Here is a 57,671-nt window from a genome sequence, read left to right as displayed (position 1 = left end):
GATAGTCCTCCGGCAATAACTGAAAAAACGTTTGACCGATCACCTCCGGTCCAGACAACGTTCCTACTAAAAAATCGGCATACGCTGGCGGAAGCTGTTCAAAGACCTGCCAAAGTTCCGTGAAAAGGTCTTGCTTTAGCTGTGGGTGCTGACGAATCAGCTGGCGCACCGGTTCGGTGAACATCGGCGTATTCTCGACTGGAACATAGCGATTGCTGATATCTTGAAAGGCAGCTGCCTGAACAAGCAGCTGAACCAAGCGCCACATCTGTTCTCCTCGGCGGCCGAATTGAAAATAATTCAGATGGCTGCAAATGGCTGCTTCTTTGCTAGGAACTGAAACGGTGGTTTGAAGGTACCCGTCTTCATCTGATTCCAGCTGTTTAGCGGCAATCAGTGCATTGACTCTTTCAGTAAATTCCTTTTCTTCAAGATTCGGCATTGCTTGAAAGACCCCTAAACGATCGTAAAAAAAAGCATAACTTAATACGGAACTAGTTCGTTTGCCAGACAGTATTTGATAAACTGTTGACGGACGTAACTTGTCAGAATGATGAAACAAGGCTAAAATAAAAGCATCCATATGTATTCCCCTCCAGAAAGGAACGTATTCCATGTCACAACGCTGCAAAATCATTCCTGAACGCTGTATCGCTTGTGGTCTATGTGCGGTCTATGCGCCAGAAATTTTTGATTACGATGAAGATGGTATCGTCTTATTTGCGCAAGAACCAGCCGCTCGGCAACAGTTTATCATAGAAAAACAGCAAGAAAAAGTCCTCGCTGCTTATAAAAAATGTCCTACACGAGCGATAGAAATAGAAAAATAAAAAGATCGCGATTGCAGCCAAAGCCAATCACGATCTTTTTTATTATTTTCCGACTGGTGAATGTTGCGGTTGTTTACGAGCCAGCCAAGGCAGCAGCTTCGCATGAAGGACCAAGAAGACCCCGCTGACGATCACACCTTTGATCAAGTTAAAAGGAACAATGCCAATGCTGACATACCGAGCCAATGACATGCCCAGGAATTGATCTGCTGTAACACTGAAGAAACGCAAATACAATGGTGTAATGACATAGAGGTTGGCAATACTCATAAATGCAGTTAGTGCGAGAATGCCAGTGATCACGCCCACGAATTTATTTTTGGCATGGATCCCTTTTCGGAAAAAGTAATACATTGGCAAAGTAAAGACACAAGATGCCAAGAAACTAGCGGTATCTCCCACCATATCAGCTGGTGAAAAACCGGATAAAAATAAGTGGAGCAGTGAGCGTAGAAACGCAGTTGCGACACCGGCAAAAGGCCCGAATAAAAACATGACGATCATGACTGGGATATCGCTAAAATCGATTTTCAAAAAACTAAAAGCAGGGATGATGGGAAACGCAACAAACTGTAAGACAGTGCCCATCGCTGCACACATTGCTATTGTGACCATTTTTCTTGTTTTGTTGTTCATTAATACAAATCCTCCTAAGTTCAGGATTCCTCTTCAAACGAACCTATTAAATTTCCTTGATTCCCTACTTGTCGGCGCCAGACAAAGTAAAAAATGCTCTCTTTTTCCACAGGGAAAAAGAGAGCATTTGAAAAAACCAATGGCAAATCAAATACGCTCTATCTTCTTTATCCAGACTTTACTGTCGGTATCGGAATTTCACCGATTCAGCTACTTCAAAAAAGTAGGTCGTGGACTATCACCACCGGTCGGGAATTGCACCCTGCCCCTGAAGACGAACCTTATATTTATAATACAAGTATTATTATACACAAAAAATCACAATTGACAAATTTTTTATGTGATCATTCACGCAAACTATTTATTTCACTTGTTTTTTTAATTCGTTGACTTCTTTTTTCGTCAACTCGCGATATTCACCCGGACGCAACCCAGCTAATGTCAACGACCCGTAAACTTCCCGTTTCAATTTTTGTACTGGAAGTCCCACGGCTTTAAGCATATTTTTCACCTGATGATTACGTCCCTCATGAATCGTCAATTGGACGATACTTGTTTGCGTCGCAGCATCTGTCGACAAGATCTCAAAGCGAGCAGGCGCGGTTTTCTTCCCTTCGATCCGAATCCCTCTGGTCAAAGGCAACAATTGTTTTTTATCCGCAATCCCTTTGACCTTCGCCACATACACTTTGTCCACTTCATGCTTTGGATGCATCAATTTCTGAGAAAGATCGCCGTCATTGGTCAACAACAATAGACCGGAAGTATCATAGTCCAACCGGCCGATTGGATACAATCGTTCTGGCACTTCTGTAAAAAAGTCCAAAACCACTTTTCTTTTTTTGTCGTCAGTCACTGCTGAAATTACACCACGTGGTTTATAGAGCATATAGTAGACCGGTGTTTCTTGCTCGATTGGCACACCGTCAACTTCTACGCGATCTTTTGCATTCACTTGTACTCCAAGTTCTTTAACGATTTGACCATTGACACTGACACGACCTGCCACGATCAACTCTTCTGCTTTTCTGCGAGAAGTGATTCCAGCATGAGCAATTACTTTTTGCAAACGTTCCATTATGATTCTCCTTCTTGTTTGTAACGATCATAAAAAAGATCTACCGGTCCATCTTCTTCCAGTTCGTCTTCCATTTCTTGAATATCAGGTAGTTCGGCTAAAGATTTCAATCCAAAGTAATCCATGAAATACTCTGTGGTGCCATATAAAATTGCCCGACCTGGTCCATCAACACGACCTTTTTCTTCAATCAACCGTTTTGCCACCAATTTTTGTACGGAGCCGCTGGATTGGACCCCACGAATTTCTTCGACTTCCATCCGGGTGATTGGTTGCTTGTAGGCAATGATCGATAGTGTTTCTAACGCAGCTTGCGAAAGAGAGCTGCCCAGTGGCGATTCTGCGTATTTCTTTAATAACGGTGCGACTTCTTTCTTTGTGGACAAAACAAAATGATTACCCACTTCTAAAATATGCAGTGCTGAATCTTCATTTTCTTCATAACGCTGATTCAACTCTTGCAAGTGCTGGTAAACAGTTGCTGTTTTATTATTGACTAAGTAACTTAATTCTTCTAAACCGATTCCTTCATCGCCAACGACAAAGAGAATCGCTTCTATTTCACTATATTTACTCATTTGTTTTACCTGCTGGGTAAAGCAAGATCGATTCATAATTGCCTTCTTGCTCTACGCGAATATATCCTTTTTTCATTAATTCTAATAATGCCATGAACGTTGTCACGACTTCTGTTTTGCTGTAATTGCTAAAAAACGAATCAAAGCGACGGCCTTTTTTCCCACTCAGTTGCTGCATCTCCAATTGGATGGTTGCCATTTTTTCATCAATGGTACTTTCATCTGGTGTGATTTTAGTCTCTAGGACTTTCCGACTCTTTTTCTTTTCCAGCATTTTATGAAACGCCATAAATAAATCGATGGTGTTGAATCGATTGGCTGCCAATTCATCACTTTTTTCTTTATAAGCATCGACATCCATGGGCTCTTTTGTAAAATACAAACTACGCTCTTCCGCTTTTTCAGACAATTGCTCGGCTGCATATTTGTATTTACGGTATTCCAATAACTGGGCCACTAGGACATCCCGAGGGTCTTCTTCATAAGGGTCGATCTCTTCAATCAAGATCTCCTGTTTTGGCAGCAACATTTGGCTTTTGATTGCCATCAGTGTAGCAGCCATTACCAAGTATTCTCCCGCCACTTCTAATTCTAAGCTTTTCATGGCGTGAATATATTGCATGTATTGTTCCGTGATCGCTGCAATGGGAATATCATAGACATCGATCTCTAATTTTTGGATCAGATGCAGCAGCAAGTCTAAAGGTCCCTCAAAGACATCTAATTTGATATTGATTTCTTCCATGTCTTCCTCTATTTCTAGGCACGAGGAAAGTGCTGCTTATACACTTTCGTCATCCGCTTTTTCGTAATATGAGTATAGATCTGTGTCGTGGATATATCTGCATGCCCTAATAGTTCTTGAACGGTACGCAAATCGGCACCATTTTCCAACAAATGGGTGGCAAAACTATGTCTTAGCGTATGAGGGGTGACATTTTTGGTAATGCCTGCCTTACGCACGAGGGCTTTTAAATTTTTCCAGATTCCTTGACGAGAAAGCTGTCTCCCATGATTATTGACAAAAAGATGACTCTCTTCCGGATGTTTCCGGGTCAAAAAAGGACGCGCTTCTTCCAAGTATGTCTCGATCCACTGAATTGCCAGATCACCTAAAGGAACGATTCGTTCTTTGTCCCCTTTTCCTGTCGTCTGCAACAGACCCATACTTAAATGAAGGTCTTTTAGCTGTAAGCCAATCAATTCACTGACCCGTAGTCCGGTAGCATACATCACTTCTAAGATGGCTCGGTCACGGATCCCCAATACTTCTTTGGTATCCGGTGTCTCAATCAAGCGCTCCACTTCGGAAAGGCTCAATGTATCAGGCAGTTTCTGTTGTTTTTTCGGGGAATCGATGTGCTGCATAGGATCATGATCCGTAAAGCGTTCTTGCCGGAGAAATTGGTGAAACCTTCTCAAACTAGACACCATCCGAATAATGGTCGCTGAAGATTTCCCAGATTGCTGCAGTTGCTGCAAAAAAGAGAGAATCAGCACACGATCCACAGCTTGCCAATCACTGACTTGCTGTTTTGTCAAAAATGTAAGGTATTGCTCTAGGTCGCGCTCATAGCTTTTGCGAGTATTTTGTGATAATCCTCGTTCAATCGTCAGATAATGCAAATAATCGATGATCTGTTCTTTCATACACGTCCCCCCTACTTTCAACTTCTTTATCATAACAAATTAAAGCTTGATATGATAGTAGTTGCCCCACAAAAAAAGTTGAGGAGCAGTTACGCTTCACTCAACTTTGTTGCATGTTTCGCCTGACACTTTTGACAAACACCGTGAAAGGTCAATCGATGATCTTTGACGAGAAAATGGTATTTTTTCTCTACGATATCTTCCACACCAGTCAGCAGATCTTCTTCTACTTCTTCTATACTCCCGCACTCTAGGCAAAGCAGATGGTGATGGAAATGCTTTGCTCCTTCTTTACGCAGATCGTAACGAGAAACGCCGTCATTAAAACTTACTTTATCTACGATTTTTAGATCCGTCAAAATTTCCAGCGTACGATAAACGGTCGCCAATCCGATTTCTGGACTTTTCTTACGTACAAAAAAGAAAATTTCTTCTGCGGATAAATGATCTTTCTCATTTTCTAAGAGAACCAATAAGGTTGCTTCTCGTTGCGGAGTCAATTTAAAGCCCGATTCATGAAGCTGTTTTTTCGTCTTTTTTAAAGCAGCAGTTGTATTCATGCGTTCCTCCATACATCGCTAATTTATAACAATTCTAATTTAGCGAGAAATAATTCTCGATTAATATTGTAATCATTATAAATTAGAATGAGAAAAGATACAAGTATTCTCAATTGGATTTTTCGACTTTGATGGTGAAACCATCTTTTTGTTCCACTAAACGTTGCTTCATCAAGGTACCAATTGCTCGTTTAAACTGTCCTTTGCTGATACCGAATGTTTGCAGAATCTCTTCTGGTGTAGACTTATCGGTAAATGGGATGCGATGGTCAGCTGCTCGATCCAAGAAGGTCATAATCATCGCCGCATCATTTGAGATGGCTTCATACGCACGAGGCTTCAATGATAAATTCAGAACGCCATCCGGACGAACACCAATCACTCGGCCTGAGACAACTTCCCCTAAACGAGGTTCTTGGTATCTCTCAGAAGGATGGATAAAACCGATATAGAAATCCTCTGTCAGTACGTAAGTTCCCGCAAGTTTCAAGCGGTAGACGGTCCCTGTGATGTCGGCATTTTTCAGTGTTTCCGAGCCGCGTTTACTCAATGCTTTGAAAATCTTTTCATCCGCTAATGAGGCCCAGATCCGGTCTTTTTCGTCCACTGTCAAGCTAACCATCAATCGATCGCCTTTCTTTGGCCAAAGTTCCCGCATCGTAGGCAATTCATCTAACGAGACCACCATATCTTTGTCTTTAAGACCAATATCAACAAAGACACCTAGATCCCGGCGACTGTCCGTAACCGTTCCAAAAGCGTAATGCCCTTGGCGGCTTTTAGGAATCTCTGTTGTCATGACAAGCTCTTGCTTTTGGTTCTGGTAACCAAATCCTTCAACGGCTTCTCCTAAATGGTGCTCCCCTTCCGCTTTTGATAAGCGGAACGTCAGTCCATTTTTTTGTACAAAGTAATTTTGATCATTTTCATCAATGATCAATCCGCTAAACACGGATGCTAATAAGTCTTTCATTTTTTCTCTCCTTAGAAATGATTTACTAGAAAAAGAATCGAATCACAGCCATTGTAAGAACACCAGTGACAACAATCTTCATCAAATCTTTTGTGTAATAGCCCACTGCCAGTGCTGGCAAACAAGCGATAGTCTCTTTGACTTTAAGCAACGGAAACTGCCCTTCACGAAAAACCAATAGATTTTGGATAAGCAATGCACCAAGAATGCAAAGGGGCAAATAGCTTAGGAAGATCGTAAATTTTTCGGGAAAAACTAATTTTTTCGAAAATAAAAACGGTAAAACCCGTGGTACCCAAGTAACGACACCACAAGCTAACATCAGTATAACAAAATCAATCATGATGTGTCACCGTCCCTACCAAACAACCGATCAACGTGGCAGCGATCACAGCAACTTCAGCTGTTGAGATTCGCATAAACAGGACCAAAGAAAGGACCACGGCGGCCAGCACAAGCAACGTCTGCTTGGTCTTCTTTTTTAAAGGCATCTCTACTTGAAAAAGGAATAAGCCGACAAACATAGCAACTAACGCAAAGTCCAATCCCAACGCTTCCGGATCCGGAATATATGACCCTAATAACGCCCCCAAAAATGTGGCAAAGATCCAACTTAAATAGGCCATAACATTCAATCCATGGGTCCATCGGGTAGTGATCGGTTTGTCTTGTTGCAATGCTGTCGTTAAAACCCCGTAGGATTCATCGGTCAATAATGTGCCAATGCCAATCCCTGACAATAATGAAGCAGAACGGAAATAAGGTGCCACCGATAAACTCATCAAAAAATGGCGTAAGTTCACTAAGAAAACTGTGGCAACAATCGATGTCAACGGTGCTTGAATAGCCAAAAGAGCGCAGATGATAAACTGGGCACTTCCAGCATAGACAATAATCGACATTAGCAGGACTTCAACAACAGTCAAACCGATCCCTTTTCCCACGACCCCCATCGCAAAACCAATGCCTAAATAGCCGAGAATCGTTGGAATACAGGCAATGACTCCATCACTAAACTGTTCATATCTCTCAATTTTCTGCAACAAAAAAACCTCCGTTTCCGATTGATTATCATCCATCATATCGAAAAGCCGGAGGAGAAACAAGCTGTTTTTGATTCAATAATGTAATTGTCCTGAAAACTTTCTAAACCTAAATGTTAACGAATCGTATGATCATTCCCATTGCCGCGGAAATACCCTGTTTTGCAGTTGACCGTAAAGAGGTACATTGGCAAAGCAGAATCACTAGTTCCTTTCAACAAGGAACCTTGGTTATTCGTGGCATAAAAGTTATAGTACCCTTCCCCATTCACGATTCGCACGCGTTCAAAGGTATACCCTCCTTCAACGACATAGCCGCGAGCAATTGCCGTAGCAATGATTTTCTCTTGGACACCAGGTGCCCAATTCCATGCCGGATTACTAGAATCCGCCAAATCACTTTCACGAGCCGGAATGATTGGTTGATTATTCGTGTTGGTCGGCGTATTTGGTGCTAAGACATAGTCTTCTTCCGAAGATTGCCCATTGTTTTGAACAGTGGTATTCCCATTGTTTGCTGGAGCTGTTTCTTGAACAGCGGCCTCTTTTTCTGCTTGGATAGCTGCTTCTTGAGCAGCTTTCTCTTCAGCAGCCTTCGCTGCGGCTTCTCGCTTTTTAAGTGCGGAATCGATAGGCGCCATTTCAGCAGTCAACGTTTCTTTTAATGAAGCAATCGACAATGCATCAATTTTCTTCATTAACTCATCATAGTTTTTCCGCGTAACTTTTTCAGAAAGTTCCCCATCTTTATTCAACGCCACCATGCTTTTGACGGCATTTTGGACTTCTTCGATCTGAGCGTATTCTTTTTGCTCTTTCTCGATTGCTTGATTAACGAGGGTATCAAAAGGTGAATTCCCTGTCCTTTTTTCCATTTTCAAAGCAGCAGGCTCTTTTAAAGAAACCTCCTGTAATTGGTCCTCAACGATCACCGGACGAGTAAAATAGCCGTTGATTTCTTCAAGAACAGACAACTTTTCTTTGATGGCTTCTGATTGAGTCAATAAATCAGCGTAGCGATCTGCCGTTTTATACTTAGCGAGTTGATCTGTCAAAGTTGTCAGCTGAGCAGTCGTTTTATCTGATTTGACAAATTCGTGTGTGTCGTCCGTATAAAAATCAGCGAGTTCTGTCTCGATCTTATCCAGTGCACTTGCTGTTGCTGCTTGTTCTTGACGAATTTGATTTTCTTCATAGTAATACCAACCACCAGCAGAAACTAGAACCAGTGCCGCCGCAGCGACATAGATTTTTTTGCGCGACTTTTTATTTTTAGGCTGCGGATTAGGTTTACTTGCCCCTGTCTCAGGTGTCGCTTTTTCGGTCACGCTACTCGTTTCAGCGGCTTCTTGCTGCATTTCTGGTTCCGGATCAGTTACCGTATCGGAGACTGACACAGATTCCATTGGCGAATCTTCTACTTCTACTGGTTCCTCATTCAGTGGCTCAACTACTGGGTCAGGCGCTACCTTTTCAGAAGTAAATGAGGCGGTAGTTTTCTCCTCAGTTTCTGGATTCTTGTGCTGTTGGATATAAGCGGACAAAATAGCCGAGTCATGCTCTTCCGCTGTCTCTGCTGAATCATCTAGCGAGTCTTCCGAACTTTCTTCGCTAGCTTGTGGCTCTTTTTCTGATGCCGCTTTCTCTAATTCAGATTCTTCTGATTCCGCTTGACTGCCATTTTCAGCTGTCACCGCTGCTTCACCTGTGGTCTGTTCAATCAGCTCTGATTCTTGCGATTCAACGTTTTTCAATTCTTGTGAATCTTCTGTTACAGCCGCTTCAATTTCTTTTGACTCAGCTTCTAGGTCAGATGCTGCTTCGTCATTTTCTGACGGATTGTTCTCTGGTAGCTCTGCTTCATTTTTCTCTTCAAAATGCTCAATTAATTCCCCTATCGGAACGTCTTTGAATTCCGACCAGCGAATATCATCGTTTTCCTTCGAGGCATTCTCCGTTTGGTCTTCCTGAGTCAGGGATCCTTCTCCCTCTGTATGAGACAATTCTTCATCCATCTGAGGAATTTCTTTCTCCGTCTGAGCTACTACTTCATCGGTAGCCGTTTCTTCAACAAACTCAAAACCGCAGTTTGGACATTTCTTTTGTGCATCAATTGATTCAAATCCACATTGAGGACATGTTTTCATCATTTGTTCGAATTTGCTCCTTTTATTTTAAACCTGCTATAGCAGGTGTCTTTTCATCGTTGAAAGGCTTCATTTTATTGCAGGAAACACTGACAAGAACTGTTGCTTCTTCCAGCTCCTATTAAAAAATTGCGCATCAAAATGATTCACTTTCATGTAAATGATTCACAAAGTTAAATTTATCATATTCAAGGCAATTAGCCAACACTTGCTTCGTTACGTTTTTATTAAGTTGACGACTTTGGGGATGAAGGTCCATTGTATCACAAGAAAAAGACTTTCCAAGGAAGCACTCCTTGAAAAGTCTTAGCTACTCGATTTTTATTCTAGAAAATCTTTTAATTGTTTTGATCGTGAAGGATGGCGTAATTTACGTAACGCTTTTGCTTCGATCTGACGAATCCGTTCTCTGGTTACCCCAAAAACTTTTCCGACTTCTTCTAACGTCCGGGTCCGGCCGTCATCGATACCAAAACGCAAGCGTAAAACATTTTCTTCTCGGTCGGTCAACGTATCCAGTACGTCTTCTAGTTGTTCTTTCAGCAATTCGTAAGCCGCATGTTCTGCTGGACTGGTTGCATCTTGGTCTTCAATGAAATCACCTAGATGAGAATCGTCTTCTTCACCGATTGGTGTTTCTAACGACACTGGTTCTTGCGCGATTTTCAAGATTTCCCGAACTTTTTCCGTTGGGAGATCCATTTCTGCCCCGATTTCTTCCGGCGTCGGTTCCCGACCTAGATCTTGCAGTAATTGCCGTTGGATCCGAATCAATTTATTGATGGTTTCCACCATATGGACAGGAATCCGAATGGTCCGAGCTTGGTCAGCGATCGCACGGGTGATTGCTTGACGAATCCACCAAGTAGCATAAGTCGAGAATTTGAATCCTTTGCGGTAGTCAAATTTTTCAACAGCTTTCATCAGTCCCATGTTTCCTTCTTGGATCAAATCCAAGAATTGCATCCCACGACCAACATAACGTTTTGCGATACTTACAACAAGTCGCAGGTTGGCTTCGGCTAACCGTTGTTTTGCTTCTTGGTCGCCTTCTTCGATTTTTAAAGCAAGGGCTACTTCTTCTTCAGCAGTCAATAATGGCACACGGCCGATTTCTTTCAAATACATCCGCACCGGATCATTGATCTTCACTCCCGTAGGCGCAGAAAGATCTTCTTGCGGTTGTGTTGCTTGCTGTTTTTCATTGCTCTTCAGACTATGAACGGAAGGCTCCCCATTCTCATCTACTACACTAATCCCTGAGTCTTCCAGTTTTTGGATCAGTTTGTCCATTGCTTCCGCATCTAAAGAATAAGGGGTCGCTAAATGATTCGTTAATTCGTCATACACGACTTGTCCTTTTGGTTTGTTTTCTTTGATAAATTCGGCAACAGCTTTTTCATATGTTTTTTTTGTTTCTTCTGCCATGAAAGAAAGCCCCTTTCAGTTCGCTATTTAGCTTGTTTCAACCGTTTGGTCAAATCAATGATCGCAATTGCTAATTCCAACTCCAATTGCTGGTTTCCTTTTTGTCGTGCTTCTTGCTGCTGGATTCGTTTTTGATTGATTTCTTCAGCAATGCCCGACTTACGAAATACCTGCAGAAGATCCTGAAATTCTTGTTCCGTACCTTCTTCAGAAGCGTTGATATCAGCGATCTCGATCACTTGTTGTTTCATTTGTTCATCTTTCAAAAAATCCAAGAATTTTGCTAGGATAAATTGCTCTTCGGTCTCCATATACGCATCGTATAAGAAATAGAGTTGCTGGTATTTGTCATGAATAAACGCCACACCGGTACTTTTAAACCGTGGATTTAGCGTGTTGTCATGAAACAGACGATACAATAGTAGCTCCTCTGCCTTTTCCACCTGTGTTTTCCGCTGCTGTCGTGGGGGTGGCGGTGCCACACTCACTGCTTCACGAACCGGCGCAGGCATTGGGGTCGGCTGCGTCTGTTTTAGTTGACGCAATTGCGACTGCAACGTTTCTCGACTGATATGAAATTCAGTTGAGAGTTGTGTCAAGTATCGGTCTTGTTCTAGCAAGGAATCTACGTGCTGCAGTTCTTGCAAGACCTCTTGGACATAATCAATCTGTTCTTTTTCATTTGCCAAGTTGCGATTGGCGCGATGATAGTCCATCTTAAAAGCAAAGACGGTTTCTCTGCCATGCATGGCCAGTTTGAAAAAGGCTTCTGTACCATACTTTCTCACATAGTCATCCGGATCCAAACGTTCAGGAACTCGAACGACGGAGACATTCACGCGACTATGTTCTTGTAAAAGATCAATCCCACGATTGGTGGCATTGATTCCTGCCTCATCGCCATCGTAACAAAGAATCACTTCCGTGGCGACACGTTCAATATTAGCAATCTGCTGGTTCGTCAAACTGGTTCCCATCGAAGCGATGCCATTTTCGATCCCTGACTGCCACGCTGCGATCACATCCATAAACCCTTCAAAAAGAAAGACTTGTCCTTCTTTTCGGATCGATCGTCGTGCTTTATCAAAATTGAAAAGCACCTCACGTTTATTGAAAAGCAGTGTTTCTGGACTGTTCAAATACTTTGGCTGGTCTTTACCGTCATCTTGTTCCGTTTGGAACCAGCGTCCAGAAAACCCGATAGTTTTTCCTTGGGGGTTCCGAATCGGAAACATGATTCTTTGATAAAATCGATCCGCAAGCTGTCCATCATTTCTTTGTACAAAGAGACCTGTATCCGCGAAAAATGCCGCATTTGCTTGTTCATTTAAAAAAACTTTTTCCAGAAAGGCCCGCTCATTCGGCGCAAACCCAATCTGAAATTCGTCGATCAGCGCCATCGTCAATCCGCGTTCCAGCAAATAATCCAATGCGCCTTGCCCAGCAGCCGTATTAACTAGCATGTGATGATAAACTTCAGCAGCTTTTTCATGCAACGCGATTAATTGGTTTTGCTGAGAAGAAGTAGCATCGATTGCTTCGGTTTGTTTGTATTGCTCATCTAAAGGAATGTCACTGATCTCCGCTACTTTTAAGACAGCTTCCGGAAAGTTTAATCCCTCAAGTTCTTGCAAAAACCCAAAGACATTGCCACCGCGGCCACAGCCAAAACAATGATAGATCTGCTTATCTTCTGCCACAGAAAACGAAGGTGACTTTTCGTTGTGGAAGGGACACAAGCCAAAATAGTTTTTTCCAGATTTCTTCAACTGGACGTACTGACCAACGATATCAACAATATTGCTTCGTTCTCGAATATCGTCAATGATCGTTTGAGGTATTCGTGCCATCCACTCACCTCCATTCGGTAAGTATTTCCGTATTCATTAGGTAAAAAATCGCACCAATCAAAATCAGTGCGATGAATAATTAGACAGAATCACTCATATTGATTCTATCATATTTTATTGATTTTTCAAGTGTTTTACTTATTAGATTTCAGAGAGTTTCAAGAAAATAACATACTGCCAATTTTTATCTTCCACTGATTGTATTTCACTACATCTGCATAGAATAAATTGCCCCCGTTATGATACAAATAACCGCCGTTATAAGTAATTGACTGCCAGCCCCAATAACGATAGGTTTGCTCATTCTTATTCCCTAACATGGGAGAAAGCACTTCTTTGGAGTAGGACTCGGCCAACTCAAGGGTATTTTCGCCACCATTCTTGGCTACAAAATCAATATAGTCCGTTCCAAAATTGTAAGCTTGTACAGCGGTCCACAGATCACAGTTCATATCAGCAGATTTTTTGATCAGTTCCGCCAGATAAGCCACCCCTTGATCGATACTGTCTTGCGCATGTTCAAATTGATTCTGTTGCCCATAGGCACTTTCTGAACTTTGCATGGGGTCGTTTCCTTGCCCTTTTGATTCAGTCAGCATAATGCTCATCACTAGTTCCTGATAGTCGCTGATGTCATATTTTTCTGTTTGCTGAGCGATGGTTTCTTCATAAGAATAAACTTTCTGTAAAGCTTTGTAATTTTTATAGCCCAAAAACAGCCCCCCGAAAAGCAACAGAATACCAGCTATTTTTACTATAAAAACAAAAAATCGTCGCAGTTTTCTCATGAAAAACATCCTATCTTTTTAGTATCAGTTCCTATCCTACTATGAAACTTTTTCCCTGACTAGAATTGTTTTCCTTTCGCTGAAATCCTTAATAAAATCACAAATAAGTTTAAAAAAAATGAAACAGCGCTGATTCCAAAAAGGATTCAGTCACTGCTTCATTCTCATGCTGATTTATTTCTCGATTTCCGTTACGATACCTGAACCAACTGTCCGACCGCCTTCACGAATGGAGAATGTCGTACCGTTTTCTACAGCGATTGGATGGATCAATTCGACATCGATCGTCACGTTATCGCCAGGCATCACCATTTCCGTTCCTTCAGGCAATGTAATATTCCCGGTCACATCCGTTGTACGGAAATAAAATTGTGGACGGTAGTTGTTGAAGAATGGCGTGTGACGGCCACCTTCTTCTTTGGTAAGAACATAAACTTCAGCTTGGAATTTTGTATGAGGTGTGATCGAACCTGGTTTAGCCAATACTTGTCCTCGTTCGATTTCATCCCGAGTGATCCCACGTAACAAGACACCGACGTTGTCGCCAGCTTCCCCAAAGTCCATCGTCTTACGGAACATTTCGACACCGGTCACCACAGCCTTTTGGGTTTCAGGTTTGATCCCAATGATCTCCACTTCATCCCCTACACGAACTGTTCCCCGATCGATCCGTCCAGAAGCAACCGTTCCCCGTCCAGTAATTGAAAAGACATCTTCAATTGGCAAAAGCAAAGGTTTGTCTGTGTCACGTTCAGGTGTTGGAATGTAGCTGTCTACCGTATCCATCAATTCCATAATGGCCGCTTCAGCATCAGGATCTCCTTCCAATGCTTTTAATGCAGAACCTTTGATAACAGGAATGTCATCGCCAGGAAAATCATATTCAGATAGCAGTTCTCTTACTTCCATTTCAACTAAGTCGATCAATTCTTCATCATCGACTAAATCAATCTTGTTCAAGAAAACAATCAGATATTTTACACCCACTTGCCGTGAAAGCAAAATGTGTTCACGGGTTTGCGGCATTGGTCCATCTGTTGCAGAGACAACTAAAATCGCCCCATCCATTTGGGCAGCACCGGTAATCATATTTTTAACATAATCCGCGTGTCCTGGAGCATCAATGTGGGCATAGTGGCGTTTTTCTGTTTCATATTCAACGTGAGCGGTATTGATGGTGATACCACGTTCCCGTTCTTCAGGAGCCGCATCAATACTTGCGTAATCTTGCGGATTAGCGAGTCCTTTTTTACCAAGAACTGTCGTAATGGCAGCAGTCAGTGTCGTTTTCCCATGGTCCACGTGTCCAATCGTACCAATGTTTACATGTGGTTTACTACGATCATAATGTTGTTTTGCCATAATAATTTCCCTCCTAAATGAGATGTAGCGCCGTTCTTCGGCCCTACTATCAATTATAGACTTTTCCTTACAAAAGTAAAAAATTCTTCCTTACTTATTTTTTGTAAGCTTAAATCTATTTCTATTATAGGTCAAATTTAGTCAAAGTCAAGAAGAACGCCTTCCCGTTTTTTGCCCCAGTTTTTTTTACAAAGATTCTAAGTTTTGCTTTGATTTTAATAAAAAAATGGACGGGTCTCGCTTTTTATAGAATAATAGATGTGAGGTGAACACGAATGAAAAAAATCATCGCAAGTTTGATCGTCTTCGGTATCTTTCTAGGCGGTTGTTTCTTTTCCTATCGCTATTACTATGGCGGCACGGCTTACTATACCGAAATTACCACGAGCGGTACTCATTCCACATCTATTGCCAGTGATGGTGTGGTTCAAGATATCTATCAGTACAAACAAACCGCTTATAATGAATCCGGTGAAAAGAAAGTCGTTGAAATGAATGAAAACCGCTCCAAGCCCCTACGAGAAGGCGCCTACTTAAAGTTGTTAGTCAATCCTCGTAAAGGGGTTATCAGTTGGGAAGAGGTTTCCCAAGACGATGTCCCCAAACCTGCTTTGGAACAACTTGACCATCAATAAAAAAGCTGCCGATTGCTAAAAACTGTAGTGCCTCCAAAAAGTTAGACCAAAAATCTAACTTCTGGAGGTCACTCCAATAAGCACGGCAGCTATTTTTATATACGATTGATGACCTCTTCTACGTTTTTGATGGTCACTGAGATAGTGCCATCGGGGTTATTGATAAACTCGATCAAATTCGGATCTCGGTAGACATCCAATGGAACGATCAATTCAATCCCATTAGAAAGTTTTAGCTTTTGTTTGCCATATTTCTTTTCTGAGATTTCCCGTACTTCCCGCAACATCGGTGCTTGATCGATATAGCCTTTTTCAGCTACTTCTTCTTGGAATGCCATTTGAGCGGTAATATTGTCTTTGAACACTTTTTGGGCAATGGCATCGACATGCAGCTGGCCATTTTCTTCAATGGTATCGTAGACTGCTTCTTTGACATCGGCAATCACATCATAGGAAGGTGTTTCAAATTTCTGACCAATTTTTTCCGCCACTTTTTTGATGACTTTGACATTCTCTTCAAGAGAAGGCAATGGTTCAGAGTCAATCACTTTCGTGGAAAAATAGAAATACTTTTCGCCAGAGAAAGTGTATTTTTTCTCCACCAGCTCATAAGTCAGCTGTTCAATATCGATCGTTATTCCTTCATCTGCTTTTTGCGTTTTCCCCGCTAAAAGGGCCCGGTGCAAAATCAGATTATTGGCAATACCGGTTTCGGTGCTGTCAATAAAGTGTGTGTACCCATCAGTATAGTTGACTTTCAAAAAGGCCAATTGCAGTTTGGTGTCTAATTCGTATAAGACAATAAAGGCATCCGCGCTCGGTGCATCTTCACTTTGCTGATAGACGTCATACCAGCGACGAAGCATCCCTTCACTGCTTTCAACAAAAGATTCCGGTGCTTGTTTGACAAGTCGCGCCATTTCAGAATCTTCTAGCAGGCGCCCGGTTTTCGTTTGTGGGGTGGCTAATTTTTGAATCTTCTTCGTTAAATAATCCCGGATGTATTCCGTTGTCAAATCCAGTTCGACTTGCGAATAAACAGGGTCCCCCGTTTGACGATCCACGATGTGCATGATTGCACGCTTTAAATAGATATCCATGTCCTCTCTCCTTATCCATTTCTCAAGTGTACAAAAAAATAGGTGAAAAACACAAGTTTTTTTGTATTTTTTTCGCAGGGAAGTATCTTCCATTGGAAAAAGCCCCCTTCTCTGCTAAACTAAAATCAAAGAAATGGAGGAATGAAAATGAACAGTTATACTTTATCGAACAATGTAACGATTCCTGAACTTGGCTTTGGTACGTGGCAAACGCCAAATGGTGATGTTGCTGTTTCTGCTGTCAAAAAAGCATTGGAAGTTGGTTACCGTCATATCGATACGGCACAAGGCTATAAAAACGAAGACAGTGTTGGACAAGCCATCAAAGAAAGCGGCATTCCTAGAGAAGAAATCTTTTTGACAACCAAGCTCTGGAATGAAAACCATTCGTATGATCTAGTCCTCTCTTCTTTTGAAGAATCTTTGAAAAAGCTGCAAACGGATTATATCGATCTTTTCTTGATCCATTGGCCAAATCCAGTGAAGTTCCGTGACAATTGGCAGTCCGCCAACGCTGAAACATGGCGCGCGATGGAAGAGCTTTATCAAGCTGGTAAAATCAAAGCCATCGGCGTCAGCAATTTCTTGCCTCACCATTTCGAAGAACTGAAAAAAACAGCAACTATTTTCCCGATGGTCAATCAAATTTTCTTAGCACCAGGCGAATTACAAAATGAAGTCGTCGCTTACTGCAAAGAAAACAATGTCTTATTAGAGGCTTATAGTCCTTTAGGTACCGGAAAAATCTTTGATGTTCCCGAAATGCAAGAACTCTCAGACAAATACGGCAAAACGATTGCTCAAATCGCGATTCGCTGGTCTTTACAACATGGTTTCTTGCCATTACCAAAATCGGTGACTCCAAGCCGGATTGAAGAAAACTTAGCGGTCTTTGATTTTGAGCTTTCCGATGAAGACATGGAACGGATCGATCAATTGGATGGTGTTGTTGGGAAAGCCACCAATCCAGATACCACAGGATTCTAATGGATAAAAACGCGACACGCTTGGACCAACTGCCGCCTGCAGTCAAACGAGCCTTGGATCCTGATTTTGTATTTCTGGTTTATCCGGACAAAATCCAGCATTTTCCCGCCCGTCAATGGAGCCAGACGGACTATCAGCACATGCTTGCAGAGAAAGCAACGGTTCCTTTACGTTTGTTTCTCTGGGAAAATTGTTTGGTCGCTTATGGTCCAGAGGATTTGTTGATCGTTATGCCTAAGTATCAGCAGATCGATGCACTCGTCAGAGAACCACGCTAGTTGGATTCTCAAAAGCAAACGTTTCTTCTCTAAGAAGCAGTCACCTTCTCAAGGATTGGGTTTCGCTAAATCCTGCGAAGCCCTGACTGTTTCTTGGAGATTTTTTCTTTTCTTTTGCTTTATGCACTCTTTTTTTCTGATAATCAAAAGAATTTCCTCATTTTTTCATGAAAACCCCTGTTCATTTTCGTAATTATTCCTTATAATCGAGATTGATTGAGAGGAGAAGAATATGAAAAAGAAACAATTAGCCAAGTTAAAACAACAATTTCGGCCATCTTATGAAATGGCCCGTCAACAATTATTCTCAGCGATCCAACACAAGACAGCTGCAAATTATGGTCTTGAAACAACCGTTTATATCAATCCTAAAAACCGCGAGGAAATGTTGATTGAATTACAAACAGCGACTACCAAAGAACAAAAAATCGCGGTTCCTTTAGATGAAAACTTCAAGATCGTTGTGAAACGGATCCAAAAATTAGAAAAAGGCTTGCTGGATCGTTTTAGCGACAATCTGGTCGAGGAAATCGCTGCTTACTGGTTGCCAGCAACACCAGCTGTTAACCAAACGCAAACTGCTACTCAAGAAGAACCAGTCGCAGAAACTTCGACGAAGGAAGCTCAAACAAAGGAAACTCCAAAGGAAGCTCCAGCGAAGGAATCGGTGAAAGAAGCTGTAGCGAAGTCTGAGTCTAGTGCTTTCGCGTCATTTGAAGAAAAAATGACTGCATTTCCTAAATTCTCTGTTGAAAAAAATACCGAAGATGTTCGGATTTTTGAAGAAACAGCGAAGGAACAACGCTTGTTAGCAACAATCTCAGAGACCGAAGTCGGTGTCTTCACCATTGAATCAGCATTGGCTCGTAAATACAAACTTAAACTAGAAGTCATTCCGCTGATCGAAGCCTACGCCAATACACCTTTAAATGAACGTTAATGGATTAGCGTTTGAATAAACGTAAAAAATAGCCAAACTTTACGAGAGCATTTTCTCGCAAGGTTTGGCTATTTGCTTTGTTGACTTGTTTGTAGGATTTCTTTTATAGTACTTGCGCTGATTACCGCAAACTATTGTGCTGATTGGCGAATTTCTTCTAAAAATCGCAAGGCTTGTTGCTGATTCATAGGGGTATTTTGCCGCAATTTTTCAGCAACTTGTTCGATTTCTTCTTTTTCAGCGCCAACAGCGATGGCTAAAGAACGAGCTTGCATACTCATATGGCCTTTTTGGATGCCTTCTGAAACTAAAGCGCGCAAAGCCGCTAGATTTTGGACCAATCCCACACTTGCAACTAATGCCGCTAATTCTTCAGCAGTGGCCGCATCGCTGATTTCCAAGGCTGCTTGCGCTTTTGGTAGAACTTTCGTAGCGCCCCCTACTGTAGCGATCGCTAACGGCAATGTGATTTCCCCTACTAAGCGATCCTCTTGAATCGTCCAGTTCGTCAATCCTTGATAGCTGCCGTTGCGAGCAGCATAGCCATGACAAGCCGCCGAAACTGCCCGGGTATCATTTCCTGTAGCCAGCATCACGGCTTCGACACCGTTCATAATTCCCTTATTATGGGTAACAGCTCGGTAAGGATCTGTTTTCGCAAATAAAGACGCTTGGGCAATTTTATGTGCTACTGCGGCGCCATCTTGTTTGCTCAACGCGGAAAAAGGTACTTCACAAACTGCTGTCACCAATGATTCTGTAGCAAGGTTACTTAAAATACTAAATAAGATTTCTTCATCAGGAAACCATTCTCTGAAAAGTGCCGCAACACCTTCTAAGATGGCATTGATGATATTCGCACCCATTGCATCTTTCACATCAACAAAAAGATCCACCGATAAAAATGGTACCTGCTCCGTTGCTGAATCTGATAAATCATCTAGTGGAAAATGCCGCAATGCGATTCGCCGTAAGCCACCTTCTCGCTTCACGATTGACGGGTAGCTTTGTTCTGCCCGCTCAAAAATCAATGCTTGATTTGCCATGATCCGCTGTTCAATTTCCGCTGGATCTTTGGCAGCAAAAACAATCTGGCCCCGCAGCAGTCGTTCCTTGCTGAAGGCACGGACTTCCCCAGCCATTTTGGCTCCATTACTCATGGCAGCAATCACCGAAGGTTCCTCCGTAGCCATTGGCACGATATATTCTTTGCCGTTCACATGGAGGTTCATCCCCACCCCCATTGGCAGCTCGATCTCGCTGATTTGATTCTCAATCAAATGATTGGCTGTATCTGCAGCTAACATCATTTGTGCCAGCTCTTGTTTGGTTTCACTAGAGATCCGCTGCTGCTCCTCAAGCTGTTGCAACCGCTCCGCTGGAGTCAGTTCATAAAATTTTTTGCCTGTCGGCTGTGTTTTTTCACTGGTTGAGCGTTCCAACAACATTGCCAGACCTAGACCGCCGCCAACACACAGAGAAGCAACCCCATAGTGAGCTTGGATGTCCTGCATTTGATAGACCAAAGAAGTCACCAAGCGAGCCCCCGTTGCGCCTATGGCATGCCCCAATGAAATTCCGCCGCCATAGCGATTGACTTTCGCTGGATCCAGTCCCAATTCAGATTCCACCACGATCGAAGAAGCAGCAAAGGCTTCATTGATCTCAAACACATCGATTTCTTCCAGTGAGAGCTCTTGGCTTTGAATCAATGTACGGATCGCCTTGATTGGGGAAATCCCCATGATCTCTGGGTCGATTCCGACTTCCACAATCTCTTTGATCGTTGCTAAATAAGGAATCTCATTGGCTTCACAATAAGCTTTTGAAGCTAACAGCACCATTGCGGCCCCATCATTGATTGTCGAAGCATTTCCAGCAGTGACTGTTCCATCCGCCTTAAAAACCGGTTTCAAGGAAGCCAATTTTTCCAGTGTGGTTTGACTGCGGATTCCTTCATCTGCGGTGATCGTTTCTGTTTCACCAACAAGAGGAACGATCTCTTGCGCAAATTTATTCTCTGCTTGCGCTTTAGCAGCCTTCATTTGTGACTGATAGGCAAACTGGTCCTGAGCCTCTCGTGAGATGCCGTAGCGTTGCGCAACGTTTTCCGCTGTCAACCCCATTGGTTTACTGCTAAAGGCATCGGTCAATCCATCCAATGTCATACTTGAGACGGGAACACTATAAGAATCTTCCGCTTTATTATAGTGACTGAGGGACGGAGCGTTTGTCATACTCTCAATTCCGCCAGCTAAGATCACTTGTGCTTTGCCCAGCTGGATTTGTTCCATTCCCATTAAAATAGCTTTCAATCCAGACCCGCACACTTCATTGATGGTTGATGCCGGAATATCTACAGGCAATCCACTTTGCAGTGCTACTTGTCGAGCAGGATTTTGCCCATTGCCGGCTTGTAAGACATTACCGATGATGACTTGAGCGATCCCTTCTTTGATCTCTTGATTTCGTTCAAAAATATCTTTTGCTACAGCCGTGCCTAAAGCCACCGCTGAAAATTTCTTCAATGACCCATGGTATTTGCCGATGGGGGTTCTTCGTGCATCAATAATAACAACTTCTTCCACCATGCCACCTCCAACAGAAATATATCATTATTTCTCGCAAAAAAGAATACCCCAAGAGTTTCCAGACGGCTTCATGGCGCTATTCTTAAATAAAGTTTAAATTCTAATAGAATTTTTTTCATTTTTAAACAAAAATATGATACCGTATAGACGATAGTTATCACATAAGTTAAATCCAAAGGAGCATCATAATGAACGTTGGTATTGATAAAATAAATTTCTTTGTTCCGCCTTACTATATAGATATGATTGATCTTGCTCACGCTCGGGGAGTAGATCCTAATAAATTCACGATTGGGATTGGACAAGACCAAATGGCTGTCAGCAAAAAAACGCAAGACATCGTTACATTTGCTGTCCACGCAGCAAAAGAAATTTTAGAACCTGAAGATTTGCAGACGATCGATATGGTGATCGTTGGGACAGAATCTGGGATTGATGAGTCAAAAGCATCAGCTGTTATTTTGCACAGATTATTAGGTGTCCAACCTTTTGCCCGCTCTTTTGAAATCAAAGAAGCTTGTTATGGAGCAACCGCAGGAATTCAATTCGCTAAAGCCCACATTCAAGCAAACCCTGAAAGCAAAGTGCTAGTCATTGCTTCTGATATTGCCCGCTATGGCTTGCGTTCTGGCGGTGAGCCGACACAAGGTGCCGGTGCTGTAGCGATGTTGCTCGCTGCTGAGCCCCGCATTCTCGCTTTTGAAAATGATAATTTGATGTTGACCCAAGATATCTATGACTTTTGGCGCCCGCTCGGTCACGCCTATCCAATGGTGGATGGTCACCTATCGAATCAAATCTACATTGATTCTTTCAAAAAAGTGTGGCAAGCCCATTGTGAACGCAATCAATCCTCTATTAGCGACTATGCAGCCATCAGTTTCCATATTCCTTACACAAAAATGGGGAAAAAAGCCTTATTAGCTGTGTTTGCAGAGGAAGCAGAAGCAGAACAAGAACGAGTGATGGCTCGCTATGAAGAATCCATTGTGTATAGTCGCAGAATCGGCAATCTTTATACAGGTTCCCTCTATCTAGGCTTGATTTCTTTATTGGAAAATTCACCTCACCTGCAAGCAGGCGATCGTATTGGTCTGTTCAGCTACGGATCAGGCGCAGTTTCCGAATTTTTCAGTGGTCGCTTGGTCACAGGATATGCGCATCAATTAAATAAAGAAGCCCATCATCAATTATTGGATCAACGCCAAAAATTAAGCATTGAAGAGTATGAAGCCATCTTCACAGATACGTTAGAAATTGATCAGGATGCCACTTTTTCTGATGATCTTCCCTACAGTATTCAAGAAATCAAAAATACGATACGTTATTATAAGGAAATGTAACTCCCCGCAAGCAGTTGTGACAGACGGAGTCAACTTTAGGAAACAAGCAGGAATTTTCGACAAAACTTTGCAATTTCTTGTGAAATTTCGTCTTACTTATTGTAAAAATCCTTCTGAAACACTATTTGCTCGAACGAGCTGTGACAAGTCTTTTGTCACAGCTTTTTTTTTGAGAGTCCCAGTGCCAAGCAGTCTTTCTTGTTATTAAAAAAATTTTCAGAATATTGTGTTTTTCGATTGACAGATGGTTGACCTTTCGTCTATACTGATAACAATTCAAGTTTGGAGGAAAAATCATGAAACCATTATTATCCCCACAACTGAATATTTCTTACTTTAGCTATTTTAGATAGTTTGTATTCATAACATTGTGGATACAAACCTGACAACACTTTGTTTGTATCTATAATGGCTAGAGCAGTTTAACGTGAACAGCAGCCATGTAGAGAATCTTCTAAATGGCCGCACTGAATTTCTGAATTTTGGTAAGTTCAAATCCATTTAGACGATTGTCTGAATGGATTTTTTTGTTCCGCAGTTTCTATATCACGTATTTTTAGGAGGAAAATGAAATGAAAATGAAAAAATGGCTTACGACTGGTTTGTTGGCAACTACCCTATTAGGATTGGCAGCATGCGGAAATACAAAGAACAGCAGCGATGACGGCAAAAAAACCGTTGGCATCTTGCAACTTGTAGAACACGGTTCTCTCGATGCTGCTTATGAAGGCTTCAAAGAAGGCTTGGCGGAAGGCGGCTATAAAGAAGGCGAAAACCTTACTTTAGAATACCAAAATGCCCAAAATAACCAAGACAATCTGAAGAGTATGAGTGAAAAACTCGTAAAAAATTCACCTGACCTGCTTTTAGGGATCGCGACACCCGCTGCTGTCTCATTAGCAAATGAAACAACGGACATTCCGATCGTTGTAACAGCAGTCACCGACTTGGTCGAGGCAAAATTAGCAGACTCAAATGAAGCCCCTGGGCGCAACATCACAGGTACTTCTGATATGGTTCCTATCGATAAACAAATTCAATTGTTGTTGAGTATCGTGCCTGACGCAAAAACGATTGGGATCATGTACAACGCTGGTGAAGCAAATTCAAAAATCCAAGCAGATTTGGCGGAAAAAGCACTGAAAGATGCGGGAGTAGATGTCAAAGTGTTAACTGCAAATACCACGAATGATGTTCAACAAGTAACCACCAGCTTAGCGAAAGATGTGGATGGCATCTATGTGCCAACCGACAATACCTTCGCTTCGGCTGCGGCTGTCGTCGGTGAAGTAGCCAAAGAAACCAAAACCCCGATCGTTGCTGGATCTGTGGAGCAAGTCGATGATGGCGCATTAGCGACTTTCGGAATCGATTATAAATCTTTAGGCAAACAAACCGGTGAATTAGCTGCCAAAATTCTTGATGGTAAAGCCAAACCTGCTACGACTCCTGTAGAAACAGCGAATCACCTAGAATTGGTGGTCAATCAAGAAATGGCCGCTGCACTAGGGATCGACCCAGAAAGTATCGTCGCACCGGAATAATAGTCAACTGTAATAAGCAGCACAAAAACCTAAAACGATTTGAGGAAACCTTATGAATTTAATCAATACCTTTTTCATTCTGATCCAATCTGCTGCCTCTCAAGGTATGTTATGGGCGTTATTAGCGATTGGTGTTTACTTAACTTTCCGAATTTTGGATATTGCGGATTTAACTGCTGAAGGAAGTTTTCCTTTAGGCGCCGGCATTGCCGCAGTCAGTATCACCAACGGCCTTTCCCCGCTTGTTGCCAGTCTCTTGGGCTTTTGCGGTGGCTTAGCGGCCGGATTTGTCTCCGGGATCTTGCATACAAAATTTAAAATCCCCGCATTGTTAGCAGGAATCATTACCATGACCGGTTTGTACTCCATTACAAACCGAATCATGGGGGCACCCAATATTGCCTTACTAGGAGAAGATACTGTTTTCACTTGGTTCCAAACACTCGGCTTAACGAAAAACACCGCGGTCATTTGTACAGGCCTCCTGTTTGCTGCTGTCGTGATCTTACTGCTGTTTCTCTTCTTCCGTACAGAGATTGGGTTGGCCGTTCGTGCAACGGGGGATAATCTCGCGATGAGTGAAGCGAACGGGATCAATACCGACAATATGAAGCTCATTGGTTATATGATTTCCAATGGCTGTATCGCTCTTTCTGGTTCCCTCTTAGCTCAAAACAATGGTTTTGCTGACCTGAATTCCGGTGTAGGAACCATCGTTATTGGATTAGCTTCAATCATTATCGCCGAAGTCCTTTTCAGTAATAAATCTCTCTGGGTCCGCTTGATCACCATTGTTGTCGGTGCGATCTTGTATCGTCTAATCCTTGCGATCGTCTTTGAATTCAATGTGGAAGCCTCCGATTCTAAGCTGGCCTCTGCCATCGTCTTAGTCATCTGTCTTTCATTGCCACAAATCAGAACGAAACTGGGATTGCAAAAATTTCTTCCGAAAACCAAAGGAGGCCAATCATGACGACACCTGTTTTAACGATCAGCGATTTACATCAAACCTTTGAAAAAGGAACCATCAACGAAAACCATGTCCTCCGGGGAATCGACCTCACCATGAACAGCGGTGACTTCATTACGATCATCGGCGGAAATGGCGCCGGAAAATCGACATTACTCAATAGCATTGCCGGAACGATCCCAACGGAACAAGGCAAAATCGTTTTAGGGGACAAAGAGATCACTCGTCATTCTGTCACACGACGCTCAAAAGAAATCAGTCGCGTCTTTCAAGACCCAAGAATGGGAACAGCAGTCCGTTTGACGGTGGAAGAAAACTTAGCTCTTGCCTATAAAAGAGGTCAAGTTCGCGGGTTTTCCTCCGGTGTCAAAGGAAAGCACCGGGCCTTTTTCAAAGAGAAACTCGCTCGCTTGAACCTCGGTCTTGAAAATCGATTGACAACAGAGATCGGGTTGCTTTCCGGAGGACAGCGACAAGCCATCACATTATTGATGGCGACTTTGCAACAGCCAAAGTTGATCCTGCTAGACGAACACACCGCCGCTTTAGATCCGAAAACCTCCATGACGGTGATGGCACTGACCGATCAGTTGATTCAAGAACAGCAGCTGACCGCATTCATGGTCACTCATGACATGGAAGATGCCATTCGTTATGGCAATCGTTTGATCATGCTCCATCAAGGAAAAATCGTCGTCGATATTGCAGGTGAGGAAAAACAATCCTTAACTGTACCGGATTTGATGGCACTCTTCCATCAAAATAGCGGCAGCGAACTAAAAGATGATCAGCTATTGCTACACACCTAAAAGTCTTTTCTGTGACAATCCCACCAATTAGGATTCCATGTCAACAAAGGGACAACGAAAGATGCAACGAACAAATGAAGGAATCAGGTCGAATTCATTTCGGCTTGGTTCTTTTTTTGTGGGCTTCTTTTCACTAGGCTCCATTTCCCCTAGATTCGCCCCTTTGACCACTGACTACGGCTCCCTCTTTAAGAGCCATCGTCACAAATTCGTAAGATTTTCATCATAAAATCACCAGAAATCCAACAGGAAGACCGCAAATTTTTGCTTTCTTTCCTTGATACACTAACTGTAACGTTAAAAGAAAGTGGAAGGAAGAATCGAATGAAAAAAATTGCTGTTTTATTTGGAGGAAATTCCCCAGAATACTCTGTTTCACTAGCTTCAGCGACAAGTGTCATCCAAGCCATTGATCCCCAAACCTATGAACTACTGATGATCGGTATCGCACCTACAATGGACTGGTATTTGTATCAAGGAGATGTTTCAAATGTAACTAATGATACGTGGTTGCAAGATCACAAAAACTGTCATCTGCTAGCTTTTTCCAGTCATGGTTTTATGCTGGGAGAAAAACAGATCGTACCGGATGTCCTCTTCCCCGTCTTGCATGGAAAATATGGTGAGGACGGCTGCATTCAAGGACTGCTAGAGTTAATGAACCTGCCCTATGTCGGGTGCCAAGTTGCGGCTTCCGCATTGTGCATGAATAAATGGCTGCTGCATCAATTGGCAGCGACAATCGGTATCGCCAGTGCACCAAGTTTGCTTTTGTCTTGCCATGAAAGCGAGACAGCGAGAATCGATGGGTTCATACAAGAGCATGGTCTGCCTATTTTTATCAAACCAAATGAAGCCGGCTCTTCGAAAGGAATCACGAAAGTGACAGACAAAGCAGAACTCCCGTCTGCATTAGCGGCTGCGTTTGCTTTTGGTCGGACAGTCTTGGTTCAAAAAGCGATTGCTGGCGTTGAGATTGGTTGTGGCATCTTAGGCAATGAGCACCTGACGGTTGGTGCTTGCGATGCGATTTCTCTCGTTGATGGATTTTTCGATTTTGAAGAGAAATACCAGCTGATCACAGCCAAAATCACTGTTCCGGCACCATTGCCTCCCCTCATCGAATCCCAGATCAAAGCATACGCACAACTGCTTTATCGAAGTATCGGGTTGTCTGGTTTGGCCCGAATCGACTTTTTCGTGACGGACCAAGGGGCGATCTATTTAAATGAAATCAATACCATGCCGGGATTTACCAGTCACTCCCGCTATCCAGCTATGATGGCTGCAGTGGGTTTATCCTATGAAACATTAGTAGAAAAATTAATTGCCTTAGCAGAGGAGGAACCACAATGAATACACTACAGTTGATCAATAAAAACCATCCCTTGAAAAAGAACCAAGAACCCCCTCACTTAGTGCTGGCTTCTTTTAGTGATCATGATGTCTATCTGCAGCCAGAAGCAGCAAAGCAATGGGAACGATTAGTAAAAGCCCTCGGCCTTGAAGCAGAAATTCGTCTGGTAGATGGGTATCGTACCGAAAAAGAGCAGCGATATTTATGGGAATATTCCTTGAAAGAAAACGGATTGGCTTACACCAAACAATATGTTGCGCTACCAGGATGCAGCGAACATCAAATGGGGCTTGCCATCGATGTGGGACTGACCAAACAAGAAGATGATGATCTGATCTGTCCTCATTTTCAAGATAGTGCTGCTGCCGATCTGTTTATGCAGCACATGATGGATTACGGCTTTATTCTACGCTATCCGGCAGATAAGCAAGAGATCACCGGCATCAGTTATGAGCCTTGGCACTTTCGGTATGTCGGTCTGCCCCACAGCCAAGTCATTGCTGCGCAAAATTGGACCTTGGAAGAATACCATGATTATTTGGCTCAGACAGTGAGGCAGTTGGCATGAAAAACAGAGGAATCGAACATTTTCGTGTGATCGCAGCAATGATGGTGGTTGCGATCCATTGTCTCCCCCTACTGGCTTTATGGCCAACAGGGGACATTCTGATTACATTGACGCTTTTTCGAGTCGCCGTTCCTTTCTTTTTTATGATCAGTGGTTATTATGTCTTTGCCGAACTTGCTGCCGGCAACAGCTATCCGGCACGTCAACGAGTCTTCGCTTTTATCAAAAAACAAGCACAGGTCTATCTATGGGCCACCCTCTTGTTTTTACCATTGGCACTCTATACCCAAACACTCCGTATGGATCTACCGATCGGAACCTTTTTACAAACAGTGTTGATCAACGGCATCCTCTATCATCTGTGGTATTTCCCAGCTGTCATTACAGGGAGTCTGCTAGTGACTGGATTACTGATGAAGCTCTCGTTTAATAAAGTTTTTTGGCTCGCTAGTGGATTGTATCTCATCGGGTTGGGCGGTGATAGTTGGTTCGGATTCGTTCAAAACACGCCCCTCGCAGCGTTTTATACGGCTATATTTCATTTGTTGGATGGCACTCGCAATGGTATTTTCTTTACTCCATTCTTTTTATGCTTAGGGATGTTCCTCAGAAAACAGACTGTGACAAGGAGTTTGCCGAAGCAAGTCAGCTTCTTATTACTCAGTCTTATCGGTCTACTTGTTGAAAGTGCCTATTTGCATGGATTTTCGACGCCTAGACATGACAGTATGTATTTCTTTTTACCAGTCGTGCTCTTTTTTTTATTTCCAATACTATTACGCTGGCAGCCTGCACAAACTTGGAAACAGCCAAGTAAATTGTCATTTTGGCTTTATTTGCTTCATCCCTACACGATTGCCGTGACCCACTTCTTGAGTCGAAAAATCAGCTTTCTACAAAACAATTTGATCAACTATTTAGTCGTCTTACTCTTAACGATGGGAGGGATCACTCTGTTTTTGTCTCATAAGCGTCCTTGGTTCAAACGCCGAAAACCGATGCTTGCGAAACGAGCAACAAAAGAATTTTCTGCAGAGGCACTCTTGCATAATTTACAGGAGATTCAACGAGTCATTTCACCAAAAACCAAAGTGATGGCGGTCGTCAAAGCCGATGCCTATGGTTGTGATGCTCAAGAAGTCGCTAGTGTTTTAGAAAAAAACAAGGTCGATTTCTTTGCAGTTGCTACCATCGATGAAGGTATTCAATTAAGGAAATCCGCTATCAAAAGTCCGATCTTGATACTAGGCTATACCTCACCGAAACGAATCAAAGAGCTGCGCCGTTACTCACTGACTCAATCGATCGTCAGTGAAGGCCATGCGGTCGCATTGTCGCAAGCAAAAGTCCCCATCGACTGTCATTTAGCCATCGATACCGGAATGCATCGACTGGGGGTAACACCGACTATGGATTCGATCCTTGCCATTTTCGATTTGCCTTTCTTACGGATCAATGGGATTTACTCCCATCTTGGTTCCGCAGATCGCTTGTCTGCCGACAGCATACTTCGCACCCAAAAGCAGATCGAATGTTTCGATAAGATTCTGCTAGCCCTTGACCAAAGGCAAATTTCTTATGGTGTGACTCACTTGCAAAGCAGTTACGGTATCTTGAATTATCCCGACAAATGTTATGACTATGTTCGACCCGGAATTTTGTTGACCGGTTCTCTCAGCGATACCAAAGAGCCAACGAAACAGCGCGTAAAGTTGCAGCCCATTTTGACTTTGAAAGCTCAATTGATCGCCAAGCGAGTCGTTGCCAAAGGGGAAGCCATTGGTTATGGGCAAACTGCCATTGCGCAACAAGGGATCACCGTTGGTGTGGTGAGCATCGGTTACTGTGATGGCCTACCTCGTTCCTTATCGAATAAAGAATTTTGTCTTTCCTATCGAGGACAGCCACTGCCCCAGATCGGTCTGATCTGTATGGATATGCTCTTGGTTGATTTGACCCACTGTCCGACGCTGCCGATTGAAAGTGACATTGAGGTCCTCTCAGATTGGAGCGAGACCGCCGAACAAACACAAACCATCACCAATGAGTTGATCTGCCGAATTGGGTCACGGGTCAATCTAGTCGTCAAATAGAAAAAAATGCCTAGTTTTCTGAGGTAAGGTATGATAGATTCATAGAAATGAGAAATTTCGAAACGATCCGAGGTGGAGGGAAAGAGAATGTCAGAAAAAATAGTCGTTGTCGATGATGAAAAAGAAATTGCGGATTTGGTCACAACCTTTTTGCAGAACGAAGGATTTCATGTTCAGGCCTTTTATGATGGTACCAGTGCCATTGCCTATATTGAAAAAGAAGCGATTGACTTAGCGGTCCTAGATGTCATGCTGCCGGATATCGATGGCTTTCAACTGTTGCAGCAAATTCGCAAGACCCATTTTTTTCCTGTATTGATGCTAACAGCCAAAGGAGAAGATTTGGACAAAATTACCGGATTGAGTTTAGGGGCAGATGACTATGTTACGAAACCCTTTAACCCTTTGGAAGTCGTCGCTCGAGTAAAAACGCAGTTACGCCGCTACCAACGATACAATCATTCCGCCGCGTCCCAGCCTGTGGAGGAATACGAAAAAGATGGCTTACTGCTTAAAATCAATAGTCATCAATGCCTTCTCTATGGCAAAGAAGTTTTGCTGACCCCAATCGAGTTTAAAATCTTGCTTTATTTGTTTGAGCATCAAGGTTCTGTCGTCTCATCTGAAACACTTTTTGAATCTGTTTGGAAAGAAAAATATTTAGACAACAACAATACTGTGATGGCCCATATCGCCCGTTTAAGGGAAAAACTAAATGAGGAACCTCGCAAGCCCAAGTTGATTAAAACCGTATGGGGGGTTGGCTATATCATTGAAAAATAGAAATCCTTTGATTCGAAAACTTTTGTGGCAATACTTCATCACTACCGGAACGTTGATGGCGATCCTTGCAGCTATCCCCTTTACCATCCGTTTTATTGCCGGAACTCAGACTTGGTACGGAACAGAACCCATCTACATTCTTTTGCGCTTTTTTGCGGATCATTGGTTATTTTGTCTGGGGTTAGGCACTTTACTGATTTGGTTTGGTACTACCGTTTACTTCATGACCAAAGCCATTGGTTACTTGAATGAAACGATCCAAGCTACGACAAAACTCATTGAAGAACCGGCCAAGCGGGTGGTTTTATCTACCCCTCTGATCGAAGTACAAGAGGAGATGAATCAACTGCGGGAGAAAAGTTTGCAAGATCAACGCGCCGCTAAAGAAGCCGAACAACGAAAAAATGATTTGATCGTTTATCTCGCTCACGATTTGCGGACTCCTTTGACAAGTGTGATTGGCTATTTGACCCTCTTAAAAGAAGAACCGCAACTATCCGATGAAATGAGGGATCGTTACACTGAGATTGCGTTACAAAAAGCACAACGTCTCGAACTATTGATCAGTGAATTCTTTGAAATCACACGTTTCAATTTGACCACGATCGTTTTGCAGACAGAAACCACTGATTTAAGCTTAATGCTTGAACAACTTACCTTTGAATTTTTGCCTTTACTGGAAGAGAAAAATCTCAGTTGGCAACTTAACTTGCAAAAAAATGTCTTTGCGACCGTAGATACTGAGAAGATCGCTCGCGTCTTTGATAATCTCATTCGCAATGCCATTAACTACAGCTATCCGGATACCCCTTTGTTTTTGGAATTGATCGAAACAGACAGCATTCTTATCCGCTTGACCAATCGAGGAAAAACGATTCCTACCGAAATGATCCTCCGCCTCTTTGAACCCTTTTACCGGATGGATTCTTCCCGGGCTACTGCTACAGGCGGTACCGGACTCGGACTGCCGATTGCCAAAGAAATTCTGCAAGCATCTGGTGGTGAAATCTGGGCTGAAAGCAAAGAAGAGACCATTGTTTTCACTATCTCCTTGCCAAAAGCAGCAAAAAGCACTCGCTAAAATCAAGAGCCCCATCGCCATGGGTCTGTGAGAGAATTCAACCATTGAAAGAGCCCAACGATACAGCAGCTCCTGCGATTTTCCGATTCGTCAATGACCGCTGGCTGCCCTTCTATCAGTGATCCTTTCATCTAGTTTTCTTCTACAGACCCGAGTTTTTTTCTTACTGTTGCCTCTACTTGTCCTTGCTTTGCAGGGATAATTCAACAATCCGCTCCACTAATTCTGCAAAAGAAATTCCTACTGCCGCTGCTTCTTGCGGCAATAAACTGGTTGGTGTCATCCCCGGTAAACTATTGGCTTCAATACAATAAATCTCTCCTTCTTTCGTAACGAGATAATCCATTCTGGCATAAATGGACAAACCTAACGTCTGGTTCACCAACATAGTCAACTCACTTAAACGCTGTGCTAAATCATCCGGAATGTCAGCGGGTGTTCTTTCTTCAGTGGCTCCTTTTTGATATTTGTTTTCGTAATTATAAAATCCTTTTTTAGGGATTATTTCAATGACTGGCAGAACCTTATCGCCTAAAATTCCCACAGAAAATTCTCTTCCTGCTATCTTTTCCTCAATCATTACTTTGCTGTTGTATTGTTTTACTTTCTTTAAGGCATTGCTAAATTGTTCTTTGCTTTCAACGAGTTCAACACCGATGCTTGAACCATTATCGATTGGTTTTACCACACAAGGTCCAGCATAATCGACTGCTTGACCTTCCTTCAGTATTTGCCACTTTGGCGTGGGAATGCCATTCATTTTCATTAATTGTTTGGAAATATCCTTATCCATAGCTAACAAACTACCTTTGTACCCCGAACCTGAATAACGGATACCATATATATCAAAGAGAGCCTGTAATTTGCCGTTTTCGCCAATACCTCCATGCAATGCGATAAAACAAAAATCAGCCTCTTGGCAGAGCAGAAGAACATTTTCGCCAATTAACTTATTCTGCGTGCGATTCTTTTCGATAAACCTCGGCATATCCGGTTCTTTTTCATCAATATAATACGCAAAAGGGTGCGCTTCTTGCTGTTGCATGGAGTAAGCGGATTCAAATGTGCGCTGATTGTTTCCTTGGCATACATCCAGCAACAACGCACGATGCCCCCTTTCTTCAAGAGCACTCGCAATTTGGCCTCCAGAAGATAGGGAAACCTCTCTTTCATAGCTGAGTCCGCCAGCCAAGACTACGATGTTCATACTAACCATCCTTTCTTTTCCTAATTTCGATCAAACTTGTTAAACTTCATTTTATCATGAAGAAAAATTTCCGGCTATTCCTGCGAATACAGCCCGATTCTATTGGAAGAAAGGCTGACGCTTCATTCCAGAGATCCTTTCAGACCTTCTCTTTTACAGAGAACTCAAATACGGCTGACTTTTCAGGATAAACCTGAAAAAGTCAGCCGTAAGTTGATGCTAGTTGCAGTTAAGATTACCCACTTGTTTCTGGATTTCTTCATTTATAGAGGCTTGTTTATCAAAGGAAACAGGTAAAAAAGAACGAATCCTTCGCACGTTTAACGGTCCTCATTTGCAGCAATGATATCCGTTACTTTCATCAAGCGGGTCAATGTTGCTCGCTCATCTTCTGCTAAGTTGCTCTCAATGTATTGGATGGTTTCTGTCAATTTAGGAATCGTCATGTACTCCAGTGCATTGACGCGCCGGCGAGTCCGTTCGATTTCATTGGCCATCAGCTGACAGGTTTTCTCTATTTCAGCTAATTGCAGCATCACGGGTAAAATCTGATCTAAATGAGACAATGAAAGATCCAATTCACTTGTCGTACTAACAAATCCATATGAAAAGTCATCATCCGAACTTTCTTCTTCATAGACAGGATTGAGTACCGGGACATCCATATTCATTATTGTACGGCTTTGAACATCCAACGTCACTTTGTTCAACGGAATCATGAAAGCTTCTTGTAAGATGACATCTGGAATACTACTAGATGCCAAAACATATTCTTCCATACCTGCTTGCAATGCCGATTCCATTTGTTGGCGTAATTTTTGATTTTTTTTGACTAGCTGAATGAATTGGCGAACCAATTCATCCTGCTTATCTTTCAATAATTTATGTCCCCGCGTTGCTGTTGTCAAACGTTTACGGAGTCGACTCAGTTCCATCCGAGTCGGATTGACATTCATTATTGCCATGAAGGATTCACATCCTCCCCAGTTGGAAGATAGGCTTCAATAAACTCTTCTTTGATCCGGCTCAATTCTTGCTTCGGTAATGTAGCAAGTAATTTCCAGCCAAGATCCAATGTTTCCTCGATGGTTCGGTTGGTGTCAAATCCTTGATTCACATATTCTTTTTCAAAAAGATCCGCAAAACGAGCGAATTTCTTATCAATATCAGAAAGTGCGGATTCCCCTAATACGATCGAAAGTTCTTTGGCTGCCTTCCCGTCAGAATAAGCTGCATAGATTTGGTTCATCGTCGCCGCATGATCCCGGCGGGTCTTGCCTTCTCCGGTTCCTTTGTCTTTCAATCGCGACAAGCTAGGCAAAATATCCACCGGCGGATTGATATTCCGCTTATAAAGTTCACGGGAAAGAATGATTTGTCCTTCGGTGATATAACCAGTCAAATCCGGTATTGGATGTGTTTTATCGCCATCCGGCATCGTCAAGATCGGAATTTGAGTGACCGACCCTTCTTTATCCATCAAACGTCCAGCACGTTCATACAGGGTCGCCAAGTTGGTGTACAAATAACCAGGGTAACCACGGCGACCGGGAACTTCTCGGCGAGCTGCTGATATCTCCCGCAGGGCTTCACAATAATTGGTCATATCGGTCATGATCACCAGCACATGCATTCCTTTTTCAAAGGCTAAGTATTCGGCTGCCGTTAATGCCATTTTTGGGGTAGCGATCCGCTCGATGGCTGGATCATTGGCCAAATTCATGAACAATACAGAGCGATCCAATGCACCGGTTTTGCGAAACTCTTCTACAAAGAATTCAGCTTCTTCAAAAGGAATCCCAATTGCCGCAAAAACGATGGCAAAGTTTCCTTCTTGGCTTGGTACCGTTGCTTGACGGGCAATCTGCGCCGCGATCTCTTTGTGAGGCAGTCCTGACGCAGAGAAGATCGGTAATTTTTGTCCCCGAACCAATGTGTTCAAGTGATCGATGGTTGAGATCCCTGTTTGGATAAATTCATCGGGGAAATCTCTTGCCATCGGATTGATGGCTTCGCCGTTAACGTCGATTCGTTTGTCCGGAATGATCTGTGGTCCGCCATCTTTGGGCTTTCCTAGCCCATCAAAGACGCGCCCCATCATATCTGGAGAAACACCAAGGGTTAATCCTGTTCCTAAGAAACGGGCCTTGCTCTCTTCTGCACTCAGATTACTGGTGCCTTCAAAGACCTGAACGACTGCATAATCGTCACTCACTTCTAATACTTGACCTTGTCGGATTTCTCCACTGTCCATTCGCACTTGGACAAGCTCGTCAAATTTGACACCTTTGACATTTTCGACCACCATCAAAGGACCAGCAATTTCCGAGACTGTTCGATATTCTTTTAGCATCAATGAATTCCTCCAGTCTCTACGATTTGTTGTAATAATGCTTTTGTATCTTGCTTGATTGCATCTAAACGTGTCAGTTCTTCTTCAGGAATATACTTGCTGCGGGCAATCCGCTCCCGCAGATCGATGGTGCCTTTGGTTACTTCATCCAGATAAGCCCCCAATTGCAAGGCACGTTTTGCTTGTTCATCAAAATAGAGAATATTTTCCAACATTTTGAACTGTTTATTTCTTGAAGTATACGTATCCACATCGTCAAAAGCGTTCTGCTGTAGATAATCTTGTCGCAAGGAACGAGCCGTCATCATCGTCAAGCGGTCTTTTTGAGAAAGGGAATCCATCCCTACTAGCTGAACGATTTCTTCTAAACGGCTTTCTTCTTGCAAGATAGCCATCGCTTCATTGACCATCTCAGACCAGCGAGGCCCCATCAGCTGATTTAAATATGAGTTGATTTGATCTTCATATAACGAATAGGAATTGAGCCAGTTAATGGAAGGAAAATGACGTTTTTGCGCCAACATGCTGTCCAATGCCCAGAAGACTTTCACGATTCGCAACGTATTTTGGGTCACTGGCTCGGAAATGTCCCCACCAGCTGGCGAAACCGCGCCAATTGCCGTAATACTGCCTTCTCGCGCTTCCGATCCTAACGAACGGAAACGACCCGCCCGCTCATAATACTCAGCGATCCGACTACCTAAGTAGGCCGGGTAGCCTTCATCTCCAGGGATTTCTTGTAACCGGCCACTCATTTCTCGCAAGGCTTCTGCCCATCGAGAAGTCGAATCTGCCATGATCGCTACACTGTAACCCATGTCTCGATAATATTCAGCAATCGTGATCCCTGTATAGATAGAGGCCTCACGGGCCGCCACCGGCATATTTGACGTATTAGCAATTAAAACTGTCCGTTCCATGATCGATTCACCAGTGTGGGGGTCGATCAATTCAGGAAATTCATTGATAACATCTTTCATTTCATTGCCGCGTTCCCCGCAGCCAACATATACCACGATATCAACATCCGACCATTTCGCAATTTGATGCTGAACAACGGTTTTTCCTGCACCAAAAGGTCCCGGCACAGCTGCCGATCCACCTTTAGCTACCGGAAAGAAAGTATCGATGACCCGTTGGCCAGTAACTAATGGTTCCCCTGGGTTTAATTTCGCTGCAGTTGGTCTCGGCCTACGAACCGGCCATTTTTGCATCATAGGCAACCGTTTTTCGCCTTCAATAGTCTCCAAAATACAAATCGTTTCAGTGATTGCAAAATTCCCTACCATGATTTCTTTCACAGTTCCCTTTACACCTGGCGGAACCATGACTTTGTGTTCAATGGCGGTGGTTTCTTGTACAAGCCCCAGAATATCTCCGGCTTGTACCGCATCGCCTACTTTGACTTGCGGCACGAAGGTCCATTTCTTTTGCCGATTCAACGGGTCAATCGTCACACCCCGTTCCAGAAAGTCACTCTCTGTTTGGTTCATAAATGTCGCCAAAGGGCGCTGGATCCCGTCAAACATTTCTGTCAACAAGCCTGGAGCTAGTTCGACGGATAATGGCGCACCGGTTGATTCAACGGGTTCCCCCGGCCCAATTCCTGCCGTTTCTTCATATACCTGGATCGAAACGAGACCTTTTTTGATCTCGATGATTTCTCCAATCAAGCCTTTTTCACTGACTTTACAGATTTCATGGATTTTAGCTCCTGATAATCCTGAAGCAGTGACCAAGGGACCAGATACTTTTTCTATTGTGCCAAATGCCACATACATTCCTCCTAGTTGCCGTACTTCTCTTTTACGAATCTAATATGTTCATTCCAACAGCTTTCTCGACATTCTGCTGGATCCGTGCCATGCCAATCCCTAGACTACCTGTACTACTAGGAATTGGGATGATCGCTGGTGTGGGTAATTCCTCATAACGACGAACAATCGGTTCCAATTGTTCAATTAGCCGCTCGGTCAAAAAAATCACACCGTAATCCTCCGCCATTTCCTGTAGCTGTTGCCCGGCTTCTTCAAGATCGGCTACCGGATAAATATCGATCCCTAAACCTTTAAAGGGCAAAATTGAGTTTTTGCCACCCATCATTGCTATTTTTTTATTCATACGTATCACGCACCCGACTTCTCAGTGTTTCTTCCGGCACCTTGTTGATTTTACCAATTAAAATAATCCGTAAATTTTTACTTTCGATTTCTTTGGCATACAAGTAACCAATCATCGCAGATGGACCGAATGGAACGATTTTTTGTTCTTTCAATTTTCCCATCAGAAAGTTGTCTTTTCTAAGATCAAATGTATTGAGGGTCTTTTTCTCAACCAATTCGTCATAGCTATGATTGATCAATTCTTTGTAGGGTGTATTTTGTAAATACTGTACAAAAACTTCCAGTGAGGTCGTGATGGCTTCCAACAATTCTTTTGCTGGGAGTGTGCCATTATCTGCTAAAACAGCACTGATAAATCCCCGATGACGGTTCATAGCGAAACAACGCAGCGCAGTTGAAATATTAAAAATATCAACTTGTCGCTGAATGATGCCTTGCAAAAAGACATCATCGTACCGTTTTCCAATCGACCAAAGATGCTCCCAAAAATGATTATCAAAAATGATATCGATGGATTGAATCTCATGATAATTTTCGATATAAGAAAATACTTCATCGATACAAGCAATCATCGGCGGCTCAGCAATTTCACTTTTTCTCGTATAGACTAACTCTTTTAAATTACTTAACGGCATGGTTCCGATGGGTACTAGGAATTCGGAGAAATCCGCTTCCATAAATTTTGCTTTCACCAATACTTTTAAGTTTTGGTAATCGTAACGAAGAGCAAAATAATCGACGATCGAAGGGTCTGGGGTCAATTGATACAAGTTCTCATAGACTCGCTTTAATTCTGCGATCAAGACATGTTCAAAATCATGGACCCGGTCTTCTTCATTGATAAAATCACCATAAACCGTTTCTCGTAAAAGCGCATAAACTTCTTCCGCACTGTTGGCAGAAAGCATACGTTCATAGCGGCTGCGACTGATCAATTCCGCTTCATACGTTCGTATCCGTGTATTCAGCGTACTGTATTTGATATCTTCCATTTTTTACACCCGCTTACTCAAAAATCAATTGCAGTAATGTAAGACTTAATGCTTCTTTACTGGCATCTAACAAGGCATCAAACGTAAAGTTCAACTCAATGTCCCCTTGTCGCAGTAAAAAGCCGCCTTTGCGTGGCAACACTTGCTGTGCCAGTGACAACTGACAGGTTGGAACCGCTTGTTGAATCTCTTTCAAAGCATCCTCTGTCAGTAAATGCGCACTTTTTTCTCCTAATACTAATTCCACTTCACCAGTGAACTGCGCTTCTTGTAAGCCTTTGGTGACAAATGCTTGAAAATCACCCGCCTCCATTTGGTTCAAGCGCGAAAGAGCTTCTTGAAATAATTCATCTAATACTGCTTGTTTTGCAGCAAGTACTTTGTTGCGAGATTGAATATGAATATCTGAGATTTGCAAATACATTTCTGCACGTTTTTCTTTTTCAAATTGAGACAAACGATCCGCTAACTGTTCTTCTAGTTGAGAACGTTTCAGCCGTTCTTGTTTTTCAATTTCTGCTTGGGCATCATTAAGGACCAACTGATACTTCTTTTCAGCATCTGCTGTGATTTTTTCGGTTAATCGCGTAATATCAGACATCTTTCTCCTCCTCTTAATTCAAGACTAGCAAGAAGGAAATAACGAAACCTAAAATACAATATGTTTCCATCATCGCTACATAAATGATTCCTTTTGTCACATGTTCTGGTTTCTTAGCCAAAATTTGCATCGCCGCACTTGCCGCACGTCCTTGCCATCTTCCGGCAACGATTGCTGTCAACGCAATAGGTAAAGAAGCGATGAATAAGTACATTCCTCTATCAAGGGAAATCGTTCCGCTCATTTGTCCAAAAATCATGAAAGAGATAACAAACCCATATAACCCCTGTGTACTCGACAAAAGTTCCAAGATCAAGGCTTGTCCAAATTTTTCTGGTTGTTCTGCCGTCAGTCCTGCTGCGGCCTCACTGGTCATTCCGACACCGATGGTTGAGCCGATTCCTCCACAAATTGTTGCTGTAGCTACACCTAATGCGGCAAAAACTAATCCGCCATTTTCATAAAAGAAACTAATCCAATTTTCCATTCTTTTCCTCCTGCATTTCCTCTTCTGAGATAACTTCTACATATTTTTCGTTGGATTTAAACGGGGCAAATGCGCGACCGCCTCCGGTGAAAAATTTTCCGAAATATTCTAAATACTGTAAACGAATACCATGTACATACGCACTTAAGTAGCTTAAAAAGATATTGAGGGCATGAAGCGCCACAAAAAGTAAAATACCTACAGTAAACCGCGCAGCGATTGGTAAATAACTGATAATTAAATTGAATGCAGAAGCGATACTGCCTCCGGCAACACCTAATGCCATCAGTCGTGTGAAACTAATCATATCTCCCACATAGTTGGTAACATCCATTAAGCCATATAATCCTGAACCGATTTTTCCAGATAACGTTTTGCTTTCTAAGCTGCCCCCGAAAACAATCGCAACCAAACTGGCAATGATCATGATAAAGCCAATGGTTTGCAATGGAGATTCAGGCAGGAGCAACATTCCTGCTGCCAACAAAACGACACTGATCAAAAAGGCCATCCAAGAGCCTGCTTGGAAAACAGCTTGCAATTTCTGGTCTTTGCGTTTCCAAAGAATGTAAAATTTCAACACTAATCCGAACATGATTTGGATATACCCAAAAATAATCGATAGAACTAAAATTTGATTGACATCTTCTTGTGCAGACAACAATTGAAACGAAAACTCAAAACCAAAGAAGTTGCCGTAAATCAAGCCCCAAATAATCGTCGGAATCGAACAAAGCTGAAACAATGTCAAATTTTGTTCTAACCCTTTATTTAAATGGAAGAATTTTTTGGCAAAGAGTGTAGCCAAAAATAGTAATAATCCATAACCAAAATCGGCGACCATCATTCCAAAAGCGACCATATAAAAAGGAGCCATAAACGGAGTTGGATCCAGTTCATCATACTGAGGCAAACTGTACATTCGGACTAGCCCTTCAAAGGGTTGTACCCAACGTGAATTATTTAACAAAATCGGCACATCGGCGATTTCCTGTTCTTTCACTTGTTGGTATTCGAGATAAAAATCCTCTTTACTAATCGCTTGGATCCTTTTTTCTAGTTCGCCTGCTCGCTCCACAGGGATCCAGCCTGAAATTGACACTGCATGAGCAGAACGAAGCAGTTTTTCATTGCTCTGCGCTCGTTTGATCGCACCATCTAAATATTCGGCTACTAACTGCAGCTGTTCTTGCTCGTTAGTCATCGCTTGTAACGATTGTTTGATTGCTTTTTCTTCTTCAATCAATTTTTGGGATTCTTCTTGTACATGTTGCAGGTCATCTTTGGGTTGACCTGAATAAGGATAGGTATACTGCTCGAAAGCAGTCTTTTTCAAAAGGGAACTTACTTTATCTTTAACATCTTTATGGAAAAGAACGAATAAGTATGTAGTCGTTTGTGATTGATAAACTGTTTCAAAATAAACAAGGGGTAGCGTCTCACACCCCTTTGTGAAAGTCGCAAATTCTGAATTTGGGAGCGAACCTAACATCCCGCCTGATTTTTTAAATTCCTGCAAAATCTGAGGGCGAGCTTCAAAGTACTTCCATTTATTCAGTTCGGCCTCATGCGCCAAAAGTTCACGTTTTTCTTGTTCAATCAATCGCAGACGTTTGTCTTGTTTTCGAAGTGTTTGACAAACTTCTTGCCAAGGATAAGTATGAGCAGCTTGCGCCAATTCTTGAAGTGTGTAGCGCTTGATTGGTTGCCGAAGTTTTTCCAGCATTCCTTTTTTAGGAACATATTCCTCTAATAATTGCAGACCCCAATTGACTTGATCAAATTGGTTTTCTACTTCTTCAGTCTGTTTCTGTTCATCACGAACAGGTGTTAAAACTCCTACGGTTTCTTCTGACTCATAGTATTTTTCAGAAGAAAGCAATTCGACACCTTGAAAGTCTTGCAACTGTTGTAAAACAGCATCTTTTTGTTCGTAAAAGGTCAACAGGCTGAATTTTTGCATTTTTGCAATCGCCATCTATGTCACAACCTTATTTATTATTATTGCCAATGCTTGTTCTTTCAACTCTGCTGAAATCATACGCAATGTATCTACTTCCTCTTTGGTCTTTTCTATAAGAGGTTGCTTTGATTGCTCAAATTCCGTTGCAACTTTTTCTTCGATCATTCGTTGGGCTTCACGCTCTTTTTGAACCAATTCTTTCTGAAATGCTGAAATTCTTGATTGACTTTCATCCATCAATTGTTTTTTTTCAGCATCAGCTTTCGTGATTTTTTGTTCCGCAAATTCTTCTGCTTCTTGCAGTAAACGAATGGCATCTACCGACATGCTTTCACCTACTTTCTACCTTTTTTTCGCGAAAAAAAACCATTACGAATCAAGCGATCGCTGTTCGTATGGTGTTAAAATTTAATAAGTGCAAAGAACATACACTTACCCGCGTCACTAATATAACCGTAACATATATTTAATATCATAACAAGGTTTCATCTGTTTTTTTATAATTTTTTCATATAAAGTTTATTTTTTTTGCACGATTTCACGAAAAGTAATCCCTTTCATAATAAATGGGGGTTTTTTAATGAAATAAAAAAAAGATGAAAGAAAACGACTTCTCTCTCATCTTTTTTAACCAACCTATTTTAAACATGTGCTGCTTTTTTTAAATAAAAAAACATAGCAATTCAGCGAGTTATTCAGTTGAACGAACAAAAGGCATGCTCATACAACGTGGGCCGCCACGTCCTCTTACCAGTTCACTACCAGGAATTTGATGTAATTTAATGCCAGCCTCTTTTAAAAGTTGATTCGTGACCGTATTTCGATCATAGACAATCACTTCACCAGGAGCGATGGCTAATGTGTTTGAGCCATCATTCCATTGTTCTCTGGCAGCCGCCGTGATGTCATCCCCGCCACAACGAATCAGCTGGACGGCAGGTAAATCCAAATAACGGCATAAGATACGGTCTAGCGACTCTTTTTCTTCTACTATTTTGACCCCTTGACCTTGCTTTGTAATTGAAAATAGCGTCAGTTCTCCTTCGATTTCAGGGTGAATCGTAAATTTATCTTTATCAATCATGGTAAAGACCGTATCGAGGTGCATAAACTTCCGTTCAGAACCAATATCAAAAGCCAAAACGTAGTCAAATGAGGGTTCCTTCGAGAAAATCGTTTCCGCAATCTTTTCAATGGCGGGCATTTCTGTCCGCTGCGAAATGCCAATCGCTAACACATTCTTTGATAAAACAAGTTGATCGCCGCCTTCAATTCGGGCTGGGTCTTCTCGATCATACAAAAAATTGACCGGTGGCTGGCTGAACTGTGGATGATGCTTAAAAATATACTGTCCATAAAGTGTCTCTCTTCGACGAGTCGCCGAAAACATCCGGTTAAGCGAAACACTATGGCCAACCACAGCAAAAGGATCTCTAGTAAAATAAAGATTCGGCATTGGGTCAATGATAAATGGATAATCTTGCTTCGATCCAGAGGCGTTCTTTGGCAAGGAAAGATCTTGTTTCGTTACCCCAGCCATCGTTTGATCAATAAAGGCTCTTTCATCTTTAATAGAAAGAAAATAGTCTCTGACTTCATTTCGCACTTCTTGATCCATCTTAGTCTCCTGCAAAAAATCATTCAAAAAAGCTTCTTTACATCCTGAAAGCCGCACTGTTTCAGCTGCTAGATCTTCTAAATAAACTACTTCACAGCCATGATCTTTTAAGACTTGGGCAAAATAGTCATGTTCTCGCTGAGCCTGAGCCAAAAACGGAATATCATCAAACAATAAGTCTTCTAAATAGTCCGGCATCAAGTTCTCCAGTTCTCTTCCAGGGCGATGGAGCATCACCCGTTTTAACGGCGCAATCTCTGAGAATATTTCCATAGCTTTCGACATAGTAATTTCCTTTCTCTCATTTCGAGCGATCCTTTGATTTCTACTGCATAAAGACGTATAAATATAAAAGAACGTTCATTAAATTGTATATTAACTAAAAAACCATTGATAGCAATTATAAATAATTGTAGATTGAAAATAAAAAAACAGCAAATATTTGGTTTTCTATCGGTGGATCCATTTGAACATTTTATCGATATTTGCAATATTTCAAGGATCTATTTGTCACCGCTTTCAAGGATTGTTTTTTTTGCTATGATAAAGACAAAATAAGAAAGGAAGATGAATCAATGCTCGCCCAAAAACACCTCTATTATGGAGCTGACTACAACCCAGAACAGTGGTCGAAAGAAACCATCCAAGAAGATATGCGATTAATGAAAGAAGCTGGCGTCAATTATGTCAGTATCAATATCTTTGGTTGGGTGAATATCCAACCAAACGAATCGACCTTTGATTTTGCCTTTTTAGATTGGCTGATGGATCTTCTTTATGAAAACGATATTGCTATCGATTTAGCCAATGGGACGGCTTCGCCCCCAGCATGGTTAGTCAAAAAATACCCAGAGATGATGCCGATGACCATTCATGGCAATCGACTCGTTCACGGTTCCCGGCAGCACTATTGCCCGACTTCACCGATTTATCGGGATTATGCCCGTCGGCTCAGTGAAGCTGTTGCCAAACGATACAGCCAACATCCGGGGGTTGTGATGTGGCATATCAATAATGAATATACTTGTCACATCCATGAATGTTATTGCCCGAACTGTCGTGCCAGTTTCCAAAATTGGCTAGAAAAAAAATACCAAACAATTGAAACATTGAATACAGCTTGGTCCACTAAGTTTTGGAGTCAAAGCTATCAAGAATGGGACGAGATTTTCTTGCCAGAAGAAATGCCGACTTTTAAAAATCCTTGTCAACAGCTGGATTACCGCCGTTTCATTTCTGATATGAATCTGGAAATTTATCAGATCGAGAAAAAGGCAATTCAAACATTCTCGACAAACATCCCATTCATGACAAATTTGATGGGCTTGCATAAGTATGTCGATGGCTTCAAGTGGGCGAAAGAAATGGACGTCGTTAGTTGGAATGCCTATCCCAACCCCTTTGAGTCCCTGCCTTATCCCCAATTTTTAGCCAATGATCTCATGCGCAGTCTAAAAAAGAAACCTTTTTTGATTATGGAGCAAGCCCCTAGTGCAGTCAACTGGCGCCAAGTGAATGGGGCCAAAAAACCGGGTCAAATGCGCTTATGGAGCTATGAAGCACTCGCCCATGGAGCCGATGGCATCATGTTCTTTCAATGGCGCCAATCACAAGGAGGAGCGGAGAAATTCCACAGTGCAATGGTCCCTCATGGTGATCCCCACGCAAGTCGTACCTTTAAAGAATGTACGGCTCTAGGAAATGAATTAAACCAATTGAGCGACATCGTTGGCAGCCAATTTGTTGCCGATGTGGCGATTGTCTTTGATTGGGAAAATTGGTGGGCACTTGAACTAGATGCTAAGCCCAATGCGAATATCCGCTATATCCATCAAATGCGCGCACTCTATGCCGCTCTAAGAAGGTTAAATATCACTGTCGATTTCATTCATCCTTCAGAATCACTCGAGAATTATCCTCTGGTGATTGCTCATAATTTGTATGCCGCTTCAGAGGAATTCGGCAACAAGGTCAAAGAATTTGTTGCCAACGGCGGCACCTTCTTAACCAACTTCTTTAGTGGCATCGTCAACGAAAACGATCAAGTCTATCTTGGCGGCTATCCAGGACTTTTTAAAGAAGTATTGGGAATCACAGTCGAAGAATTTCATCCTTTAAAACCGGAAATCTGCCGACAAGTGCAATTCAAAAAAGAATCTTATGAAAATCGTCAGTGGGAAGAAGTGATCCATTTACAAGGCGCTACCCCACTGGCTACCTTCACAAGTGATTTTCTTAAAGATTCACCAGCTATCACTAAACATCGGTTTGGCAAAGGACTGGCTTATTATTTAGGAACCGAGTTAGACCAACAAGGACTGTTGACTTTATTAAAGGAAATCATTGGGGAAACGAAACTAACAAAAGCCGCTGATGCCTATTTACAAGAAGCCAGCGAGTTGTCTGTCACTGTCCGACAAGGACCAACCCAGACATTCTTGTTTCTACTAAATCACACAAATGAGCCACAGCAAGCAAAATTTCTCATGGAAGGCAACGCGTTACTCTCTAAAAAAGACCTTCATGAGCTGACCCTTGCACCAATGGAGGTCGAAATTCTTCGCTTTCCACCTACCGAAAGCATTCGCACTTTGTAAAGAAAAAAGCAATCCGATACTTGACCTATCCGAAACTTAACCACACACTAAAAAACATCCGAACGAGACGCCTCCCCTGACTCTTGAAGAATCAAAGTCAGCAACTGCCTATTCACTAGGTAATTAGCAGCCTGTCTTGTTCAGATGTTTTTATTTTTGAGGGTGTGAGGGCTAGTCGTAAGAAGTTCTGAAACCATTCTTCTTCGAGAGCTTGTTGTTATTCTGTCAGAGCAAGAGTTCTGCTCAAGAATTTGAGTTTTTGGCTTCCTTTCCCATTAACAGGAAATTACGGGTAGATGAAATTGCTGATTGATTTTTTTGATTTCTGTTAACTCGCATTTAGGGAGACGGTCATAGGTCAATAGTCCATTGATTTCCTGTTCCACATCCGTCAATTGTGTATAACAATATCCCCACAAAATTTGTGACTGACTAACTGCATCCATGATTCGTTTATACTCTTTTAGAAAGGTTGCTTCATCTTTTACTGAAGTATATCCCCATCCTGGCTGACCAGAAACATCATAGCCAATTCCGCCAAACTCAGTCAATAAGATTGGCTCGCCTTGGTGATGAAATCCTTCTGCATAAATACTCCATGGTGCCGATAAATGAGATAAGATCGTTTCTTTGCTATTTAATGTTTCTACAAAATAGTTATACTTTTTCTCTTCTTCTTCTGTTCCATGGGCATAATTATGGATCGCACAAATATCTGTTTCCGTCATAGACCATCCATCATTTGAGATCACTAAACGAGTAGTGTCCACTGAATGGAGATAATGGTACATTGTTTGCGAAAAATGTTGCTGTTGACGATCTCGCTGAATCGCCGGCACTCCCCAGCTCTCATTTACTGGAACCCACGTCACGATACTCGGATGATTGTAATCACGAGCGACAATTTCTCCCCACTCTTTTAGTGATCGATCAACCATTTGTTTACTATACCATGCTGGAGACGCTGCTTCTCCCCATACGAGATAACCCAACCGATCTGCATGATACAAGAATCGCGGATCTTCTGTTTTCTGGTGCTTTCGACAGCCATTGAAGCCCATTTCCTTTGCTAATTGGATATCTTGCACAAAGGCTTCATCTGATGGAGCAGTCAATAAGCTTTCTGCCCAATATCCTTGATCCAACACGAGTTTTTGATAGTAGGGTTTATTATTCAAATAGACCATACCATTCCCTACATGGATTTTTCGCATACCAAAATAGCTACTCACATGATCAATTACCCGTTCATCCTGATATAAAAACAAGTTCAAATCATAAAGATTAGGGGTTTCCGGTGTCCAAGATCGACCTTCCCCGTGAAAGTTTTGATTAAAAATCTTCCCGCCAATGACATCAACAGCAAAATCAATCGCAGCATTCTCCATCTTTACTTCCCCAGTTCCAACAAATTCATTTTTATAAGTTATTTGATAACCTAGTTTGAGATTTGGCCATTGTCTATTGATTGAGGCTTCGATGTGAATTTTATTGGCATCAAAGAGTGGTGTTAGCTTCAGGTCCTGCAAATATATTTCGTGAACTTCCTCGATCCAAACCGTTTGCCAAATCCCAGTGGAATTTGTATACCAGATCGAGCGACTTTCTTCTTCCCAGGTTTGTTTGCCCCGTAAAATAGTTTCATCTTGGTGAGGATCAAAGACCCGCACAGTGATATTCTGCGTCGTATCGTTGTCCATCGCTTCAGTAATATCTACTTCAAAGGACGTGTGTCCCCCTTCATGGGTGAAAACTAGCTGCCCATTGACGTAAACATCCGTTAAATAATCTACCGCACCAAAATGTAGCAAATATCTTTTCGCTGGTTTGGGAGTCAGATCAACTTCACGTTTATACCAAACAATTTCATGTATGGAGCGATCATTGATTCCACTTTCTTCTGTTTGATAAACAAAAGGAACTTGAATCTCATTAGAAAGTGCTTCTCTCAGAAACCATTTCTCTTGCTTGCCCTGATTGTCATCGTCAAATTCAAAACCCCAAGTGCCATTCAAGTTGAGCCAATTCTGACGAACAAATTGCGGACGGGGATACTCTGTTCTTCTCATTTTCTTACCTCTCGTATTCAACAGGTGCTCGTAAGTCTACCCATTCATTTTTTTTATTTGATTCATAAAGACCACAAACTACTTGTAATGAGTCAAAAGCATCCGTTATGGCCAATAATTTTGTTTGGTGATTTTCGATCCCTTGCAGTCGCAGCATTAGCGCTTGGTAGACAGCTAAATGCCCATTTCCCCAATATTCTTTGGCGACTGTTGAACGCTCAAAATGTTCTAGTGGCATCGCACAATTGTTAAACCACAATGCTTCATTCGTAAGAACTACCTGACCAGCCGTATAATCAAAAGTGATCCTTGGAGAGGCATCCTTTGCGTAATTATTTGAAGCATAAAGAACAAATTTTGTTTCTTCATTAATCAGACCGGTTCCAATAGCAGCATCTTCTACTTCAATCAGCCCTTCAAGCAATGAAGTCATGATTTTTCCTTTGATCTTTTGGGGAACACCGGCAAAGCGACAAACGGCATCAATCGTATGGATTGCTTGATTGATCAATACACCGCCACCTTCTTTTTCCCAAGTGCCTTTCCAAGACGAATCTGCGTAGTAAGCGGCCTCTCGATTCCATGAAACTTCCGCTTTTACCCCCTGTAGTTCTCCCAAATCCTGACTGATGAGTTGTTCCATTGCTAAAAAAGAAGGATTAAATCGGTTTTGGTAACAAACATGGTAATATTTATCTGTCTTAGCAGCAGCGGCCATTATTTCTTCGGCATCTGCCACTGTTGTAGCCATTGGTTTCTCACACAAAACATGTTTATGTCCATTTAATGCTGCGAGACTCATCTCTTTATGCAAATAATGAGGTGTCAAAATCACAACTACATCCACTGTCTGATCAGCTATCAACATCTTATAGTTTGTATAATAGGAGCATCCTTCTGAACGAGCAGTTTTTCTGGCTTTCTCCTCATCATTATCACAACAAGCGCTTATGACGCCACCCGCTGATCGTATCGCTTCTAAGTGTGTGTGATGAATAGCACCACAACCAATTATTCCAAACCGAACCATACCCATTGCCTTCTTTCATTAATAAGTATTTCTGGTATCTAATACTTTTTCTTCGCCTAGTTTTATTTCTGATGCATCGATTCGCTTCGTTAATTCTTCTAAGAAAAGTTCTTCGTCAATCGGCAGATCAACCCACCGCTCTTGCCATGAGGATAAATGAATCGCATTAGAAATACTCAAACCGAATATGCCATCTTGAGCAGGAGAAAGGAGTGTTTCATCAAATAAAATGTTATTGATAAAATTTTGTGTGACTTTCCAATGGCCGTTTTCTCCATCAAAAGTCACTGGCACCTTGATTTCCCAAACTTCAGGCTCTCCGAAACCTCCTGAGTAAGTAGCATTCCATTCTGTCTCATCCACAGTGGTACGCCAAAATTTTAATTGATCTTCTTCAATGACAATCTTTCCTTGAGAACCAACGATTTCAAAACGATTTGTTCCAGGTGTCTCTGTTGTTGTAGTAACGAAGACCCCGGTTGCACCATTGGGGTATTCAACATAGGCAGTGACTTCTGTTTCAACTTCTACATTTCTCCGTTTGCCGTTATACGTGAACGCAAATATTCTTTGAGGCATGCCACAGATCCATTGCCACAAATCCAATTGATGGGGATCTTGATTCAGTAAAACACCTCCCCCTTCACCTTTCCAAGTCGCACGCCAATTACTAGAATCATAATAGCTCTGCGAGCGATACCAATTCGTGATAATCCAGTTGGTACGGCGCAACTCGCCAATCTGACCACTGCCTACTAATTCTCTTGCTTTTTGATAGATTGGATTCATGCGCTGATTGTACATCAATGCTAACGTTAATTCTGGATGTTTTTTTGATTCTTCAATCATTTCACGAACTTTTTTCGTATAGACACCGGCTGGCTTTTCTACTAAAACATGTTTGCCTGCTTTTAGACCTGCAATAGCTAGGAGCGGATGATCATAATGAGGGGTAGCAATCACAATAGCATCGACGGCCGGATCATTTAAGATTGCCTCATCCGTAGAGTAATAGCGAAACTGATCACCGTAACGCCCCTGAACAATGGCTAATTTATCTGGATTCACATCGCAGACTGCCACCAGTTCGACATGATCTATTTTGCCGGATAAGATATTAGTTAAATGCAAAGTACCAATGTTGCCCACACCAATAATTCCAATACGTACATTTTTCATACTACTTCCACTCCTGTTCCATTTCAGAAACCAAAATTGTTTTCAACGCTTCGCTTGCTACTGTAAATAGTTTGGCTCCGTTTCCTTCATTCGAAGCAATCGAATCACCTGATTCTAAATCAGCAAAGCCATCAAAAATCGATAAGTGCGGTTCTAGCGAAGCAAAACCTGAGAAACCATCTGCGACTAATGCTTCCAAAACGTTTTGAACTTGCCCATCTCCTTTTCCAGCTGGTGTGACACGATGATCTTCATAGCGTGCATCTTTGATATGCATATACGCAATATGCTTTTTCAACAAGTGATACGCATGGGGGAAGACTTCTACATCACATTGCACAAAATTTGCAGGATCAAAAGCAGCTTTTACTTGAGGACTGTTTAATGCCTGTAGGAGATGCAAGCAACGCTCTGGTGTGTCTCCATATATATCTTTTTCATTTTCATGGAGCAATGTAATCTGTGGATATTCTTTCGCTATTTCTAAAAATTGTTGCCATCGTTCAAGCACTTCATTTTGGTAGTCGTCTGCTTTAGCGAGATCATCGATATAGAAGCTGAACATCCGGACATAAGGACTTTCAAAAATAACCGCCAGTTCCAAAACATGCTTAAAGAGCGCTAAATGTTCAGCGAAGTCGTCTGTCAGTTTGATTTTTCCAATAGGAGACCCAATACTTGATACTACAATTCCGGCTTTTTCAAATTGTTGTTTATATTCTCTGGCCTCTGACAAAGTTAATTCACTGATATTTTTCCCATCAAGACCTCGTACCTCGATATGGCGAATGTCATTCTGTTTTAAAACTCGGATCTGTTTTGATACGTTAGGACTGATTTCATCTGCAAAACCTGTAATTGTAAAATTGTTCATATTTTTCACCTTTTTCAATTGTATTTTTACCCTTTGACCCCACCAGCGGTCGATCCACCAATAAAATGTTTTTGAGCTGAGAAGTAGATCAAAATAGAAGGTATCAACCCGATAATGGACATGGCAATATTTTTGTTCCAACTAAAATCTGCTGAGGTTGTATCTAACGCCATTCGCAAAGCGAGGGAAACCGGATATTTTTCTACGGAAGAAATGTAAATCAGAGGACCTTGAAAATCAGTAAACGTCCAAATAAATTGGAAAAGACCTGCAGTGATCAACGAAGGTTTCAGTATGGGAACTAGCACTCGAATCAATGTCATGAATGAATTGCAGCCATCCATTCGTGCGGCTTCATCAAGTTCTTTAGGTACACTACGGAAAAATTGGACAAGCATATAAACGAAGAAGGTATCACATGCAAAAGCCGAATTTGCAATCAATGGAATATATGAATCCAATAAATTCAAGTTTTTCCAAAAGATATACAACGGAATTCTTGTCACAATGCCTGGTAAAAATAGCGTACCGATCATAATCGGAAAAAATACTTTCTTCAATGGAAAATCAAAACGTGAGAATCCATAAGCAGCTAAAGTACAGGAAATCAATGTCAAAATAACTTTTGGGATAACGATCAGGAAGGAATTCATAAAATAAGTAAAGAACGTATATTGGCTAGATGTCTTCCAACCTTCAATGTAAGGTGTAAAGTCTAACTGATTCGGTACAAACCAAATCGACTGAAAAATTTCAGAATTACTTTTGAAGGAAGCGCCAAAAAGCCATAGAATTGGATAAAGCATGACTAAAGCTCCTAAGACAAGTGCAAGATAGCGTAATGCCGTGATCAACTTCTTTTTAGGATTAGTTGTTTTCTTTTTTGCTGCTTTGTTTTTCATTGAAAATTCCATCTCTATTTTCCTCCATCCGTATAGAAAACCCAATGTTTAGAAGTCTTGAATAAAATTGCTGTAAAAACCATGATCATGATGAATAACACCCATGATAGTGCACTGGAATAGCCCATGTTGAAAGTTTTAAAAGCACTTTCATAAATATACATAGGCAACAAATAAGTTTGTTTCATGGGTCCTCCACCCGTCACTAAAAATGGTCCGTCAAATTCTTGGAAGGCTTGCACCAATTGTAAAATCAAATTGAAGAAAATGATCGGTGACAATTGCGGCAATGTGACTGAAAAAAATTGTCTCGTTTTTGAAGCTCCATCAATTGCTGCGGCTTCATAAAGCTCTTGTGGAATTTCCGCTAGTGCATTCAAAAAGATAACCATTGCAGAACCAAATTGCCAGATCCGTAGAAGAACAATCGTAAACATAGAGCCAGCAGCACTAGAAAACCAGCCAATCGATCCAATTCCGATCATATTCAATACCATATTGACTAAACCGTCTGCTTTAAATAGAAATTGCCATAGTACAGCAATCGCTACATTCGCTCCTAAAATAGAGGGTATATAATAAGCTGTCCTAAAAAAACCAATGAATTTCAGTTTTGAATTCATGATGTAGGCAATTAAAAGTGCAAAAACTAATTTAAAGGGAACCGTAAACATAACAAATTTCACCGTTGCTTTCAAGGAAATCCAGAATGTAGGATCGTCTTTGAACATTTTCAGATAGTTGGTAAATCCAATAAACGTAGGCTCATTGAGTAGCGAATAATCAGTAAAACTATAATACAAAGATGACGCAAAAGGATAGATAACAAAAAAGCAAAGGCCAATCAACCAAGGAGTGATATACACAAGCCCTAGTAATTTATCTTTTTTCATAATAATGAACACCCCTTAATATAATGAACACTGCAATAGAAAAACTTTGGGGCTGAATACTAGGTAGAACATTTGTGCTACTGCGCTCCAACCCCAACGTGATGAAATTAACCTTGTAATTTAGTCCCTTCTTCTTTGAAGGCTTCGTACAACTCTTTAGCTGCTTCTTTGGTAGAGATTTCTCCATAATCCAATTTCGTAATAACATCTAAAGTTACTTCATTCAATTTTGCCGTGTCCCATTTGAACATTGTTGAAAGACTTGTATCCACTTTTTCTTGACCTAAAGTCAATATTTCTTGAGCCATTGGCGCAATCAACTGATCTTTCTCTAGAGCCTCTTTGCCTGCTTTACTATCGGGAATCCCATTTTCTAATTTCTGGATTTTATTTGCTTCTGGATCATTCATCAGATAATTAATCAATTTTGCTGCTGCTTCTTTGTGTTTACTTGTCTTTGGAATGGAATAAACCATTGATGGCTTGGTCCAAACACCCGTTGATTTTTCACCAGCCATTGTAGGGAATCCCGCAACCGCTAATTCAAAGCCTTGCTCTTTCAATTGACTTTCTATTGTATTCGTATTGGCAATAAACTCAAATAGGCTGACCCATTTTCCTTCTAATAAAGCTGGAGCTGGAGCCCCCTCGATGGAACCGGAGTTGTCCACCTCTTTTTTTGAAGGCATGATTTTTTTCTCTACCAATTCATGATAAAAATCAATCATATTTTCAAAGTCTGACAATGTGTAATTTAACTTGTAATTCTCATCAGATATTGGTTTGCCAGTTTGTTGCGCAAAAATTGAAAAGAATACGATTGGTGATGCATATTTGGCACCAAAAAAATTAGCCATTGGATAATAATCTTCTGGTAATTTATCTCTCATTGCGAGAATATCATCCCACGATTCTGGTTTTTCGATCCCATATTTATCAGTAATGGTCTTGTTATAAAGTAATGGACGGTAGTTGGTGGATAAAGGTAATCCTAAGATATTCCCATCGGATTTTACGGGTTCCAATACATCATCAGAAAAGTTATCAAGACCGATTTCTTTTGATAAAGTTCCTAGATCTTCTAGTTGATTTTTATATTGGTCCATCCACATGGAATCCAAGCGAATCACATCAGCCGCCGTTCCACCAGATAATTGGGTCGTCATTTTTTCTTGATACCCTCCATAACCACCAAACTCTGCTTTTACTTTGATGTCTGGATTCTTCTCCTCAAATTTTGAAATTGCTTCTTGAACAGCTTTATTCCGAGAATCGCCTCCCCACCACGAGATTCGGATTTCTTCTTTTCCACCACTTGATTTTTCTTTTGTACCGGAACCGCAAGCACTCAAAAGCATGAGCGCACAGCCTGCTACTAACCCCATTTTTACTGTTTTCAATGCACTTTTGTGGATCATTTTATGTCTCTCCTTTATTTCTCATGTCTTGTTATGGACTCCCATGAGATGATGTTGTTATCGCTTACACGGTTATATTAACGTAGAAGCCTCTCTAACAATTAGAGAAAAAATCGACTTCAACCCGTAAAAAATCGACTTTTAGAAAACGCTCTCTCTTTTTTTTAAAATATTGCTCTTTCAATAATCAACTAGTAAAAAACGATCAGAATATTCATTACTCCGATCGTTTCAAAATTTGATTTGGCGTTTTACCATACGTTTTTTTGAACAATTTACTAAAGTAATCTGGATTCTCTCGGTAGCCAGTCATATCCGCTACTTCATAAACTTTGTACCCACTTTCAAGTAATTCTTTGGCCTTAAGCATTCTTGTCGCTTGCAAGTGATGGGAGAATTTCTCGCCAGTTTCTTTCAAATAGGTCCTTCCTAAATGTTCGGCATTTAAAAAGAGCAAATTTTGGGAAATCCATTTTAACGATAATTCTGATTCAGCGTAATAGTTGTCAATGATTCGATTGAGATTGACAGAAATTTTTTCTGCTGGTGAAACAAATGCATCTGCTTGATTGATAAGTTTTATTTGGGTCATCACTAAACTCTTCAGCTCTAAAAATGTCTGAGTCTGTCGCAGTTTTTTTTCAAAATCAGCGATTTCTAAATAGCTTTTGCCATTTTCTACAAAAACTTTGGAAAACTTCTGTAATAGCCATTGCTTCAAAAGTTTCACCGGTAGTAATCCTTTGATTGCTTCTTGGAAAAAGCTCTCTAGTTGACTCAGCGCTTTGTCATTGTCTTTCTCTTGCAAGATATGTTCCAACCCGTCTAATTGTCGTTTACTATTTCGCTGGTTCTCTGTGGCTAAGAGTGGAAACTCGTCTAACATAACAATCCTTTCATCTGGATAGTAAAAATTCCACTGGATATAAGCAATCCCCTTCTGATAGGTATGCGCCAACTCGGATAATTTAACATTTTTTAGCACAACAATTGTAAAATGTTCATCAGAAACTTTTTTTTGAAACGGCCCAATCAGATTGCAGGCATCTGTTTCGGATGAAAAGTAATAGTGGGTGATCGGATTGATTTCTCCTAACACATAAGGTATCTTTTCTTTTTCAAAAAAATGGCGCAAAGCCTCACCTATTCGCTGGTGATCAGCCGATGAAATCATCCATAGGGAGAGCGACTTGTCGGATGAATAATCTGTTTTTCCTAACACTATTTGTTCACTTAAATGGCGCAAATTCAATAATTCATGACGCTCTCTTTCAGTAATTTCTTTTAATACGTCTTGAATACTTTCTAAAATTTGATCAGGAAAAGCTGGCTTTTGTAAGAAATGTTTCACACCAAAGCGCATCGCTTTTTGTGCGTATGTCAAAGAACCATAACCAGTCAAAATCACAATACGAATTTCTGGATCAATCGCTTGGATTTCTTTGATTAGGTCGATTCCGGAAAGCTTGGGCATATTGATATCTGTAATCAAAAGATCCACAGGATTCTCTTTCAGATAAGCTAATGCTTGTGTGCTAGAGTATAATGTCGTGGTCTCCAAACTTCCGCTATAGTTTTGTCTGATGATCTCACTAATACCATCTGCACTGATTTCTTCATCATCTACCACTAAAACTTGATACTTATTCATTGGCTTTCCTCAATTCTCTCTTTCTAAGACTTTTTTATTGATTTTTATCGTAATCGCTGTTTGGACATGAGGTACAGATGAAATCGTTAAGCTGGCTTCTCCTTGGTACAACAACTTTAAACGAGTAGAAATATTTTCCAAGCCGATTCCTGTGGATTGATGGTCTGAAGAAGTCTTCTGGAAACCCGGTCCATCATCCGAAACGACGATTTGAAGCTGATCTTCTTGTTCTGTTATCATTAATTCGATATGAATTGCTTCTTCTTGCTTTTCTAACCCATATTTGATTGCGTTTTCAATTAATGGTTGGATAATCAGTTTTGGAAGGAGAAATTGATTGGTCGTCTGATCAATGTCAGAATGAAAGATCAGCCTAGATTTAAAACGTACCTTTTGAATAGTGAGATAAGCTTCAACAATTGCCATTTCCTCCTGGACAGTATGGTAGTCTTTTTCTAAATTCAGTTTTGATCTTAACAAAATAGCCAGTGATGTAACCATCATTGAAGTATCTTTATCCTTGTTCTTGATAGCCAGCCAATTGATTGAGTTCAGGGTATTATACATGAAATGGGGATTTAACTGCGCTTGTAAAAAACGATATTCCATTTCCTGTGATAAAATTTTTGCTTGATACTCCTTAGTAATCAGTTCTTGAATCTCCGTAACCAGACGATCAAAATTCCGATTTAGCTGTCCTATTTCGTCTTTTCGTGTGAGATTTAGATGCTTGATGATTTCATTAAAATTTTGTTCTTGACTAAAATTCGTCATATTATCGGCTAAAAGATTAATGGGATAAACCAATCTTCGAGTCAATTGACGGAAAAAAATAAAGCTGAAAAATAATACTATTAGTACAACGAAATAATAGCTGATAATGATCTGGATCACGTCCCCAATCATTTCTCGATTTTGAAGGTAATAGGTGACGGATAGCTCTTGATTTCCTACTTGAAATTCTTTTTTTAATTTGTAGAAGCGATTTTCGCCAATCGTTTGAAAGCCATAGGTATCTTTGAAATGCTCATTCAAATTTTCGGCCTTTTTTTCATGCTTGCGGGCTAATTCGGCAAGTTTTTCATTTGTTGATGTACTTTGACCTTTTGTTTCCAAAACAACAAAGTCGTTTTTAGAAAAAATATCACTAGAATCCAGTAATTCTTGAACAAAAGACAAATTAATGTATAAAATTAGACTCCCATTGCGCTTAATAGGAGTATCGCGGGTACCAAATAAATGACGAACGTACATAGCTTCGCTCATATCAGGTTCAAAATGCCAGACACCTTCTGTGTCCTCGAGACCTAATGCTTTGATCACCCGCATATCAAAAGCATTTTGATATTTTACATCCACATTCATCATGTTCCCAGCAATTTGTTGAAAATTTGCATCGTACAATAGCGTGTTTTTGATACTAAGTTTGTTGACTTGAAGCCAATTTAATTCATTCTGCACACTCGTAGCTAAAAATGTGCGTTCAATCTCGGAGAGTTTTTTCTCTTGTGCTTCTTCCAAGCTTTTTTGAATCAGCTGATTTTGTCCAATCTCTGTCGTTAACGTTTGCGCCTGATCAAGCTCATTTTTTAGACTATAAGTTAATAAAGATAGCTTCTCTTGGTTTCGTTTATAAATCCCTTCCGTCATAGAATTTACCAGAAAAATACCCAGCAAAAGCAAAATAACCGTAATGATTGTAAAAATAGAAT

52 protein-coding genes and 1 riboswitch (1 of these 53 running past the window's edge) are annotated in these 57,671 nt (G+C 41.5%); of the genes, 15 read left to right on the top strand and 37 right to left on the bottom strand.

Going from position 1 to position 57,671, the window contains the following annotated elements:
* Positions 1-583: the 5' portion of a helix-turn-helix domain-containing protein gene (locus tag Q0A12_RS10950; protein WP_291292682.1), read on the bottom strand. 398 nt of this gene lie to the left of the window's left edge; only the first 583 of its 981 coding nucleotides appear in the window; the start codon lies at positions 581-583; the stop codon falls past the left edge of the window.
* Between the two features lie 31 nt (positions 584-614).
* Between Q0A12_RS10950 and Q0A12_RS10945 the strand changes: the two genes are divergently transcribed.
* Positions 615-830 carry a ferredoxin gene (locus Q0A12_RS10945; RefSeq protein WP_291292681.1) on the top strand — a complete coding sequence of 72 codons (216 nt, stop codon included), beginning with the start codon at positions 615-617 and terminating at the stop codon, positions 828-830.
* A gap of 42 nt (positions 831-872) precedes the next feature.
* Here Q0A12_RS10945 and Q0A12_RS10940 read toward each other — a convergent pair whose 3' ends face one another.
* From Q0A12_RS10940 to tuf, 14 genes are all read right to left on the bottom strand, one after another.
* Positions 873-1,466 carry an ECF transporter S component gene (locus Q0A12_RS10940; protein ID WP_291292680.1) on the bottom strand — a complete coding sequence of 198 codons (594 nt, stop codon included), beginning with the start codon at positions 1,464-1,466 and terminating at the stop codon, positions 873-875.
* A 156-nt stretch (positions 1,467-1,622) separates the two neighbouring features.
* Positions 1,623-1,746, bottom strand: a riboswitch (FMN riboswitch).
* 81 nt (positions 1,747-1,827) lie between these two features.
* A complete protein-coding gene (locus Q0A12_RS10935) occupies positions 1,828-2,544 on the bottom strand; it encodes a pseudouridine synthase (protein WP_291292679.1) in 717 nt (238 codons plus the stop codon).
* A complete protein-coding gene (scpB, locus tag Q0A12_RS10930; protein ID WP_291292678.1) occupies positions 2,544-3,122 on the bottom strand; it encodes an SMC-Scp complex subunit ScpB in 579 nt (192 codons plus the stop codon). The genes Q0A12_RS10935 and scpB overlap by 1 nt, the downstream gene beginning before the upstream one ends.
* Positions 3,115-3,867 (bottom strand): segregation/condensation protein A, encoded by a 753-nt coding sequence (locus tag Q0A12_RS10925; RefSeq protein WP_291292677.1) that lies wholly within the window; start codon positions 3,865-3,867, stop codon positions 3,115-3,117. Before Q0A12_RS10925 ends, scpB begins: the two co-directional genes overlap by 8 nt.
* Before the next feature lie 14 nt (positions 3,868-3,881).
* Positions 3,882-4,772, bottom strand: a complete 891-nt coding sequence (gene xerD, locus Q0A12_RS10920) for a site-specific tyrosine recombinase XerD (protein ID WP_291292676.1) — start codon at positions 4,770-4,772, stop codon at positions 3,882-3,884.
* An 89-nt stretch (positions 4,773-4,861) separates the two neighbouring features.
* A complete protein-coding gene (locus Q0A12_RS10915) occupies positions 4,862-5,332 on the bottom strand; it encodes a Fur family transcriptional regulator (RefSeq protein WP_291292675.1) in 471 nt (156 codons plus the stop codon).
* A gap of 109 nt (positions 5,333-5,441) precedes the next feature.
* A complete protein-coding gene (locus Q0A12_RS10910; RefSeq protein ID WP_291292674.1) occupies positions 5,442-6,305 on the bottom strand; it encodes a S1-like domain-containing RNA-binding protein in 864 nt (287 codons plus the stop codon).
* 25 nt (positions 6,306-6,330) lie between these two features.
* Positions 6,331-6,648 carry an AzlD domain-containing protein gene (locus Q0A12_RS10905; protein WP_291292673.1) on the bottom strand — a complete coding sequence of 106 codons (318 nt, stop codon included), beginning with the start codon at positions 6,646-6,648 and terminating at the stop codon, positions 6,331-6,333.
* The gene (locus tag Q0A12_RS10900) at positions 6,641-7,348 is read right to left on the bottom strand and encodes an AzlC family ABC transporter permease (RefSeq protein WP_291292672.1); all 708 of its coding nucleotides are present in this window, start codon (positions 7,346-7,348) and stop codon (positions 6,641-6,643) included. Before Q0A12_RS10900 ends, Q0A12_RS10905 begins: the two co-directional genes overlap by 8 nt.
* A 116-nt stretch (positions 7,349-7,464) precedes the next feature.
* The gene (locus Q0A12_RS10895; protein WP_291292671.1) at positions 7,465-9,498 is read right to left on the bottom strand and encodes a cell division site-positioning protein MapZ family protein; all 2,034 of its coding nucleotides are present in this window, start codon (positions 9,496-9,498) and stop codon (positions 7,465-7,467) included.
* A 318-nt stretch (positions 9,499-9,816) separates the two neighbouring features.
* Positions 9,817-10,923, bottom strand: a complete 1,107-nt coding sequence (gene rpoD / locus Q0A12_RS10890) for an RNA polymerase sigma factor RpoD (protein WP_291292670.1) — start codon at positions 10,921-10,923, stop codon at positions 9,817-9,819.
* Positions 10,924-10,946: 23 nt separating this feature from the next.
* Positions 10,947-12,773, bottom strand: coding sequence for a DNA primase (dnaG, locus tag Q0A12_RS10885; RefSeq protein ID WP_291292669.1), 1,827 nt, complete (start codon positions 12,771-12,773; stop codon positions 10,947-10,949).
* A gap of 158 nt (positions 12,774-12,931) precedes the next feature.
* Complete coding sequence (locus tag Q0A12_RS10880; RefSeq protein WP_291292668.1) at positions 12,932-13,561, bottom strand: lysozyme family protein; 630 nt, start codon at positions 13,559-13,561, stop codon at positions 12,932-12,934.
* A gap of 174 nt (positions 13,562-13,735) precedes the next feature.
* A complete protein-coding gene (gene tuf / locus Q0A12_RS10875; RefSeq protein WP_291292667.1) occupies positions 13,736-14,923 on the bottom strand; it encodes an elongation factor Tu in 1,188 nt (395 codons plus the stop codon).
* Positions 14,924-15,198: 275 nt separating this feature from the next.
* Here tuf and Q0A12_RS10870 point away from each other — a divergent pair, with 275 nt between their 5' ends.
* A complete protein-coding gene (locus Q0A12_RS10870; RefSeq protein ID WP_291292666.1) occupies positions 15,199-15,558 on the top strand; it encodes a YxeA family protein in 360 nt (119 codons plus the stop codon).
* Between the two features lie 95 nt (positions 15,559-15,653).
* Here the strand turns inward: Q0A12_RS10870 and Q0A12_RS10865 are convergent, their stop codons facing one another.
* A complete protein-coding gene (locus Q0A12_RS10865; protein WP_291292665.1) occupies positions 15,654-16,658 on the bottom strand; it encodes a nucleoid-associated protein in 1,005 nt (334 codons plus the stop codon).
* 147 nt (positions 16,659-16,805) lie between these two features.
* Here Q0A12_RS10865 and Q0A12_RS10860 point away from each other — a divergent pair, with 147 nt between their 5' ends.
* From Q0A12_RS10860 to Q0A12_RS10850, 3 genes are all read left to right on the top strand, one after another.
* Positions 16,806-17,645, top strand: coding sequence for an aldo/keto reductase (locus tag Q0A12_RS10860; protein ID WP_291292664.1), 840 nt, complete (start codon positions 16,806-16,808; stop codon positions 17,643-17,645).
* Positions 17,645-17,923, top strand: coding sequence for a hypothetical protein (locus Q0A12_RS10855; RefSeq protein ID WP_291292663.1), 279 nt, complete (start codon positions 17,645-17,647; stop codon positions 17,921-17,923). The genes Q0A12_RS10860 and Q0A12_RS10855 overlap by 1 nt, the downstream gene beginning before the upstream one ends.
* A gap of 232 nt (positions 17,924-18,155) precedes the next feature.
* On the top strand, positions 18,156-18,863 hold the full coding sequence (locus Q0A12_RS10850) for a hypothetical protein (protein ID WP_291292662.1): 708 nt from the start codon (positions 18,156-18,158) through the stop codon (positions 18,861-18,863).
* Between the two features lie 131 nt (positions 18,864-18,994).
* Here Q0A12_RS10850 and Q0A12_RS10845 read toward each other — a convergent pair whose 3' ends face one another.
* A complete protein-coding gene (locus Q0A12_RS10845; RefSeq protein WP_291292661.1) occupies positions 18,995-21,451 on the bottom strand; it encodes a hydroxymethylglutaryl-CoA reductase, degradative in 2,457 nt (818 codons plus the stop codon).
* Positions 21,452-21,642: 191 nt separating this feature from the next.
* On the opposite strand from Q0A12_RS10845, the gene Q0A12_RS10840 reads away from it, so the two are divergent.
* The 9 genes from Q0A12_RS10840 to vanS all read left to right on the top strand — a co-directional run bounded on the left by Q0A12_RS10840 (position 21,643) and on the right by vanS (position 32,002).
* Positions 21,643-22,797 carry a hydroxymethylglutaryl-CoA synthase gene (locus Q0A12_RS10840; protein ID WP_291292660.1) on the top strand — a complete coding sequence of 385 codons (1,155 nt, stop codon included), beginning with the start codon at positions 21,643-21,645 and terminating at the stop codon, positions 22,795-22,797.
* A gap of 572 nt (positions 22,798-23,369) precedes the next feature.
* A complete protein-coding gene (locus Q0A12_RS10835; RefSeq protein WP_291292659.1) occupies positions 23,370-24,341 on the top strand; it encodes an ABC transporter substrate-binding protein in 972 nt (323 codons plus the stop codon).
* A gap of 52 nt (positions 24,342-24,393) precedes the next feature.
* Complete coding sequence (locus Q0A12_RS10830) at positions 24,394-25,314, top strand: ABC transporter permease (protein WP_291292658.1); 921 nt, start codon at positions 24,394-24,396, stop codon at positions 25,312-25,314.
* Positions 25,311-26,120 (top strand): ABC transporter ATP-binding protein, encoded by an 810-nt coding sequence (locus tag Q0A12_RS10825; RefSeq protein ID WP_291292657.1) that lies wholly within the window; start codon positions 25,311-25,313, stop codon positions 26,118-26,120. The genes Q0A12_RS10830 and Q0A12_RS10825 overlap by 4 nt, the downstream gene beginning before the upstream one ends.
* 324 nt (positions 26,121-26,444) lie before the next feature.
* Positions 26,445-27,476: a D-alanine--D-serine ligase VanC gene (gene vanC / locus Q0A12_RS10820; RefSeq protein ID WP_291292656.1), complete on the top strand. Its 1,032-nt coding sequence runs from the start codon at positions 26,445-26,447 to the stop codon at positions 27,474-27,476.
* Positions 27,473-28,045: a D,D-carboxypeptidase/D,D-dipeptidase VanXY gene (gene vanXY / locus Q0A12_RS10815; RefSeq protein ID WP_291292655.1), complete on the top strand. Its 573-nt coding sequence runs from the start codon at positions 27,473-27,475 to the stop codon at positions 28,043-28,045. The genes vanC and vanXY overlap by 4 nt, the downstream gene beginning before the upstream one ends.
* Complete coding sequence (gene vanT / locus Q0A12_RS10810) at positions 28,042-30,138, top strand: membrane-bound serine racemase VanT (RefSeq protein WP_291292654.1); 2,097 nt, start codon at positions 28,042-28,044, stop codon at positions 30,136-30,138. The genes vanXY and vanT overlap by 4 nt, the downstream gene beginning before the upstream one ends.
* Positions 30,139-30,225: 87 nt before the next feature.
* On the top strand, positions 30,226-30,921 hold the full coding sequence (vanR-C, locus tag Q0A12_RS10805; RefSeq protein ID WP_291292653.1) for a vancomycin resistance response regulator transcription factor VanR-C: 696 nt from the start codon (positions 30,226-30,228) through the stop codon (positions 30,919-30,921).
* Positions 30,911-32,002 carry a vancomycin resistance histidine kinase VanS gene (gene vanS, locus Q0A12_RS10800; protein WP_366031253.1) on the top strand — a complete coding sequence of 364 codons (1,092 nt, stop codon included), beginning with the start codon at positions 30,911-30,913 and terminating at the stop codon, positions 32,000-32,002. The genes vanR-C and vanS overlap by 11 nt, the downstream gene beginning before the upstream one ends.
* A 175-nt stretch (positions 32,003-32,177) precedes the next feature.
* Here vanS and Q0A12_RS10795 read toward each other — a convergent pair whose 3' ends face one another.
* The 11 genes from Q0A12_RS10795 to arcA form a co-directional block, all read right to left on the bottom strand.
* The gene (locus tag Q0A12_RS10795; protein ID WP_291292652.1) at positions 32,178-33,209 is read right to left on the bottom strand and encodes a D-alanine--D-alanine ligase; all 1,032 of its coding nucleotides are present in this window, start codon (positions 33,207-33,209) and stop codon (positions 32,178-32,180) included.
* 320 nt (positions 33,210-33,529) lie between these two features.
* Complete coding sequence (locus Q0A12_RS10790) at positions 33,530-34,174, bottom strand: V-type ATP synthase subunit D (RefSeq protein ID WP_291292651.1); 645 nt, start codon at positions 34,172-34,174, stop codon at positions 33,530-33,532.
* Complete coding sequence (locus tag Q0A12_RS10785; RefSeq protein ID WP_291292650.1) at positions 34,165-35,562, bottom strand: V-type ATP synthase subunit B; 1,398 nt, start codon at positions 35,560-35,562, stop codon at positions 34,165-34,167. The genes Q0A12_RS10790 and Q0A12_RS10785 overlap by 10 nt, the downstream gene beginning before the upstream one ends.
* On the bottom strand, positions 35,562-37,337 hold the full coding sequence (locus Q0A12_RS10780; RefSeq protein WP_291292649.1) for a V-type ATP synthase subunit A: 1,776 nt from the start codon (positions 37,335-37,337) through the stop codon (positions 35,562-35,564). Before Q0A12_RS10780 ends, Q0A12_RS10785 begins: the two co-directional genes overlap by 1 nt.
* 31 nt (positions 37,338-37,368) lie before the next feature.
* Positions 37,369-37,683, bottom strand: coding sequence for a V-type ATP synthase subunit F (locus tag Q0A12_RS10775; RefSeq protein WP_291292648.1), 315 nt, complete (start codon positions 37,681-37,683; stop codon positions 37,369-37,371).
* Positions 37,676-38,677 carry a V-type ATP synthase subunit C gene (locus Q0A12_RS10770; RefSeq protein WP_291292647.1) on the bottom strand — a complete coding sequence of 334 codons (1,002 nt, stop codon included), beginning with the start codon at positions 38,675-38,677 and terminating at the stop codon, positions 37,676-37,678. Before Q0A12_RS10770 ends, Q0A12_RS10775 begins: the two co-directional genes overlap by 8 nt.
* A 13-nt stretch (positions 38,678-38,690) precedes the next feature.
* Positions 38,691-39,278 (bottom strand): V-type ATP synthase subunit E, encoded by a 588-nt coding sequence (locus Q0A12_RS10765; protein WP_291292646.1) that lies wholly within the window; start codon positions 39,276-39,278, stop codon positions 38,691-38,693.
* A 13-nt stretch (positions 39,279-39,291) separates the two neighbouring features.
* A complete protein-coding gene (locus Q0A12_RS10760; RefSeq protein WP_003126765.1) occupies positions 39,292-39,765 on the bottom strand; it encodes a V-type ATP synthase subunit K in 474 nt (157 codons plus the stop codon).
* A complete protein-coding gene (locus tag Q0A12_RS10755) occupies positions 39,749-41,743 on the bottom strand; it encodes a V-type ATP synthase subunit I (RefSeq protein ID WP_291292645.1) in 1,995 nt (664 codons plus the stop codon). Before Q0A12_RS10755 ends, Q0A12_RS10760 begins: the two co-directional genes overlap by 17 nt.
* Complete coding sequence (locus tag Q0A12_RS10750; RefSeq protein WP_291292644.1) at positions 41,744-42,055, bottom strand: hypothetical protein; 312 nt, start codon at positions 42,053-42,055, stop codon at positions 41,744-41,746.
* 364 nt (positions 42,056-42,419) lie between these two features.
* Positions 42,420-43,631 carry an arginine deiminase gene (gene arcA / locus Q0A12_RS10745; RefSeq protein WP_291292643.1) on the bottom strand — a complete coding sequence of 404 codons (1,212 nt, stop codon included), beginning with the start codon at positions 43,629-43,631 and terminating at the stop codon, positions 42,420-42,422.
* A gap of 290 nt (positions 43,632-43,921) precedes the next feature.
* On the opposite strand from arcA, the gene Q0A12_RS10740 reads away from it, so the two are divergent.
* Entirely contained in the window at positions 43,922-45,943 is a 2,022-nt protein-coding gene (locus tag Q0A12_RS10740; protein ID WP_291292642.1) for a beta-galactosidase, read from the top strand.
* Between the two features lie 275 nt (positions 45,944-46,218).
* Here Q0A12_RS10740 and Q0A12_RS10735 read toward each other — a convergent pair whose 3' ends face one another.
* From Q0A12_RS10735 to Q0A12_RS10695, 9 genes are all read right to left on the bottom strand, one after another.
* Positions 46,219-48,012 carry a glycoside hydrolase family 2 TIM barrel-domain containing protein gene (locus Q0A12_RS10735; RefSeq protein ID WP_291292641.1) on the bottom strand — a complete coding sequence of 598 codons (1,794 nt, stop codon included), beginning with the start codon at positions 48,010-48,012 and terminating at the stop codon, positions 46,219-46,221.
* A 4-nt stretch (positions 48,013-48,016) separates the two neighbouring features.
* Positions 48,017-49,042 (bottom strand): Gfo/Idh/MocA family oxidoreductase, encoded by a 1,026-nt coding sequence (locus tag Q0A12_RS10730; RefSeq protein WP_291292640.1) that lies wholly within the window; start codon positions 49,040-49,042, stop codon positions 48,017-48,019.
* 18 nt (positions 49,043-49,060) lie between these two features.
* Positions 49,061-50,221: a Gfo/Idh/MocA family oxidoreductase gene (locus tag Q0A12_RS10725; protein ID WP_176333442.1), complete on the bottom strand. Its 1,161-nt coding sequence runs from the start codon at positions 50,219-50,221 to the stop codon at positions 49,061-49,063.
* 1 nt (position 50,222) lies between these two features.
* Entirely contained in the window at positions 50,223-51,095 is an 873-nt protein-coding gene (locus Q0A12_RS10720) for a TIM barrel protein (RefSeq protein WP_291292639.1), read from the bottom strand.
* A gap of 26 nt (positions 51,096-51,121) precedes the next feature.
* The gene (locus Q0A12_RS10715; protein WP_291292638.1) at positions 51,122-52,009 is read right to left on the bottom strand and encodes a carbohydrate ABC transporter permease; all 888 of its coding nucleotides are present in this window, start codon (positions 52,007-52,009) and stop codon (positions 51,122-51,124) included.
* A gap of 2 nt (positions 52,010-52,011) precedes the next feature.
* Positions 52,012-52,890, bottom strand: a complete 879-nt coding sequence (locus Q0A12_RS10710) for a sugar ABC transporter permease (protein ID WP_291292637.1) — start codon at positions 52,888-52,890, stop codon at positions 52,012-52,014.
* A 107-nt stretch (positions 52,891-52,997) separates the two neighbouring features.
* Complete coding sequence (locus tag Q0A12_RS10705; protein ID WP_176333446.1) at positions 52,998-54,308, bottom strand: extracellular solute-binding protein; 1,311 nt, start codon at positions 54,306-54,308, stop codon at positions 52,998-53,000.
* 217 nt (positions 54,309-54,525) lie between these two features.
* Positions 54,526-55,959, bottom strand: a complete 1,434-nt coding sequence (locus Q0A12_RS10700; RefSeq protein WP_291292636.1) for a response regulator — start codon at positions 55,957-55,959, stop codon at positions 54,526-54,528.
* A gap of 9 nt (positions 55,960-55,968) precedes the next feature.
* Positions 55,969-57,671 (bottom strand): histidine kinase (locus tag Q0A12_RS10695; RefSeq protein WP_291292635.1); only part of this gene is annotated, 1,703 nt, incomplete at its 5' end.

This window comes from Enterococcus sp. (assembly GCF_022711995.1).
GTDB lineage: Bacteria > Bacillota > Bacilli > Lactobacillales > Enterococcaceae > Enterococcus_D.
This window is presented reverse-complemented; position numbering and strand designations above follow the sequence as displayed.

Bases quoted from the DNA above. Each gene is read 5' to 3' on its own strand.
- Q0A12_RS10945 (WP_291292681.1), top strand. From the start codon at position 615: ATGTCACAACGCTGCAAAATCATTCCTGAACGCTGTATCGCTTGTGGT.
- Q0A12_RS10940 (WP_291292680.1), bottom strand. From the start codon at position 1,466: ATGAACAACAAAACAAGAAAAATGGTCACAATAGCAATGTGTGCAGCG.
- Q0A12_RS10935 (WP_291292679.1), bottom strand. From the start codon at position 2,544: ATGGAACGTTTGCAAAAAGTAATTGCTCATGCTGGAATCACTTCTCGC.
- scpB (WP_291292678.1), bottom strand. From the start codon at position 3,122: ATGAGTAAATATAGTGAAATAGAAGCGATTCTCTTTGTCGTTGGCGAT.
- Q0A12_RS10925 (WP_291292677.1), bottom strand. From the start codon at position 3,867: ATGGAAGAAATCAATATCAAATTAGATGTCTTTGAGGGACCTTTAGAC.
- xerD (WP_291292676.1), bottom strand. From the start codon at position 4,772: ATGAAAGAACAGATCATCGATTATTTGCATTATCTGACGATTGAACGA.
- Q0A12_RS10915 (WP_291292675.1), bottom strand. From the start codon at position 5,332: ATGAATACAACTGCTGCTTTAAAAAAGACGAAAAAACAGCTTCATGAA.
- Q0A12_RS10910 (WP_291292674.1), bottom strand. From the start codon at position 6,305: ATGAAAGACTTATTAGCATCCGTGTTTAGCGGATTGATCATTGATGAA.
- Q0A12_RS10905 (WP_291292673.1), bottom strand. From the start codon at position 6,648: ATGATTGATTTTGTTATACTGATGTTAGCTTGTGGTGTCGTTACTTGG.
- Q0A12_RS10895 (WP_291292671.1), bottom strand. From the start codon at position 9,498: ATGATGAAAACATGTCCTCAATGTGGATTTGAATCAATTGATGCACAA.
- rpoD (WP_291292670.1), bottom strand. From the start codon at position 10,923: ATGGCAGAAGAAACAAAAAAAACATATGAAAAAGCTGTTGCCGAATTT.
- dnaG (WP_291292669.1), bottom strand. From the start codon at position 12,773: ATGGCACGAATACCTCAAACGATCATTGACGATATTCGAGAACGAAGC.
- Q0A12_RS10880 (WP_291292668.1), bottom strand. From the start codon at position 13,561: ATGAGAAAACTGCGACGATTTTTTGTTTTTATAGTAAAAATAGCTGGT.
- tuf (WP_291292667.1), bottom strand. From the start codon at position 14,923: ATGGCAAAACAACATTATGATCGTAGTAAACCACATGTAAACATTGGT.
- Q0A12_RS10870 (WP_291292666.1), top strand. From the start codon at position 15,199: ATGAAAAAAATCATCGCAAGTTTGATCGTCTTCGGTATCTTTCTAGGC.
- Q0A12_RS10865 (WP_291292665.1), bottom strand. From the start codon at position 16,658: ATGGATATCTATTTAAAGCGTGCAATCATGCACATCGTGGATCGTCAA.
- Q0A12_RS10860 (WP_291292664.1), top strand. From the start codon at position 16,806: ATGAACAGTTATACTTTATCGAACAATGTAACGATTCCTGAACTTGGC.
- Q0A12_RS10855 (WP_291292663.1), top strand. From the start codon at position 17,645: ATGGATAAAAACGCGACACGCTTGGACCAACTGCCGCCTGCAGTCAAA.
- Q0A12_RS10850 (WP_291292662.1), top strand. From the start codon at position 18,156: ATGAAAAAGAAACAATTAGCCAAGTTAAAACAACAATTTCGGCCATCT.
- Q0A12_RS10840 (WP_291292660.1), top strand. From the start codon at position 21,643: ATGAACGTTGGTATTGATAAAATAAATTTCTTTGTTCCGCCTTACTAT.
- Q0A12_RS10835 (WP_291292659.1), top strand. From the start codon at position 23,370: ATGAAAATGAAAAAATGGCTTACGACTGGTTTGTTGGCAACTACCCTA.
- Q0A12_RS10830 (WP_291292658.1), top strand. From the start codon at position 24,394: ATGAATTTAATCAATACCTTTTTCATTCTGATCCAATCTGCTGCCTCT.
- Q0A12_RS10825 (WP_291292657.1), top strand. From the start codon at position 25,311: ATGACGACACCTGTTTTAACGATCAGCGATTTACATCAAACCTTTGAA.
- vanC (WP_291292656.1), top strand. From the start codon at position 26,445: ATGAAAAAAATTGCTGTTTTATTTGGAGGAAATTCCCCAGAATACTCT.
- vanXY (WP_291292655.1), top strand. From the start codon at position 27,473: ATGAATACACTACAGTTGATCAATAAAAACCATCCCTTGAAAAAGAAC.
- vanT (WP_291292654.1), top strand. From the start codon at position 28,042: ATGAAAAACAGAGGAATCGAACATTTTCGTGTGATCGCAGCAATGATG.
- vanR-C (WP_291292653.1), top strand. From the start codon at position 30,226: ATGTCAGAAAAAATAGTCGTTGTCGATGATGAAAAAGAAATTGCGGAT.
- Q0A12_RS10795 (WP_291292652.1), bottom strand. From the start codon at position 33,209: ATGAACATCGTAGTCTTGGCTGGCGGACTCAGCTATGAAAGAGAGGTT.
- Q0A12_RS10790 (WP_291292651.1), bottom strand. From the start codon at position 34,174: ATGGCAATAATGAATGTCAATCCGACTCGGATGGAACTGAGTCGACTC.
- Q0A12_RS10785 (WP_291292650.1), bottom strand. From the start codon at position 35,562: ATGCTAAAAGAATATCGAACAGTCTCGGAAATTGCTGGTCCTTTGATG.
- Q0A12_RS10775 (WP_291292648.1), bottom strand. From the start codon at position 37,683: ATGAATAAAAAAATAGCAATGATGGGTGGCAAAAACTCAATTTTGCCC.
- Q0A12_RS10770 (WP_291292647.1), bottom strand. From the start codon at position 38,677: ATGGAAGATATCAAATACAGTACGCTGAATACACGGATACGAACGTAT.
- Q0A12_RS10765 (WP_291292646.1), bottom strand. From the start codon at position 39,278: ATGTCTGATATTACGCGATTAACCGAAAAAATCACAGCAGATGCTGAA.
- Q0A12_RS10760 (WP_003126765.1), bottom strand. From the start codon at position 39,765: ATGGAAAATTGGATTAGTTTCTTTTATGAAAATGGCGGATTAGTTTTT.
- Q0A12_RS10755 (WP_291292645.1), bottom strand. From the start codon at position 41,743: ATGGCGATTGCAAAAATGCAAAAATTCAGCCTGTTGACCTTTTACGAA.
- Q0A12_RS10750 (WP_291292644.1), bottom strand. From the start codon at position 42,055: ATGTCGGTAGATGCCATTCGTTTACTGCAAGAAGCAGAAGAATTTGCG.
- arcA (WP_291292643.1), bottom strand. From the start codon at position 43,631: ATGTCGAAAGCTATGGAAATATTCTCAGAGATTGCGCCGTTAAAACGG.
- Q0A12_RS10740 (WP_291292642.1), top strand. From the start codon at position 43,922: ATGCTCGCCCAAAAACACCTCTATTATGGAGCTGACTACAACCCAGAA.
- Q0A12_RS10735 (WP_291292641.1), bottom strand. From the start codon at position 48,012: ATGAGAAGAACAGAGTATCCCCGTCCGCAATTTGTTCGTCAGAATTGG.
- Q0A12_RS10730 (WP_291292640.1), bottom strand. From the start codon at position 49,042: ATGGTTCGGTTTGGAATAATTGGTTGTGGTGCTATTCATCACACACAC.
- Q0A12_RS10725 (WP_176333442.1), bottom strand. From the start codon at position 50,221: ATGAAAAATGTACGTATTGGAATTATTGGTGTGGGCAACATTGGTACT.
- Q0A12_RS10720 (WP_291292639.1), bottom strand. From the start codon at position 51,095: ATGAACAATTTTACAATTACAGGTTTTGCAGATGAAATCAGTCCTAAC.
- Q0A12_RS10715 (WP_291292638.1), bottom strand. From the start codon at position 52,009: ATGGAATTTTCAATGAAAAACAAAGCAGCAAAAAAGAAAACAACTAAT.
- Q0A12_RS10710 (WP_291292637.1), bottom strand. From the start codon at position 52,890: ATGAAAAAAGATAAATTACTAGGGCTTGTGTATATCACTCCTTGGTTG.
- Q0A12_RS10705 (WP_176333446.1), bottom strand. From the start codon at position 54,308: ATGATCCACAAAAGTGCATTGAAAACAGTAAAAATGGGGTTAGTAGCA.
- Q0A12_RS10700 (WP_291292636.1), bottom strand. From the start codon at position 55,959: ATGAATAAGTATCAAGTTTTAGTGGTAGATGATGAAGAAATCAGTGCA.